The organism is Mesorhizobium sp. M0496 (assembly GCF_040321205.1).
Classification (GTDB): Bacteria; Pseudomonadota; Alphaproteobacteria; order Rhizobiales; family Rhizobiaceae; genus Mesorhizobium.
Genome location: NZ_JAMYRC010000032.1, coordinates 1 through 57,249 on the forward strand (window position 1 = coordinate 1; position 57,249 = coordinate 57,249).

Consider the following 57,249-nt stretch of genomic DNA (forward strand, 5'->3'; position numbering starts at 1 on the left):
TTAACGCGCCCCGCGCCACCTTCATACTCCATCTCGTTGCCCGGGGGCGTGGTGTATTTGTGAAAGTCCAACCCTCAACCATATCTCCCGCCGCCCCCCGGCCGGGGGGGGCCGCCGCCGGCTGCTCGTGAACCGCGCCCGGTCTTCTTCGGCTGGCTTCACCGATCTTGCCCCGTTCGGCTTCGCGCCCCTGGCGCGGGGCAGCCTGTCGGCTGCTACTGGCAAGTACCTGGTCGGGTGCAGGCGGGGACGCCCACTCTTAACAACGGCTTCTTCAAGTATCCCCGACAATCGGCTGCTATGCGTTGGATGGTCATCGCATGAAGTTGATCAGAACGTTCCTCCGATTCGGACACCTCCCCACCCAAGGGTTACAAGGCCCCACCCCCCTAATGATCCGGGTCGACTCGCCCGTGCACCGCCGGCGTGGAAAGGGCGCCCGAGGCGCCCTTCATTTCAGATCGGCTGACAGCAGGGCCGCCTTCGCGTTGCGTATCAGAAGCGGTAGGTGACACCTGCGCCTATCAACCACGGATCGAGCGCAGCCTTGCCCGTCAGCTTCGCGCCGTCGACCGTGACGTCGAAGTCTGGCTTAAGGAAAAGCTTCTTCACGTCGAAGTTGACGCCCCAGTGCTGATCCACCATGTAGTCGAATCCGACCTGCAGCGCGGTGCCGAACGTATTCTTAACCTTGAGAGCATCGGCACTGCCGGCACCCTGGTTATAGAAGATTGTGTAGTTCACGCCGGCGCCTACATAGGGCTTGAACGCGCCGAAATTGGTAAAATGATACTGCAATGTGAGCGTAGGCGGCAGCAGCCAAACCTTGCCGATACTGCCCAGCCCGCCGATCGTTCCTCGGCCCTCGATGTTCGCATAGGTGGTGCCGAGTATGAGCTCGGCGGCGATGTTGTCCGTGAAGAAATAGGAGATATCGAGTTCCGGGATCACGGTGTCCGAATAGGAAAGACCGGAGCCTGACACTGCATTGACGTAGCCCGAATCCTCGGTGATGGCCCCCAACCCACGCAGGCGGAGTTGCCAAGGACTTGGCTCTTGCGTGACCGGGGTTCCTGCCCGCGGGACGCTCGCGGCTTGCGCAAGGTCCGCCGCGACGGCCTGCTGTCCTATCACGATGAGGACAACGGCCGCTGTTACGCCCCGCGCCGCTCGCATTTGGTTTCTCGCCATGATACTCTCTTCCTTGCTCTTCAGAATTGTGGACTGACTACGAAAAGTCTTGCTCGAATTGCTTGAGATTGCCGCGGCGCTCATGCGCAGTTTGCGTGGGACCGCGCACACATTATTTGCGCCGTGCTCGCAATCATCGACCCTGTACTCACTTAGAAGTAAGCGGGATAACCAAAGGCCTGCAGCTTTGCAGCCGTCTTACCCGCATGGCCCGGGTGGACGCACGCCCGCTTCGTGGTGGAGAGCAGGATCGGCGGATAGCGGCAAGGTGGTCCCGGCGCCACAGTGCGCGAGGAATTCCGGCATCTTGCCAGAACTTGTAGAGGCACTGACCGCGGCGCTGATCACGGGAACCTTGTCAGGGACGGTCGAGATCGCTGTCAGGGCGTCGTGGTCGCGATCGAACTGTGTTCCACCGAAGTGCCCCAGGGTCCTAGCCGACTGGCTGGCGGCCCAGGCAAGTGTCCGTTCTCTTTCTACATCTTCGAGCCAAAGATAGGGATCATCGTCTGGGGCATTCAGCGTTGGGCGGAAATCGAATACGGTCATGTCCGGATAACGTGAAGAATGATACCGACTGGAAAACAGCCGCAACGTCCTGTCGGCTCGGAAAGGCCCAGTTTTCGCGGCTGCGACCGCATGTTCGGCGAGCTTAATCATGGCATGATTTCTCCTCAGTCCTTGCCGCAGCGCGTTTGCGGATAGCCTCGCACGTGTCGTGCCAAACGAGAAAATCATTTCACAACAATGACATGGCTCTGATTGCGGTGTGTCTCATGTCCGACTTTGTCGAAGACCCGACAACGAGTGCAGCCGTGACCGCCTCATAGAACCTCCGGTGCGAGCTCGGTGGGCACTGCGGAATAAGCAGTGAAGCTCACCGCGAAACTGGCCGAGCTTCGGATCGCATCGGCGACGGGGCGATCGACGATCACTACGTCGCCGGTGTCGGATGCGGCACAGCCTGACGAGCTCCGCGGCGGCGATCATCGAATAACTGCGTTTACGATGGCTCCATCCTGGCCCACCGGTGTGGGCGCGCAAAAGACTGCTTTGCGGCCTCATCCCTCCGCCTGGATTGAGTCGCAGCGACCGAATGGCGCACGTGCTTTGGAACCGGCAGAGTGGTCATAACGCAATTGTCTTCCGGCTATCTTTCCAGAGATTCGACAATCCAGTTGGTGAACGTCCCACATCGCGCAATCATTGATGCGCTTAGGTCAGGGCATGCGCCCATCCGCAACCATCTCATCAAGAGCATCGATCCGAGACACCAACATAGAGAATTGCTTCCCCATGAGAGAGGCCTCGCGGCGGACGTGAGATTGCGTCACTCTTCATGATCGCGGCCTCCGAGGATGTCGGGATCGAGCCAGTGCAACGGCACGATAGGGCGAAGAATCTGGCAGCTCTTGCAACTGCCGACCTCGATGGGAGAAGCCATATCGCGATCTGTCCGGCAGAGACACCAGGTTATGCACTGTCCGTTCATGAAGGCTTCCTGCTGGTCTCCATAAGAGAAGTATTCTGGTGCAGAAGGTGCCCGACTAGCTATTCGGAAAAGACGACAGGGCCGTGCAAATCGGGCGCCGCCGTGAGGCGTCCCTCAATGTCGGATTTCCGACAGGATCGCAAATCCACCATCCATTGTTAAATAAAGCTTTCCTTCTCTGGCACGGCCCATGCATGGGGCTGTGCGAACGCATCTGCGAGACGTCGTCCATGATCATGCGCACCGAAAATGCCGTCGCCGCAGTGAAAACCGCGCTCTCGCCTGCCATCAAGCCGCCGAAGGCCGGCGCGTCTTGGTCCAGGCGGGCGATTGCGCCGGCTTCGAACACCTTAGTGGGCCTGGAAAGCTCCTCGCGTGACGGCGAGGGGGGCATCCAGACGGGCGGAAAAGGACAAACGTCGTTGCCCCACGTCGCCGGCATGACCCGTCGATTGTCACCGCGCTGGAATGCGCGGGTCTACATGCGAGGACCCGAACGCGCAGGACAAATTCTCGCAAGCCCGGTCGGGACTGAGGCTCGAAGTCCGTGAGCGGAGGCTAATGGCTATTGCCGATATTCGCCGCGAACAAGCCGCCTAGTGGGAAGACGCTATAGGAGAAGCAGGTGGAGTTATCTTGCGTTGGGATCGGTGCTGGCCCGTCCAATTTGAGCCTTGCGTGTCAGATACACGAGCAAGTTGGGAAAGGGGCAGTGTTCCTGGATCGGCAGGTCGACTTCCGCTGGCATCCAGGCATCGCATTCGATTCCTCGGAGCTCCAGGTCAGCCACTTCAAGGACCTGGTCACTCTCGTGAACCCGCGATCAGCCTACACTTTCGTAAACTTCCTGCACGAGAACGGGCGTCTGTATCACTTCCTGAACGCACAGTTCGAAGCCGTGCTCAGAGTGGAGTTCGAACAATACCTGAACTGGGTTTTCCACAGGAACCCGCTTGTGCGTGGCGGCGAGACAGTGCGCGAAATCCGCTTTGACGGCGAGTTTCAGGTGCGGACGGATAAGGCGGTTCTCGGCGCCAGAAACGTTGTGGTCGGCATTGGCAAGCAGGCGCAAATTCCGCCTCAATTTCAGGGCTGGATTGGACGCAACCTGTTCCACTCATCGGTTTTACTGCACATCCACCCTGAGGTGCGGAGAAAGCATGTCTGCGTGGTCGGCGGAGGCCAGTCGGGAGCCGAGGTGATGTTGCACCTTGTCGGCCTGCCGAACGAACGGCGGCCTGACTCGATCACTTGGGTCTCGCAGCGCGAAAACTATCTGCCTCTGGACAACAGCCCGTTCACAAACGAGTTGTTCATGCCCTGCTTTTCGGATCGCTTCGCGGCGATGAGCGAGTCGCAGCGTAAGCTGCTCCTGCGGCGTTTCGTGCTTGCTTCGGACGGCATTTCGGAAAGCACGTTGCGCGCGATCTATCAGGCGCTGTACCGCCATGCATTTTTCGAGCCATACCGATGCGACATCACACTGCGGCCGGGCTGCACCGTCTCGCACTGCATCAACGCCGGATCGGGTCACAGGCTGACCCTGCAGCATGGCATGGACGAGGTCGAAGAAGTCACGGCTGACATTGTCATCCTGGCCACCGGTTACGAGAACGCGGTGCCAGACTTCTTGGAACCCATCGCGCACCGGCTGGAGCAGATCGACAATGAATTAGCTATTCGCGAGGATTTTTCGGTGAGCTGGGACGGACCGCGTGGCAGACGCATCTTCGTACAAAACGCGAGCCTCGGGCAGCGCGGTCTGGCCGATCCGAACCTAAGCCTGCTGGCCTGGCGCGCGCGCCGCATCCTCGATAGCCTTCTTGGGCGCGCGCCATGCGCGAACCCCGAGCATCCTGGCTTCATCAGCCATACCTCGATCGAGAGCCGGCCCGACCCCGCAGCCGAAGAAATGGGCAGCGGGATATGAGTCGTAGACTTTTGATTATCGGCGGTAGCATCCTAGGAATGATGTCCGCCTCCGCTGCGGCGAAGGCCGGAGGCTTCTCCGAAATCATCGTGACCGAAAAAGCCCTTGGACCAAGCGGCGCATCGCCTTATTCTGGGGGTGTGCATTTCCCCTACGGTTGTCAAGACCGTACTAGGTCGCTCACTCGGAAGAGAGCCGTGGCCATGGCGGCCATGGCTGGGTCGGCGGTCAGCGGATGGTGCTGGCCTTTAGCGATGCGTGTCGTGGTTGAACCGGGTGAAGCGACTGATCCGGCTCAGTTTACGGAACCCCTGGACCGGGCTGAGCCTGACATAGGCAGTCTCGCGCCGAGCTTCTGCGGACAATATCCGCCGGAGTGGAACGCACTTAGCATCGCCTCCCTCATCACGTGAGTCCGTCTCCGTGGACCCGCAACTTGATCAGCGCCCGACTGCCCTAATTGGCATGTCCAACCAAACCTTTCGAACAGGAGGCTTTTCGCATGTTGACTGATGCACAAAGAGAAAAGTGGCAGAAGGACGGATACGTCAGGCTCGAAAGGTTCTTCGATCCAGCGGCTCAGGAAGATATCTCTACCTTTGTCGAAGATATGTCACGCTGGGCCGTCAGCGATGATAAATGGCTCATGTGGTTCGAGAAGACGACGGACAATCGAAAGATCACCTCCAAGATGGAGAATTTTCTCGACTTCCATGATCCATTGCGTCGTTTGCTCTTAGAAGATCAGCGCATAAAGTCAGCGGTCGAGGAGTTGCTTGGCGAAGCTTCGCGTAGGCTCAAGGAGTTGCTGATTTTCCACTATCCCGACAGCGGCGGCTATCTCCCGCATCAGGACATTTATCACATTCCACACAAACTCCCGGATCGGATGGTCCATGCGGTGGTTGCGATAGGCATCGACGACTCCGACGAGGAAAACGGCGGGCTTTTTTTCAGCCCCGGCAACCACAAGAAGGGGGTGTTTCCCATGGATGCCGGTGGGGTGATCGACCCTCAAGTTGCCGAAAAGTTCTCCTGGGAACCCGTAGTATGGAAGTCTGGCGACATCTTCATCTTCGACGATTACGCACCGCACTACTCACGACCGAACAAAAGCAATCGTTCTCGGCGGACACTCTACTTGGTGTTCCAGCGTGCTTCAACCGGCGGGCCGACCCGCGCTGAATATAACGTGCTTAAGCGCGCCCTTAACCCGCCCGAGGGCAAAGTGGCCGATCTCGACAATCTCAAGCCCCCAAATGGCATCTTCTATCGCGATTGAGCTCACGCAGCCAGGCGGAGGCATGCACGCGAAGCTGATCGACCGCTCAAAAATGCGCGGACGGTATGGACGTCTGAATTGCGGGCTCGCGGAGCATCGACCGCAGCCCGTTACGACGCTTTGGCACGCGGATTGCGGAGGTGGTCGCAGGCGGTCTTCTGTGCGCCTACAGCCCGACTAGTGCCCCCCTTGGTTGCCCGCTTGCCGGTCCAGAGCTGCACTATCCTGGCCGGGCCGCCAACGGGTCGGGCTGCCGTTTCTCTCCACGAATTGCACGGGAGGCTGTTGCTTTGGCAGCCGAAGGTCCCACTGCTTCAACAGCTTAGGTTGGTTGTCATGCGCAAATACACGTTTTCTCGAACGGAACTGTCGCGGGCGTTTGGTATCGACACGGCCACGCTTGGAACGGGCAGCACTCGCACGGGGTTTTCATTCGGAAAGGTTGGACCCGGCGTCACATCCGAGCCCCATCGGCACGACGAAATCGAGGCGTTCGTGATCCTGTCAGGATCGGGCAATGTCACCACCGACCGGGGGGAAATCTCGGTTGAGGCGGGCGATGTCGTTCTGTTCCACCCTTTTGAAGCGCATGTGCTGCGCAATGACGGAAACAAAGACCTGGATTTCGTCGCTGTCTACTGGCGAGACGGCGAGGCCGCCCTTGATGCCGCTGCAAAGACCACGGCTCCACGCGGCCCAATCTTCGTCTTCTCCACGCCGCCAACGCCAAATGGCGATCTGCATCTGGGGCATCTTTCTGGCCCGTATTTCGGCGCTGATGTCTACACTCGTTTCCTGCGCATGAAAGGAGTCGAGGCCTATCACTTGACCGGAAGCGACGATTACCAGAGCTACGTCGCGACACGCGCCGATGCCGATCAATCGACGCCTGCAAACGTGGCGCGCTACTACGCCGACGAGATTCGCGCCACGCTTGCACTTCTCGATTGTGAGGTCCACAGCTTCCAAGCCACGATGGGCGATGACGGTTATGGCGAGTTTCAAACCGCCTGTTTCCGCAGTCTTCTGAGCAGCACGGCGATAGATCTACGCCAGAGCCCTGCGCTTTTCGATGCCGTGACAAGCCGTTATCTTTACGAGCCGGATGTTAGCGGCCTCTGCCCCGATTGCGGCGGCTCCGCCGGAGGCAACATCTGCGAGGAATGCGGCGCCCCAAACCTTTGCCACGACTTGGGTGCAGCCCGGTCACGGCAGTCTGCCGAGGCGCCGCTGGTCGGCTCCGTCCGCCGCCCGGAACTTGCCTTGGACCGATGCTACGACAATATCGACCGGCATCTAAGGGCGTCTGGGGTCCCGCTACGGATCTTGGATCTCTTCGCACGCGTACGCCGACGCGGGAAATTTTCAGTGCCCATTACCCACCCCTCGGACTGGGGCCTGCCGGCGGAAGGGTTCCCGGGGCAAGTGATCTGGGTCTGGCCGGAGATGGCCTTCGGTTTTCTTTACAACATCCAGGCGCTCGGCCGCTCGCTGGGTCGCGACTGGAAGGCGGAGGTGCCCGGCAGCGATTGGCAGATTGTCCATTTCTTCGGCTTCGACAATTCCTTCTACCACGCGCTACTCTACCCCGCTCTTTACGCCGAGGTCTTCTCCCACTGGACGCCGCGAATCCACTATCACGTCAACGAGTTCTACCTGCTCGACGGCAAGAAGTTCTCAACCAGCTGCCGCCATGCGGTCTGGGGCAAGGACGTTCTGAGCCCAAAGACAGTCGACGTCGTGCGCCTCCATTTGGGCCTGACACGCCCGGAAGGGGAGCGGACGGATTTCACGTTGGACGGGCTGCGCCGCACCGACAACGAGGTATTCCAAGGTATCTGGGTGAACTGGCTTGATGCGTTGAACCAGGAAATCAAGCAGGATTTTGCTGGCCGTGTACCCGATGCAGGCGACTGGAGCCCGGTGGACCGCGCCTTTTTTGCTCGGATAGAGATCTATCGCGCGGCGATGGAGCGCGCCTATTCGGACGAAGGCTTCTCGGTCCGGCGCGCGGCCACTCAGGTCTGCGAATTCGTGCGCGATTGCGTGATGTACCGTGGGGCGCGAGACTATGCGGCGGCGCGACGTTTTTATCCCGCCCGAAATCGGACTTCGCTGGCCCTTCAGACGACGGCCGCTGCGATCCTGGCACCGACGCTCGCTCCGCTGATGCCCCGCTTCGCCAAAACGCTGGCGCGAGGCATCGATGGCGTCTCAACCGAAACATGGCCCCGGTCCGTCCAGCGCCTTGCGCCTTGGACGCGCTTTGATCTCGGACCCGTGTTGGTGTTCTACGCCAAATCCGGCAATCCTCATCTCGATGAGGAGGAAGCACTATGAGCCCAAAGGTGCACCAGTGAGCTACCCTAATCTCGCCAGATCTGCGCGGCAATCAAAGCCGATGATGCCAAATATCTTTACTCGCTGTCACTGGCGACCGAAGCCGCTATCAAAGGGTATCAGATTGGCGGACCTGAACCAACGCATCGTCGATACCCTGCCCCGGCCTTCGAGGGCCGCTCGGCCGATCTCTTCCCAACCCTTGCTGTTCGTGCGGCAAATGCCGTGTGGGCTCGACTGCGCTGACCAACCTCTTCGGCATTGGGATTTCCGTCCTCCGGTCGGTCAAGGCTGTCATGCGGTTCGATCCGCTTGGTCAACCTGGCGCCCTGGATCGTGCGCCGATCACCAATGCGAATGCCTGCCTGATGATATCTTCGGTTCTGTCCGAGCCTGTACCGGCGCGGCCGTCGGCCGAAGAACAACTGAGCTACTGACAATTGGAATATGGCAGCTCAAATTCAGCCCACGAAAACGGATATTGCTCACAACCAGCGTTCACGATAGCTATGGTGCACAAGCTTCCAACCATACCCGCGCAACGACAGCCCGTCGCCTGTAGATAGTCGGCGAGGGCCACTAGTCGCAAGCGTATCCTCCTAGGTTGCGCGCCGTCTTCGCCGACATGCAGGCGCTTGTCTCGTCGAGAGGCGCTCCTCAGGATTGCGTGTTGCTCGGGTACGGAGCCGCCCCTCAGCTCCCGATCGATCCTACAATTCACATATTTGGAGATCGCTCGCTAGGTTACACCGTCTGTGAACCCTTCAAGCCGATGCTTCAGATGCCGCCCATGCAGAGATATTTCATTTCGAGGTAGTCCTCGAGGCCATGGCGGGATCCCTCCCGCCCGATCCCGGACTGTTTTATCCCACCGAACGGCGCCGCTTCCGAAGACATCCGGCCGGTATTTGCCCCGACCATTCCATATTCCAAGGCCTCGGCGACACGCCAGACACGCTTCAGGTTGGAGGCATAAAAATAGGCCGCGAGCCCGTAGATTGTTTCATTGGCATCACGCAGGACCTGATCCGCATCTTGGAAGTGAATAATCGGTGCGAGCGGCCCGAATGTCTCTTCTTGCTCGACGGTCATCTCGCTGGTGACACCGGTCAGGACCGTTGGTTGGAAAAACGTGCCATTCGTGCCGACGCGTTTGCCCCCGCATCGAATTGCGCCGCCTTTAGCTACGGCATCGGCAATATGGGATTCAATCTTGGCCAAAGCCTGCTTGTCGATGAGAGGCCCGATGTCCACTCCGGGAGCGAAACCGTCACCAACTTGAAGTTGGCGAGCCCGTTCCACGAATTTCACTTCGCCTGGATCGCACCGTCAACCGCGGCATCGATATCGGCATCATCGAAGACGAAGGGTGCATTGCCGCCGAGCTCTAGGCTGACTTTTTTGATCTGGTCCGAGCACTGGCGCATGAGTAAGCGCCCGATCTCAGTAGACCGGTGAAGCTGATCTTGCGGACCTTGGGATTTGTGCAAAGTTCGCCGCCGACCGCGTCACCTTCGGACGCATAGATCAGGTTGACAACGCCTTCGGGGAAGCCTGCCTGATGGGCGAGGGCGAACATTGCTCCAGCCACGAGCGGCGCCTGTTCAGCGGGCTTGAGGACAATCGTGCAGCCCGCCGCCAAGGCTGGCGAGATTTTGCGCGCCACCATCGAGGCAGGGAAATTCCATGGGGTTATCGTGCCGACCACCCCGATGGGCTGCTTGATCACCAGCATTCGGCGGTCCGTCGATGGTGCGGAGATCGTCTCGCCATAGACGCGATTTGCCTCCTCGGCGTACCATTGCAGATACGCCGCAGCATGCGATATCTCCGATTTGGCCTCGGCAAGCGGGCTTGCCCATCTCCGCGGTCAGAATTGCTGCGAGATCGTCGGTGTGGTCGATGATCAACTCATGCCATCGCCATAGAACATCGCTGCGCTCACGTGCGGTAAACCCTGCCCATCCAGGCTGCGCGACATAGGCCTTCTCGATTACAGCGCATGTCTCTTCGACTCCCATGTCAGGTAGTTCTGCCAGCACTTCGCCGGTCGACGGGTTGAGGACCTCGAATGTCCGCTCTCTAATCCGCGTGCCAAGTGCCGGCAGGCGATCGATGGGTCCAAACAGGTCAGGGGATCTCAGGTGACCGATCATCGGCGGGCACAGGGCAATCGGTTTCCTCCTCAACGCCAGGCGTATATAGCAGGTTCGGTGTGTAGTCCGGACGTCCAAGCTCCTCATAGGACCTCGGCCAGACAGCTAGCAGACCACGGTTGCCAACTGGAAAGGGAGAATACCTGAATTCGCTAGAAGATGAGTGGCGGTTCTACTAGCCGGGCTCGACCGGCGGTTGCGCGCGGGCAGGTGCGGCCCGCGCACAACCCTGCCAAAGGTCTTCGCGGCCAGCGCCTGGTTCTACGTGCCGGCCACCGCGTCGTTCGGTCGGAAATATTTGTTGTAGATCGTGAATGCGTCGGTGCCGTTCAGCGTTTCCATCTCCTGCATCCAGCCGTTTGACCGGGATGCGGTAGGGCTGATTCGGCCGCAATGTCGTGTTGACCTCCTCGTCCAGCAGACCTGCGGGTTCGTCTCTCTGCGCCAACGGCGCTCCTCCAGGATCACATTTCGCTCGGCCTTGATATCATCCTCGTTGAGGATGAGGTTGAACATGCGATCGGCCTCGAAGCCCATCATCTCGCCCAAAACGAGTCATAGGCGGTGAGGGCGTTATTGTAGCCGCCGCTGACTGAGACCGCTCGGTCGAACTCGCTGTCGGCGCGGTTGGTGGTCGCCTTGAAGATCAGACGCTCGAGGAAATGGGCAAGTCCGGATTTGCCGGGTGCTCGTCGGCGCTGCCGACCTTGTACCAGACCATATGAGTGACGATTGGCGCGCGGTGATCGGGGATGTCGACCCATGCCATTGCCGAGCAGGAAATCCGCGATCTTGCCGCTGTCGGTGGCGGCCAGAGCCGGAGAGCGGTCGTCACCAGGGCCAGGGCGGTGGCAGTGAACGCCTTGCGCAGCCAGGGCGCGATCGATGGCTGCGTTTGGCAAGGCAAAGGGTTCGAGGCAAAAGTGATTTGTTCCTCATTTTAATGAACGCGCTGCGTCTTCGCCTCCGCGTAGGAGGATCGGCGGGCAGCGCCGAGCCAGATGAATCATGGGCCAGGCCTTGCTCGAGCCCCATCTTCGGCTGGACCCCGGAGACCTGCGGCGGTGTTCTTGGGGAGGTGGCCATTGGAGGGATTTTCCTTGGTCCGCGACGTCTCGCGGACGACCAGGCATGCACCGTGCCAGATCAGAAAACTATTGGAGGCTGTCGACAATCGGGCTCTGCCATGTTGCGCATCCGACATTGTGGGCGATCGAACAGGGCTGAAGGCGACGCGAGCACGGCTGAGAATATCTTCTTCCTTCGGAAGGCGATTAGGCGCGCTGCCGGAGAGGGGTACAGGATGCGCTTCGAAGGCCGCTGCACCGACGGTCAGAATTGAAATGTTGTCGCTCCAGCGGACCGATGTTCTCGACAGTCAGACCGGGCGGTGCTGAATGGTTGAGGCGTGAGCAGCGTAGCTAAGTGGGCGCGGAGCCAGCTCGCGCGCGAAGACGGACCTGAATAAAAAAACGGCGAGTGGCGACATTCGCGAGGTGCTGGAAAACGAGGTCGTAGGACTGGGCGGGAAAAACGATGCCGTTGCTCTCTTCTGGCGTGATGGCCTGCCGCGAGGCCGTTGAACGTGATGAGTTGCTGCGGGAAAGGGGAGTGCTTTCGCGGACCTTGGTCAACGTAAGAAACAAACGTCGAGCTCGCCTTGGATGGGGGCATGCCGCACATTTGCCGCTGCAGGACAGCAGCACGGAAGCTGTCCGCGCTAGCCGTCGTCCCTGGGCACCAAACAGCAATTTAGCGGTCGCGATTGATTTGATGTGCGTAAAATACCGCCTGGTGCGTTCGGCTGCAAATGCATGCCTGGCGGAGTTGTCGCTTAGGTCAAGAGCATCGCGTGAGTAACAGCCTGACCTTGCTCAATCTGATGCGCGCTAACCGCCTCGCCGGATTGTGGAACTGCTCGCGGGTGGCTTCTACCACAAACAGCAAGGTCATGAAATCAAGCAGAAAGTCGTCAATCGCTTGGGCGATTGTTTCTGACTTGCCCTTGAACTGGTCCAGCAAAACGCGCGCGCTATCGATCGCTTCCACGCTGGTCGCATCGATCAACCCCTCGACCCTCTTGAAACAATCCAACTCGAAACTCCTTAAGGCGCTCCCGAGGTGTTATGCACGAAGGCAGATCCGTGAACTACCCGGCCTTTGACCTGGCGGCACGAGCAGCGGTCGGCCTTACGTCCCACGCCTCCAAACACGAGCCATCGACGTGGCGCTGAGGAGCGTTGGAAGAAATCGGGCGCTTCCGGCCATGCTCGAGCGGTAGTGTAGGACAGTGCTTGCTGGCGGCTACGCTACAATGGAGTGCGCCAGCTGATCGGGGCTTAACAATTTTTCGCTTTTTGCTGCGCCCAACTCTCGGCTATGACTCGGACAGGCCTAATGGCCTGCCCACGTTGCATTGTAAAAGAAGGAACAAGTATATGCCGACTGGAACGGTAAAGTGGTTCAACAGCACCAAGGGGTTTGGATTTATCCAGCCCGACAATGGCGGTCCGGATGTTTTCGTCCACATTTCCGCTGTCGAACGCGCGGGCCTCTCGACCCTCGCTGACGGCCAGAAGATCAACTATGAGATCGAGCAGGATCGCCGCACCGGCAAGTCCTCCGCTGGCAGCCTCAGCAAAGCTGGTTGAAATTTTCTCCTGCGTCCTTGCAAGAGTAGGCACGTAGGTCCGGAGGTCCTCACGGCCGCTCGATAGGAGCGAGCAAAAACTGAGGGCAGCAGATTGCTGTAGGCGTCGCGAATTCCTCATGAAACAAAGTTGTTTGAAAGGAAGGCGGGGTTGGCCCCGCCTTTTTATATGACGCGCAGATTAAGCCGATGGCTGCAACGCTCCAGAACGAATCTGGATTGCCGAAATCAAGCCGCGACCTTCTTGCGGGTTCGCTTCGTCGGTGCAGGCTCCGGCGCTTCGGGCGCCTTCGGTTTGCGGCCGAGCCCCATCGTCTTGGCCAATGACGAGCGCGCCGCGGCGTAGTTCGGCGCGACCATGGGATAATCCGCGGGCAGGCCCCATTTGGCCCGATATCCATCCGGCGTCAGCCCATAGTGGGTCGACAGATGGCGCTTTAGCGATTTGAATTTCCTCCCGTCCTCAAGGGAGATGATGTAGTCCGGTGTCACCGATTTCCTGATCGGGACTGCAGGCGTAAGGGCAACCGGCTCTTGCGCAGAGACACCTCCGGCCGTCGCTCTCAGAGCCGCATGCACTTGGCCGATGAGGGCAGGGAGATCCCCCACCGGGATCGGATTGTTGGAGACGTAGGCCGACACGACATCGGCGGCAAGCTCAATGAGGGTGTCGACGTTTTTTCCGGCTTCTTCTGTCATGAAACTCTCCAGGCGGTGAAACATAGTCAGCGAAGCGTCGCTTCATAGGGCCGGTTGCCGCTGAAAGCAACAATGTCTCGACAGCGTTATTGCCAATGCTCGTCCAGAAGCGACATCGATGCGCCATATTTCCCGTCGTGACCGCTGAGCCACTCGTTGTTGGCGACCCTGCCGTGGTGCGTGGCGCGTCCCGGCTGTAACTTTGCGCCGAAGTTGCTAGTAGTCGAAGCTAAGCGCGCTATTTGTGTCCCGCTTTACTTCTTTGGACTGTGAAATCGAGGGATCGTGATCGCTTGCTGGTGGGCGTCAGGACGATGGACGTTCATTGGCAATGGCCAAATGTAAGTTCATCGCCCGGCGAGCCGCTCTTCCAAGGGGCTGGGAACCGCCGCTGGTAACCAAGGACATCAATGTATTTCGAGGCGTTTCTTTGCCGGTCCTCGAGAGACGGCAATCGCTGCCGACGACACCTGTTCCACGATTAACAGCGCGGCGACACGGGCAGCTTCTCGAATCTGGAGCGGCTTCTCGCAAGCTGGCGCCGTGCCGAGAGGCCGGGCAAGGACAGTGCGTCGCCTGCTTAAATCATACGCGTCAACCTGCCAGCGACGCTGTCCCATACGGAATCCCGCGACCGGCCGTGTGATCTCGCCGGTAGTCGCCCCGGCCCTCTGCACGAAGCCTCGGGATGTGCTGACGATCAACCAGGCCAAAAAGGTCGACGTCCTGAAGCAGGGGTCACATGAGTTTGCCACTATGCGCAGGCTTGCCATGCGCTTCCGCGGCATTTTGCGGGGCCTGTGAATTCGGCAAGCTCGACACTTCGATCGACGTGGCGTCAACTCCAGGCTCGTCGCCATCACGCGTTTCGGTCTGGTCCTACGCCGTGACGTTGACGCCGTTCGCGATGCCATTGAACTACCGCGGAGCAACGGCCAGGCGAAAGGGCTGATCAACCGCCTGAAGACGATTAAACGTACGATGTAGGCAGAGCGGGCTGCGAACTCCTTAGGGCACGCATGCCGCCACTCAGCCGGCCTGATCACCGCACAAAGCGAGGAAGAACCTGGTCAAGTGCAAAGCGACAATTGCCTCGACAGCGGGTCCCGGAAGGTTTATGCTGCCCAACGTTACCGCAATCCGGAATGGCCATTGAGTACCTTCACGAGTGAGGGAGTGGAACTGCTTTGTCGGCCAAATTGTTGACGGAACGCCCGGCGCCCATTGTTGCTACATGTCTAGATTCTTGGGGCGTTTTGGATGATGCAATCCACCATCTCACTCCAAAGGGCAGTGGAATCTGGAACAATGTCGCTTTTGTTCGCACGACATCCTTCGTGCCCGATTGGCATATCGTCTTTAACTCTGCTTCTCTTTTTGGGCTCCCTGTTGATATCGAGGCGAGCCCAAACAGGACAATTTTTGCAATCGGCGAACCGCCGACGAAAGCTCATCGCGCGTTTCATGAAGGGCAGGGGAAAAATACTATCGTCCTGACGTGTGACGCAGAGCTGGCTGCTCGGCAGAATGCAGCGCGCCGATTCGTTTTGTCTCCACCTATCACTCGGTCTTGGTCTGTAAACAAGACATATGACCAACTTCTGGTCAGCGAAGTCGTGGATAAGCCGCTTCGGCTCTCATGGATTACCAGTGACATCGCCCTGCTTAAAGGACATCGATATCGGCTGGCGTTTCTGGAGCGGCTGAGAAAGGAGGTCGATTTTGACCTGTTCGGCCGAGGTTTTCGGCTGATTGGAGATAAATGGAACGCACTCGCACCCTACCGTTACAGTATAGCGTTCGAGAATACTCGTGCTGATTACTATTTTACAGAGAAGCTTATGGACTGCTTCGTTGCTGAAACAATGCCGATCTATTACGGCAGCCCGGCAATCACGAGGTTCTTCCCTTCGGACTCTATGGTTCTGATTGACCCAGAGGACAAGAACGTAATCCCAAAAATTCAAGAAATCATCGACTCGGACCTCTGGAAGGAACGTCGCGGCGCAATAAGAGAGGCGAAGCGGTTGGTGCTCGAGAAATACAATACGTTTGCTTATCTCGCGGGCTTCATCGAAAGCGTTCAGGATAAACCCTTACCGCCGGAAATTATACACATCGATTCGCCTGAAGTCGATTTTGCAATGGACGAATGAAGTACTCCAACGCTCGCTTCGCGTGCCCGGCGGTTGGTGGTCTGGCGAGATCGGTACGGAACGCTCGGCGGAGAATGTCTGCTGCGCAGACGGCCGGCACGGGCGCACGAGGTCATGCGCCCCCGGCTGCCGCTGATCAGACGAACTGGGGAAGGCCAGGAACGGAATTGAGGACCTCGTCCACGAGTTCGTCGCCGGCATGTTCCTTGGCGCAGGCGATCGTCTCGTTGGCGAGGCCGGCGATCTTTGCCATGCTGAGACCCTCACTCATCAATTGCTGGCCGAGCCCCATAAGGCCGCCACCCTCTGGGTCGTCGCCATGATACTTCGCTACTAATTCCGAAGCTCCCGGAATGGCCTCGATCATGCGCGCAACGGGACCGTCGGCCGCGTGGCTTTGCAGGAAACCCAGCATTAACCCAACGCCCTTCTCTGCGAGAGCCGGGCCGATGCCGGCACCAGTGGCGATGCGCGGTAAGAATTCTTCCATGCAGGGTCTCTCTCTCTTTGATAAGGTTTACACGGGGCCGGTCCGGCGCCCAGCGCCCTTGGCCGAACCACAATTGAACTCCACAAAAATAGGCCGGCGGAAGTGCTATTGCGCGTAAAACCGTCTCTGTCAACGCAAGCTGCGTCGGACGTGCGTGTTTCGCAAACCGAAGATCATTCCAATTCACATCATTACGCATTGGCAACCGCACAGTTTGCGGTGGCTCGCTTATGGGCCAATGCCCCGCGCCCGTCAAATGATGACGACAAGGTGGTCATCGCCTAGGATCTGTGGATCGAGGTGTGAGGCACTTACAGCCGGTGGACCTGCTCAAGCGCCGCGCCGGCACCAGGGCTAGATTGGCGATACTGCGCGTATTGGCCATGTCTTTCCTCGCGTGATGGGATGTTCGTAGAAGCGGAGCTATATGCCGGTGTGACGATCGACAAGGCGGACCGGCTATTCCGATAGGACATCCATACTGTCGCATAGACCGTCGCTGCTTAGGTATTGAAACCGCCATCGCTGGTGACATCGCAGTCGGCGGGTGTCGATAAGGTCGATTCACGCAATCAGCCGGTCAGGAGGAACGAATGAACCCTGAGGTTTCAGAAGCTCACTTTTCGCAAGGCGTGCAGCGCACATCGTGCAAGAGATTGCCATCCTTGCGGATGCTATCGACTTTCTCAACGATGGCGGGAAGATCGCAGTGACCGAATCTACGAAGCCGCCCCCAGGGCGTGCTTTGATGCATACAAACGGTTGCCGAGCAGGGATACTCCTCCTCCCTGAAGTCCAATCGAGAAGAGCGATCACTTCCAAGAGGGTCCCAGCTCAGCCGCGAAAACAGGTGCCAGACCCCGATCCTCTCCCTCAACTGATCTAGCTCAGGGCGTTCATGAGCCGCAGATCGCATAGTGGCTGCGTGCACGACGCAGGAAGACCATTTATGAAAATCCTATTCAGAACGATGGCTGTCACCTTGCTGGCACCCACCGCCTTTGCTGCGGATTCGATCCCCACCGACCTCAGAGATACGGCATTGGCCACCTTCAGGGCTTTGCCATCCACCACGCCGACAGTCGCCAACAACCCGATCACCCCGGAAAAGATCGCTCTCGGCAAGGCACTGTTCTTCGATCCACGCGTCTCGGCGTCAGGCGTCTTGTCGTGCAACTCGTGCCACAACCTGGCAACCGGCGGCGACGACAATCACGAAACCTCGATCGGCCATGGTTGGCAGAAGGGACAGCGCAACGCGCCGACTGTACTGAACGCTGTCTTCAACATCGCTCAGTTCTGGGATGGTCGTGCCGCAGACCTGAAGGCTCAGGCGAAGGGACCGGTCCAAGCCGGCATCGAAATGGCCAATACACCGGACCAAGTCATCGCCACGCTCAAGTCCATGCCGCAATATGTCGAGTGGTTCGATGCAGCTTTTCCGGCTGAAGCCGATCGGGTCACCTTCGACAACTTCGCCAAGGCGATCGAAGCCTTCGAGGCGACACTGGTCACACCGGCCCCGTTCGACAGCTTCCTGAATGGTGATGAGCTTGCCATGACTTCCGAACAGAAACAGGGCCTGGCGCTTTTCATGGACAAAGGCTGCTCGTCCTGCCATGCCGGCATCAACGTTGGTGGGCAAGCCTATTTCCCATTCGGCCTCGTGGAACAGCCCAGCGCCGAGGTCCTGCCGGACAAAGACAAGGGCCGATTTGCGGTCACCAATGCAGCCGATGACTACTATGTTTTCCGCGTGGCGCCGCTGCGCAACGTTGCACTCACCGCGCCATACTTTCATTCGGGCAAGGTTTGGGATCTGAAACAGGCCGTCGCCATCATGGGGACCACCCAGCTTGGCGTAGTACTGGCGGACGAAGAAGTTGACCTGCTTGTTGCCTTCCTCAACTCGCTGACCGGAGAGGCACCCGAGGTCGCCTATCCCATCTTACCCTCCGAAACGGCGACAACGCCCCGGCCTGTAACGCAGATCTCAGGAAAATAAAGGGCCAACTGGCTGCGGACGTCGCAATCGAAAATGATTGCGGCTTTTACTTGGGCCACACGAATTGCCACATCCATCTCCGAATTGGCGGGAGGCTAGCAATACCCGAAACCTGCCACCTCGCCCGTAGTCTGCGCGAATCAGCTGGGGAAGCGGACAGACGCGCAGCACCATATATTGTCGCCGCCTTAGCGAACATGCCAAGCAGTCTACTTTGAGAAACGACGTGTGTACGATTTGTTCGAGGCGCGGGGCCTGTATGTTCCCAAGGACCAATACTATAGCGTAGTGTCACATTTATATTTCTGCGGGATGAGGACACGTGCCGAAGGAAAATTGCACATTTTCGCCGAGTGGCTTATTTCCAAGAGTGTGATCGGGTTGGCATATTCCCGGCCGACGTCCGCCAGCCGGCAACTCCCCACACGGTGAGGAAGAGAAGCCTCACGCCTGCACTTTCTGCCGGAGCGCGCGCGCCGCAGCGACCATGTTCATGAGGGCAGGGCGGACCTCCTCCCATTTGCGTGTTTTGAGGCCACAGTCCGGGTTTATCCACAGTTGGCCGTCGGACAGTCGCTCGCGGGCAAGCATGACTAAGTCCGAAATCTCGCCGGCTTCCGGGACGCGTGGTGAGTGAATATCATAAACGCCGGGACCGATTTCGTTCGGATATTTGGAGCTCGTGAAGGCGTCCAACAGTTCCATCTTCGAGCGCGACGTCTCAATCGAAATGACATCCGCATCCATTCCAGCGATCGCGTGAATGATCTCGTTGAACTCCGAATAGCACATGTGGGTATGAATTTGAGTCGCGTCCTTTACACCCGTTGAAGCGATCCGGAAGCATTCGACAGCCCAGTCGAGATAGACTTTCCAGCCAGATTGGCGCAGTGGCAATCCTTCGCGAAACGCGGCCTCATCGATCTGGACCATCCTTGCGCCGGACCTTTCGAGATCCGTCACTTCGTCGCGGATGGCGAGCGCGATCTGGCGGCAGGCTTCGGAGCGGGGTACGTCGTCGCGAACAAAAGACCAATTGAGAATGGTGACTGGGCCTGTGAGCATTCCCTTCACGGGCTTTTCCGTAAGCGACTGGGCGAATTGCCACCAGCGCACTGTCATCGGATTGCGCCTCGATACGTCGCCGAAAATGATGGGGGGACGCACGTAGCGCGACCCATAGCTTTGTACCCAGGCATGCTGTGTGAGCGCGAAGCCGGACAACTGCTCGCCGAAATGCTGTACCATGTCGTTTCGCTCGAACTCACCGTGCACCAGCACGTCCAGCCCGATCTCTTCCTGCCAGCGAATTGCAGCCTCGATCTCCTTCTTCAGGAACATCTCGTAGTCGACATAGCTCAGCTGGCCTTTCACATGAGCGGCCCGCGCCTTGCGTACCTGCGGCGTCTGCGGGAAGGACCCGATGGTCGTCGTCGGGAACGGCGGCAGCCCGAGTGAGCCGGCTTGGACTCTGGAGCGCTCGCCAAAAGCGCTCTCTCGTCGCTTCGCGCTGTCCTCAATGCTAGCGATCCGCCCCTGAACAAGCGGGTCATGAATCCTCGTGGATGTCACGCGCGTGGCGGCAGCCTCGGCAGACGCTTTCAACGCGCCAGCCACCGCATCTCTGCCTTGGGACAGGGCCTGGGCCAGCAACACCAATTCGTCGGTCTTCTGGGCCGCGAAGGCGAGCCACGACCTGATGTCGGCGTCGAGTTCCGTCTCCATGCGCAGGTCGATCGGCACATGCAGCATCGAGCAAGAAGGCGCGATCTCGACGCGGTCCAAGGGCCAGCCGGCGACGATCGGTTTGATGCGGTCGAGAATGGCGGGCAGGTTCGCACGCCAGACGTTGCGGCCGTCGATCAAGCCAAGCGAGAGCACCAGATCCTTCGGAGCGAGCCGACCCACCGTTTCCAGCTGCTCGGGAGCGCGCACGAGATCAATATGCAGCCCGGCCAGGGGCAGAGAAACCGCGGTTTCGAGATTGTCTCCCAGCGACCCGAAATACGTAGCCAGCATGATCTTCAGCTCGGGCGCGGCTTTCGACAGCTGGCCATAGGCGAATTCGAACGCAGCTCGTTCGTTCGGGTTCAGATCGAGGACAAGCGCTGGCTCATCGATCTGCACCCAGTCGGCTCCCGACAGCTTCAGCCTCTGCAGGAGTTGCTCGTAAACGGGCAGCAGCCGCGGTAGGAGCGCGATAGGATCGAACCCTTCGGCAGGCGATTTCGCCAGCTTGAGGAAGGTGATGGGTCCAAGGATGACTGGGCGTGTGTGAATGCCGAGAGCTTTAGCCTCGAGGAAGTAATCGACCGGCTTCGTTGACGAGAGGGCGAACGTCTGATCATCATCGAGTTCCGGCACAATGTAGTGGTAGTTTGTGTCAAACCACTTGGTCATTTCCATCGCGGTTACACCGAGCCCATGAGCCGCCTCCTGGTGACCAGCGTGTGCACAATCCTCCGTCTGGCCCTGGTTGCCGCGCGCCATTGCGAAGTAGATGTCAAGTGGGACCTCGCCGCTATTCCAGCCGTAACGGGAGGGAATGGCGCCGACCATGGCTGCGGTGTCGAGCACATGGTCGTAAAGCGAGAAGTCGTTTGACGGTATTTTCGACACGCCGCGATCACGCTGCTCTTCCCAGCTAGCGGCACGGAGCGCCTTCGACGTCGTGAGAAGGTCGCCAGCGGACGATGTTCCGGACCAGTAGCTTTCAAGCGCGAATTTCAGTTCTCGCCGACGACCGAAGCGCGGCACGCCGAGCGTTGCTACAGGAATTTCCTGAGAGTCAGTCATGTCATACCCCGATGGTTGGGGCGTCGATGACAAGGAAGGCGCTAGCAGGCCGGCACGAACGCCGGCTTGCAGCGGCCACCGAGACACCCCGCCCGTGGACGTAATTCGCCGTGGCAGGTCTCCTGGCTCGCGGGGTCATAGCCTCTACCCGTCTTCCTGAGGGTATTCGCCTCAGTGACATGAGTGGGGTTGGCTCGCCGCTAACAGTTGCGGGGGCAGCGCCGGCATTGCACCGGCTTCCCTCTTAGCTCCGCTGCGGCAGCGCCGCACGCGAGAACCACGACACGCAGATAATCACAGCAGTCCGCTCTTTTGTCAATGACGCATAACGAAATGTTTATGTCGTTATGTGATTTCGCTTTTACGCTTGTCTAACATTGTGAAATATTCAGTCGCCCATTGGCGGCGCTGCTCCGCTGCCACCATTGTCCAACTAATGGATCCCTGTCGGGCTGCGACATCCCTCGCAGGTCGCCGATGAAGGATTTCGGACAAGACTTCAAGCGCGTGACAACGTCATTAGAATGCAGAAGATCGCATTGGTGGCGATGTTTAACGATGCGGCCGCAAGCCGTGCGTGCGTGGTAGAAGCGGTTTTCTCGGAGTGAGCGCCAACCCGTGGTCCGAGGGGAATTGGCACGCCAGTCGTCATCACGGGTGACTAGGCAATCGTGATGACTCCGCTCGGCGGCAAGAGACCACACTGACGGAGCCTGGCTCAAGGGTCTGATGCAAAGCCCGACTGTGGTCCCGATAAGCCGCTTAAGCCGCATTCAGGCGGTCAGGATAAGTATCTCTCTCTCCAAGCGCTCGGCATTGAGGGATGCGCAAATGCAGGCAAAGCTCGCGTGCTTCATATTCTGCATCATACGATCGGCAGGACCCAGTTTTTATCCAGTGCACGCGTCAGCGCGGTGTGCAATTCTGGCTCGGTCCGATACGAAGGCATTTGGGCCTCGCTGATCCAGCCCAAGCCAACATAGTGGAAGTGATCCGCAGGGACCGTAACCCGGCTGCTGTCCAGTTGCCGAACGAAGTCCGCTGACCAATGGTGGATCGTATACGCTTCAAGTTTGTCCATCATCCTCCGCCAGCGTTGGATGCGTTCTTCGCGCGGCATGCTGGCCGCTCTTGAGATCGCGGTAGCTATCTCGTCGGAGAGCCTCGGATTTACCAGTAGGGCGTCCTCGCCGAAGTCTTCGGCCGCGCCGGCAAACTTCGATAACACCAGAACGCCAGGGTCGCTCGGATCTTGTGCAGCAATGTATTCTTTCGCCACAAGATTCATGCCATCGCGCAACGGCGTCACAACGCAAACACGCGCGGCTCTGTAAAGACCCGCTATCTCAGCTTGGGTGAACGACCTGTTCTCATAGATAATCGGCATCCACTCGTCCGTGCCATGCCGGTTGTTGACTTGATTGACGAGTCTTTCGACGTCGCGCCGATATTCGCTGTACGCTTGGATGTCGCCACGTGAGGGAGTTGCGATTTGCAAGAGCGAGACACGTTGCGGCTCGACTGCCAGCAGATCGAAAGCTTTAATCCGATTGTCGATGCCCTTGGTGTAGTCGAGCCGATCGACGCCGATAACTAGCTTTGCTCCGCCAAGTTTCAACTGCGAAATGTAGGCTTTCTGCGCCTCAAGCGAATCTGCGGCACACTGTTCGAATTGCTTCGGATCGATACCTATAGGAAAATTTTGGCATTGCGTCTGGCCATGGTCCGAGAAAACGACCCCGTTCTTGCTCTCCAGCCCCAAATGAGATTGGACACAGGCGAGGAAATTGCTCACATCACGGTCGGTCTGGAAACCGAGCAGATCATACTCGAGCATACATTTCATTAGCTCGCCAGAATTGGGCACGCGCTCCATCATGTCAGACTCGGGCCATGGCGTATGCAGGAAATGGCCGATCGGCCGGTCAATGCCGAGTCTGTGCAAATCAGCGCCGAGCGGCAGGAAATGGTAGTCATGAACCCAGTAGACTGCGTTATCTCCCAATTCGGACACCGCGCGCGCCATGAAGGCATTGACGTCGCGATAACTTTTATAATCCTCTTCCGAGCCTGAGATCCGGTCCGGCAGCGAGTGGAGCGCCGGCCACAATATTGAATTTGCAAAACCTTGATAGTACCGAGAATAGTCCGCTGCCGGCCCATCGAGCCACCCGATTTGACCTTTGCCACGCTGCACGAGGGGCACCTGTTGCGTATCCCCGTCGCCCAGATGCTCGGAAAAACCTACCCAGACCGCGCCGGAACGCTCCACGACGCACTCCAGGGCCGCCGAAAGCCCGCCTGTCTTGGGCTGATCAGAATTGACAGTCGCACCGCGGTTGGAAATTGCGATAAGACTCCTATGTGGCTGCTGGGCCGCCGTGTTGAAGCGCTGGTCTGCGGCTGAGACAACAGGACGGGACGGGCCAACTTCGGCTTGTTGTTCTCGCTCCTGTGGCAAGTCTCTCAGGGGTTGTTCAAAAGCGATTAGTTCGTGAACAGCCCCAGTTTGCCATGTGAGGTTCCGGCGCGGCGAGTTGGCGTTGTTCAATGCGTCCATTTCATGCCTCCGTTGAATATTCCCCATGATGGAGCAACTGGCATTCCCAGATTGGCACACCCCCTGCTGACGAGAATCTGACGAGCGTCAGAGCAAATGGCGACCGATTGTCGCGTTTCGGCTTCGGCGCCCTCAAGAACCGGCTTATCGCGAAAATAGCTGGCGACCCGATCGAGCGGACCGTGCTTGCGGTAATTGTTGGATTGTTCGGATAAGAGATACACCCAGTAGATGCCAGCACCTGTTGAAATGAACTGAAACTATGTCGCTGCCGGGCCCTCTCCGATCTCCGTGTCAAAACTCTTCGGCAGACGGGCGGGATAGTCCCTTTCCGCCCGTCAGGGCCCGTTTTTGAATCCCTTCCTCGTTGCCCTCGACGATCCCAAAATCGTGGAAGCCAGACCGCGATGTGAATACCAGCCAGGCGAGCACTTCCTGACATCCGCGAATGCCGGGCTCCACATCCGGCGCCTCGTCGAGATTGACGAAGATGAAGCCCTGCTGCCAATTCCGCTGGTCCCATACCAATGGCGAACCAGTCTGCCCGCATTCGGCATCGTGGGACGTGATCGCAAGTCAAGTGCTCCGACGGACGCCGCGAGTTCTCCGTTACCTCAGGAACCTTACTGGCCTTCCCCAAGCTGAGCTTCTGGAAAATGCCGGTGGCGATCTCGATGACGGTGAATGCCGTCAAGGCAAGCCCGCCTTGCACCGCTCTTCCAGCGAGCTTCACGGCAGCAGAATCGGTCAGTTCTCCGAAGCGAATGGCTGTCGCTATCAGCGAGCTTTGACACAGTTCCGCCACTGCGATGATCGCGTCAGTAGGGCGGCTGGTTAGTTGCCCGCGCATCTACAGCAACCCAGCCCGTTCCGCCTCGCGGCGCAAATTCTGCCTTGGCCTTGGGCCGATCTGCTGGATCACCAGGCCGGCCGCCAGCGAGCCAAGGTCGCCGCAGGTCTTGAGGTCGCGGCCCTGCGTGTAGCCATGCAGGAAACCGGCGACGTAGAGATCGCCGGCGCCCGTCGTGTCGACCAGCTCCTTGATGGCGGTCGCATGGATGACCACGGTCTCGTCGCCGCGCACGATAACCGAGCCTTTTTCCGAGCGTGTGACGGCGGCGATCTTGCAGTCCTTGCGGATCTGCGCCACCGCTTCGTCGAAGGACGAGGTCTGGTAGAGCGACTTGATCTCGTCGCTGTTGGCAAAGACGATGTCGACCGTGCCCGAGCGCATCAGATCGAGGAACTCGTCGCGGTAGCGGTCAACGCAAAACGAATCCGACAGTGTCATCGAGACTTCGCGCCCGGCCTCGTGCGCGAGCTTCGCCGTCTGCCGGATCGCCTCCTTGGCGCGCGGCGGGTCCCACAGATAGCCCTCGAAATAGGTGACCTTGGCGCCAGACGCCTTGTCTGCTTCGACATCCTCAGGGCCAAGCTCGACGCAGGCGCCGAGATAGGTGTTCATCGAGCGCTCGCCGTCCGGGGTGACGAAGATCATCGAGCGCGCCGTCGGCGGCTCGCCCTCGAGCGGCCTGGTGTCGAAGGCAACGCCCTGCGCATGGATGTCGTGCGCATAGATTTCGCCCAGCGCATCGTTGGACACCTTGCCGAAGAAGGCGGCGCGGCCGCCGAAGCTGGCGACGCCGGCCGCCGTGTTGCCGGCGCTGCCACCGGAGGCCTCGATCGCCGGCCCCATGTGGCTGTAGAGCAGCTCGGCGCGCTTGGTATCGATGAGGTTCATGGCACCCTTGATGATGCCGTTGGTCACCAGAAAAGCGTCGTCGCACTGGGCGATGATGTCGACAATGGCATTGCCGATGCAAAGCACGTCATAATCCGGCATCAATGTCTCCGCTTGGGCTTTCCGCTTGCCAATTCGCTCGCCGGCGGCTTCACGGGGCGGCTAGTCCTGCCTCGCGACGCAATTCGTCCGCCCTGTCTGTCTTCTCCCAGGTGAAATCAGGCTCTTCACGGCCGAAATGGCCATAGGTGGCTGTATTGCGGTATATAGGGCGCAAGAGATCAAGCATCTTGATAATGCCTTTCGGTCTGAGATCGAACAACTCAAGAATGAGGCGCTCGATCCTGCTTTCCTCAACCCTGGCTGTCCCGAACGTGTTGACCATGACGGAAACCGGACTGGCCACGCCGATTGCGTAAGCAAGCTGCACCTCGCACACGTCCGCAAGTCCGCTGGCGACGATGTTCTTTGCGACATAGCGGGCCGCATAGGCAGCCGAGCGGTCAACCTTGGACGGGTCCTTGCCCGAGAAGGCGCCGCCGCCATGACGACCCATCCCGCCATAGGAATCGACGATGATCTTGCGTCCAGTGAGACCGCAGTCGCCGCGCGGCCCGCCGACTACGAACCGCCCCGTCGGGTTGACCAGAATTCTGATGCCTTCCGTCTCCAGGTGGGTCGGCAGGACAGGCTTTATGATTTCCTCAATGACGCCCTCGCGGACAGTCTCTTGCGAGACCTGCTCGTCATGTTGCGTCGACACGACGATGGTATCCAGGGCGACCGGGCGCAACCCCTCATAGCGCACTGAGACTTGGGATTTCATGTCAGGACGCAACCAGCCAAGCTGTGCCTTCCGGACATACGCCTGCCGTTTCGTCAAGCGATGAGCGAGCTGGATCGGCAAAGGCATCAGGGTATCGGTTTCGCGGCATGCGTAGCCGAACATGAGGCCCTGATCTCCCGCTCCCTGCTGGAGGTCTTGCCCTCTTCCCTCGTCAACGCCTTGGCTGATGTCGGGCGACTGCTCGGTGAGGGCATGGACGACGGAGCAACGCCGGCCGTCGAAGCCGACGGCCTCGTCGTCGTACCCAATGTCGAGAATCGTATCGCGCGCAACTTGGCTGTAATCCACCTGGGCATCGCTGGTAATCTCGCCAGCCAGAACGACTATCCCTGATTTTACCAACGCTTCACAGGCGACGCGCGCCTTGGGATCTGTGCGGAGGATGGCGTCGAGGATGGCATCCGAGATGTTGTCGGCCAACTTATCCGGGTGCCCCGCGCCAACCGATTCGGAAGAGAACACGAACTGCCTAGCCATGAATACCTCGCTTCGGGTGTTGGATGTGGTATGGGCATTTTGCTTGGCCCACCTTACTTGTCGGAGATGCCCGGGACCTCGAACGCAGCGCACAAGTCGGCAACGTCTCTTCGCACGCAGGCATGGAGATCTTCATCGTCTGGCCGCTGGAAGACGGAGTCAATGAAGCCAGCAATTTGCTCCATTTCCACATCGCGCATGCCCATTGACGTCACTGCTGGTGCCCCCAGGCGAATTCCGCTTGTGACCGCCGGATCCCGCGGGTCGCCAGGCACCATATTAAAGTTTGTGATAATTCCTGCCTTTGCTAGTCGCTCGGCATAGGCCTTGCCCGATAGTGGCCGATTGCGAAGATCAAGGATCAGCATGTGATTGTCCGTCCCCCCGGTCACCAGGTCATGACCTCGCTCAAGCAGTGCATGTGCCAGAGCCTTGGCGTTCTTGACCGTCTGTTGGCCGTAGCTTCGGAAGGACGGGTTCGCGGCTTCGTGCAAGGCAACCGCTAGCGCAGCGATGGCATTCATGTGAGGCCCGCCTTGCAGGTGAGGGAAGACCGCCCGGTCTATTCGTCTGGCGAGATTGTATTTGCTCTTTGTATGATACAGGGCCTGATAGCGATCTTCGTTCCTTGACAAAATGAAGCCACCGCGGGGACCGCGGATCGACTTGTGGGACGTGCTGCTGACCACGTCGCAATGGCCCACGGGATTCGGGTGCGCTCCCGCGGCAATCAGGCCGCTGATGTGCGCAATGTCGGCTACGAGATAGGAGTTCGCTTCCAGGGCAATTTCTGCCATTGCCGCGTAGTCAAAGACACGCGGGTAAGCAGTTCCGCCGACCCAAATGAGCCGCGGCCGTTCCCGCTTGGCTGTCTCGCGTAAGCGGTCATAGTCAATCTGCTGTGTCTTTTCATCTAGTCCATAGGGCACGCGTTGATAGTCAGTTCCGGAAAAGTTGATGGCCCAACCATGAGTCAGATGGCCCCCTTCCGGAAGGGGCAAGCCCATGACTTTGTCACCGGGACTCAAAAGCGCACGATAGACAGCCTGGTTGGCCGGCGAGCCGGAATAAGGCTGGACGTTGGCATGCTCGCTGCCAAATAGTGTTTTCAGGCGCTCAATGGCCAGATTCTCAAGCTCATCAACGATCTCGTTTCCAGCGTAGTAGCGCGCACCGGGGTACCCCTCGGCGTACTTGTTCGTGAAAATCGAGCCGTTCGCTTCCAGCACGGCCGAGGACGCAAAGTTCTCTGAGGCGATGAGCTTGAGGGTCGTCCGCTCCTGCCGCTCCTGTCTCAGAAGCAGCTCGTGAACGCGGCAATCAACCGCGGCCAAGGAAGACCGCCCGTGGGTGTCGGGCTGTGCGATCGCGCCGTCTGCGGAGTTGTCCATGGTAGCTTCGCGCTCCAATTGAATTGACCTATTTCACGATCAAGCACGCGGTCCCCTTCGGCCGCGTGTCTCGCACCGCTTCGAGCCGCTGCAGGTCCTGTTTATGATAGCCGTCGCGATGGGGCAGGAGATCGACCAATAATTGAACCAGCCCGCCGTCGTTGGATCCTGCGTTGAGATGGTACGAGCGCCACGGAGGCTGTTCGTTGCAGCAGAGAAAGTCGGCTCTGGCGAGCAGCCGGACGTGTCGCGCAACCCGCTCTCGACACACGCCCAGAATCTCCGCTAGCTCGCAGACAGTTAGGTCCGCATGCGCACAAAGGCCCAGGATTCGAAGGCGGTCAGGATGCGCTGCCATGCGTAGGCGACTAACCAGTGTCATCATGGCTCAGGACCAAGTCCTGCCGAATTTCTCATTTCGCGTTCTCCACAGAAGTTGCAGATTTCGAAGGATGTCCAACGAGCGGGCAAATCTCGGTGGCCGTGACGACCGTCGATATCCTGTGTCGAACAACCAAATGTGCGCTCTTCTTGCCTTTAGCCGAAATTGCAGGCAGGTCGGCGAGTCGAAGACAAGCGGGGCCACGGTTTGGAACCACTGACCTCAGACGTTGCAATAAGCCTACCATTCACAGCGAGCCGGAGTTGCTAAGAGTCTATGAATTTCCTTGAAGGATCTGTTGCAACGTTTGCCCAGCCGGGCCTGCTCCCGGTTTGCAGCGGTCATGGTCAGGCGATCCATCGCCTCTGCGAGCACGATCAGGAATTTGCCCTGCATCGCATCGCTGATCAGCTCCTGAAGGCCGGGACGCAACAGCGACGCGCCGCAGATCGCGCGGTGGGTATTGCTGTGGACGACTGTCCAGCCTTGCTTTTTCAGCACGCAAGCAGCAGAGCCGCAACTGATCCTCGATCGAGGCGTCTCGGTGATTGTCAGTTGAGTAGCGAGCGCCAAGCGCGACCTTCATGAGGCGGCCCCTTACTCCGGGACGCGGTCTCGCGTTTGGCTATCCGTTTCGGCTTGAACGAAATCCCGTGCGGCCTGTGGCGCCAGCAGCCGGACCAGATTGACGAAGCGTCGATCGGGCTTCGGCGACGCAGGCACAGCCCTTCGCGGCCGCGCCTGCGACCACACGAAGCTATTCGGCTGTTGCACGTTTCGGTCGCGCTATGATCGCGTTCCTGTCCTGACGCGAAATACTCCGTTTCGCGACAATGATGCCAATCACAGTGCTTCGACAAGATGGAAATTGTTTTTGATCAATAACGCGCCTCGCGCAGGAGCCAGTGCTGGCCGATGACGGGGCACCTTGTGCTCCGAAGAAGCCAAGGCTATATATCCGGATAGAGAACCGGAGGCACGCGATGGGCAACACTGCACAGAAGAGAGCCATCGAGAATTATCGCTCTCGCCTGGCTGAGCGCGGCATCGCGCGGTTCGAGATCCAGGCGTTCGACGCAGACCGCGATCTACTGCGAACTCTTGCCCGAAAATTAACGGAGAGCGGGCCGGATGCCCGACAGCTTCGTCGGACCATACAGCAAGCCGTGGCGGGTGAGCCACCGAAAGCGGGCAGCATTCTCGCCGCGTTGCGTCGCTCGCCTCTGGCTGGCTCCAATCTCGACCTCAGCCGGCCGCGCGAAGAGGGGCGCAAGATCGACCTGTGACGCGCTACCTTCTTCATACCAATATCATCAGCAACGTCATAAAGCCGGAGCCTTCGGGCTCGTTGCTGGCCTGGATGGGCGCGCAGAAGGACGAAGACCTCTTCATTGCTTCGCTTACTGTCGCCGAAATTCGCCGAGTCATCCTAGAGAAGCCGAAGGGGAAAACGCGCAGCAGCCTTGAAACTTGGTTCGAGGGCTCCGAAGGCCCGCAAGCGCTGTTCGCTGGCCGCGTGCTATCGTTCGACGAGAAAGCCGGCCTCGTGTGGGCGCGGCTGATGGCCAACGGCAAAGCCAGAGGCCGTTCGCGGAGCGCCCTAGACACAATCATTGCCGCTGTAGCCGAAGCCAACCAGTGTGTCGTAGTGACCGACAATGGAAAGGACTTCGAGGACGTTCAGATAATCAACCCGCTCCGTAGCTCTGGAAGCCAAGCGGGTGATGATAGCTCCAACGGTCCGGCCGATTCAATTTGAGGACTTCAGCGGCACGGAGTCCGAACGTCTCGTGTTCGCCTACCTTTAGCGATGGCTGGATTGATCTTGCTTAGTTCGGCCAGGGACGTCTCTTCCAGTTCCGCTTTAATGCCATCCCGGTTCATCTAGTCAGCTCGATCAACCAACAGCTCGCACGCACGAGCGCCGCGGACAAGGCGCGATCGCAGGGACTGCGCGATACGCGTGTCGAGCTCGTCCATCTTACACTCGCTCTCGTCTTCGAAGGCCTCTCGCCAAACGCCACTGTAGTCGATCCCGCGTGCGGCTCGGGGGCCTTCTCATCGAGGCTTTCTCGCGACTGGTCTGGCGCGCTACCAATGGCAAGTTCGCCCGCCGGGAACTCGTCGGTCTGTTCTCCCAGCTCTGGGCGTCCACATCAACTGCGGAGCTCTTGGCATCGCCGTGTTCTGCCTCTAGCTGGCAGCTCTCGAGCTCGACGAGCAGCCGATCAGCGACACCCGCGACCTCAAGTTCGACCCGGTTGACTCGATAACACCCTATTGGCAGATTCAGTCGGGGAGGATCTGCCCACTCCGATCACAAGCCGATCTTTCGACCCCGTGGTCGGGAATTCTGCATGGACCTTCGTGAAGAAGGAATGCAGCGCCGAAAGCCGAAGCGCTTCCGATACATCGATGCGAGCCCCGATTAGGCATTCCTGCCACTCTATCTAGCCGACCCCCGTGGCCGCGTTGCCGATCGGTGCGCACTGGTCGCCTACATCGCCCCGGCACGTGAAGATCGTCTCTGCTGACGCTCGTTGAGCAATTCAGGCCGCCTCCGGCTGGCGTTTGATCAGCGTCAGCGTCAACCAGCGCGCGGTCAGCGCCGGCTTTTTCGAGCCCTCGATCTCAATCGTCACGCCCAGCGCCGTCTGCACCCAGCCCGACGGCCTGACCTTGACGTCGGCCAGTACGAAACGGGTGCGGATGCGCGATCCGGTTTTCACCGGCGCCAGGAAGCGCAGCGATTCGAAGCCATAGTTGACACCCATCTTGCAGTTTTCGAGCGGCCGCATGGTCTGGAAAGTCATCGCCGACAAAAGCGAAAGCGACAGGAAGCCATGTGCGATGGTGCCGCCGAACGGCGTCTCGCGCTTGGCGCGCTCCGGATCGCAGTGGATGAACTGGTGGTCATCGGTGGCCTCGGCGAACTGGTCGATCATCCGCTGCGAGACCACCCGCCACGGCGACACGCCGACTTCCTTGCCGACGCTGGCCAGAAGTTCGTCGAGACTGATCGGTTCCACGCTAATGTCCTCCATTTCAACCGTCCGAAGCGCGACGGCTTCATTCCGTGAACAGTGTCAGCCAATGCTGCACCGACTGCCGGCCATCCATCGGCAGGATGGCCCCGGTGAGATGACTGCCGTCACAGCTGCACGAATAGGGCGTTCCGCCGGCAATCTCATTCGGCGCACCGATGCGGCCGATCCGAACATGGCTGCAGACGAGCCGGCTTGTAATCGGTCGCGGTGCGCGTCCTGCAAGCCGCCGAAAGCAGCTCGTCTTGCTACGGATGATCATTCCGCCGGCGCCGCTATGCGGTATTGTCGCAGATTGATAAAATCAATTGTCTGGATAGGAACCATCCGTGTCTCGAATGGTGGAGGAGTAGTCCAGCAGACGGGGTGGCTTGTGGTCCTTCTTGAAGCGCGCCGACCTCATTGGCCGCTAGCTCTGAGCCGGCAAGAAGCGCCAGTTCAATGACATTGGGTGTCGACACGGCAAAGCGGCATCAGATGCTACTTCATGATGCGGGATGGCGCTTGCTTCAAGAAGCGCTCGGCCTGACGTGGAAGCCAGCGATGCGCCCGATATTCGCGCAGCACAGCGGCAACCGCAGCGACGATGATCTCAGCCGTTGCGAGCATGCCAACCTTGGTGCCGGCCACTCTGTTAGCTTGAAGCGCAGCGCGCATTTGATCCGTCACCAGACCGGGTTGCGTAACTTGGATTTCCAAGGCGTCTTCCTGGGTTTGCACCGTCAGCGCGCTGACAGCAAAGGCAGGTGCGCACGTCAAGGCAAGCGATCGTCTCGATCTCGCGGGCAATTCCAGCCCCACCGCGGGAATCTGACCCGACAACAACGAGCAGATGCGGTTCTCGCCCCAGCGCCATTGTTCTGTCTTTCGATCCATTCTCGCGTGCGCGCTTCTGGGGCGTCGTTCAGCGCAAAGTCGGTGACCACGGCTGCGCTTTCCGCGCCAGCCTCGAAAAACGCCTTCGAGCCGGTCAGGTTGAGGCCGCCGATGGAGACCAATGGGATCGGCGCGACCTGGTGCTTCCACTCGCTGATCCGCTTGAGCCCTTGCGGCGCCCATTTCATCTGCTTCAGGCTAGTTGGATAGATGGGCCGAGCGCCACATACTCCGGCTCGGCCACTGGCGCCGTTTCCAGTTCGGTGTGATCGTGGATCGAAAGGCCGAGCTTCAATCCGGCGTATTTAATCGTCAGCATCGGCGGCAGCCAAATCCTTTTGACCAAGATGGACGAAGTCGCAGCCTTCCTCGATTGCCGTGCGCCAATTGTCGTTGACGCTCACTTGGCAACCATGGACCGCGCAGGCGTCGTTCGCGCGGCGGGTTTCCGTCTGCAGTCCTTTCTCGTCCATATCCTTTATCCGGAGCTGCAGCAGACTCACGCCGAGCGGCGCCAGCCCGTCAACCCAGCCGGCACGTCGAAATTCAGATAGAAGGGATCGAGCTTCATGAGAAGACAGCCCTGCCGACCGTCGGTGAGTAGCGCGGTTCGAGCATTCCAGTGCTAGCTTCACGAATGGCATCGACCGCCCTTGCCGAACGCACGCGCCATGCCGACCGGATCGGCCGCCCTCGGGACCGCCGTGTTCAGGAGCACGGCGTCGAACCCGAGCTCCATGACGTCGCCGCGTACGACGGCCGTCCGAGCCACGCATCCACAATCAAACGGAATGTAGGGGAAATGTCCGCGCATCAACTGGACCTCGGAGCTCAACGCTTCATCGCATTAGAATGAGCGTTCGAAACGCAGGATACCGCCGACACTGCTCTTCTTGTTGGCATTGGCCCAGTTCACTTCGGAAGCTTTCACCTTTCCGACGGCGGAGCCTCCGTAGCTGTCATAGTCGAGTTCAGCCGTAACTGTGAAATCTGGAAGAAGCGCATAGGCGACGTTCGCAGCGGCACCATAGTTCTTGAGCTGATCACCCGAGAGCTGAAGGTTGAACGAAGTTGTCTCGTTGAGCTCGTAAGCGGCGCCAGCCCAGAAAGCCCAGTTCCCGCCCCAGATCTTATAGAAGCCGCGACCATGAGCGTCGATCGCGTTCATGGAGTCGTCGTTGAGCTTGCCATTGGAACCGTAGCCGAACATTCCGAACAGCAACAGTTCGTCGGTGACATTGATGTCGACACGGACCTTGACGGCTACCGATTCGTAGTTGCTATCATAACCAGCAACGCCGGTGATCCCTCCCCAGCCATGTGTGTATTTCAAGCCGCCGACTATGTGCGGAGCGTAGTTGTCGATTGTGCCGACCACGGCTGAGCCTTCTTCGAGCGAAACCACGGCCGAAAAGCCGTTCGCGGCGTCGAAGTAGTACTGGACCACATTGGTATCCAAAGCGCCGTACGGAACCGGCGTCTGGTTGAGTACGTCACCCGCGCCGCCAATAAACATGTCGAAGGCCGACCAGTCCTTACCAACTCGGAGGCCACCAAGCTGAATCCAGGCGAAAGTCAAGATGCTGTCTCCGTTGAAGGCATAGGACCGAGAACTGTCCGAAACCGAAGTGTGGCGGTTACCGAAATTCACGCGGGTTTCGGTGTAGGTCTTCAACGTGCCGAGTTCGGTCTCCTGGCCGGTCCAAGCTTTCAGTGTGAAGCGCGTGTTGTTTTGCCATGTACCCTGATCCTCACCAGTCCTCACATCCGAGGTTCTTGCGTGGTAAAACAATCCGACATCGCCCAAGCCCACGTAGTAGCTAAGATAGCCGCCGATGCGCAGGCAGGTCTCGGTGCCTGAAATGTAGACGTAGCCCGAGCCGTAGACGTCGCAGATCTTGGCGTACTCAGTCGGGTCAGGCTCGGCGACGGTGGTCACCGCGCGAGCGTCGGAAACGGCGATCAGTGCCGCAGTTGAGCCGAGGAGGAGGCTCCCAATGGTCATTGTTGATCTCCGTCTAAATAGTAAAAGGAATCGAGACCGATAAATGATTTTTGCTAAGCAAACTATTGATAGCGCATCAAGCTGAATTCTGGGAGTGTTGCTGCACCTGTCGTGCTAATGCTCAGGAGAAGTTAGAATGTGATTGAGACTTGTTGTCACATATATTAATTAGTTAACACTCCCAGGCGGTCGTACAGCATTTTTGTACAATCACCCTTTTCACCTCCGGCGGGCCTCACAAAGGGTACTACAGCAAATGACGTGCCACCCTGACGACCCAGCTGCGGCTTGAAGCTCAAATGTACGGGCGGACCTTGGTTTGCGCTTCCTTCTCTTTGCCTTGCGGATCCACCCAAGCAGGAACGGCAAACGTTTCGGCTACGGTTCGTCTGTTCGCTTCGCGACAGTTTGGCTTAATGGCGACGGCATTGTTTGCTGTGAGCCCCGCCGTTGAGGCATCATCTGGCGGCCACCGCTCGGTACGACGCCGTCACTTTGGCGAGCTGATGGTCGATAACCACGCGCCGCAGCCTTGCACCACTGAGTCAGTAGGCGCCAGCCTTGGCATTGCGGCGGACCTGACGGTCGCGTCGAGCAGGTTCTCGTCCTGAAAGCGGCGCGCCACAGCTAATGCTTCTTGCCAGCAATTCACACAACGAGCTCATCGAGACGGCAGAGATCATTATGGGCGGCGTAGCTGGCGTGCAAAGTCTGGACCCAACACCGTATTGTCTCATCGGATGCGGCATCTGCGCTCAGAAGAGTCTCCCACGCGCAGATGAAGGGAAGGGACGCTGGAACAAAACGGTGCGCGTGAGGGTTTCGGCGGGAACACCATCGTCAGTCGCTGACCGAGTGCGCTCAGACCATCGCTGTCCAGCCAAGACTGAACGGCGCCCATTGCTAAAAAATTTCGAGCCCAAAGCGGGACGGACTGACATAGCGCAAAGACGCAGGCCAGCGCAGCGGTAAGGTTGGATGTTATCAGCATGGGACGGTGACCGTTGCAGACCACGAAATTTCGAGAGGCCCGGCTGCCTTGGTACACTATCTATCCGGCTGTGTCGGAGTTCTCTGGGGCGGTCGGCGCCGAGGCTTATGAGGAATGGCTCAGGAACCTGCCGGCTGATGATCCGGTGTCACTCTATCTGCACGTTCCGTTCTGCCGATCAGCCTGCTGGTATTGCGGCTTCCCAACCACCATCACCCGCCATGATGCGCCCATCCTCAACTATCTGGCGGCGTTGCGTGACGAGATCCGTCTGGTTTCGGAGCGAGTGCCGAAGACGCTGCCCGTGAGCGACATACATTTCGGCGGCGGAACGCCGTCTCTCATCGGACCAGCCGAGTTCCTCGCTCTGATGGAGTTCCTGCGATGCCGCTTCGCCATCTCGAAAACAGCTACGGTCGCCATCGAGATCGATCCACGCACGCTCACGCCCGAGATGGCGGAAGGCTTGGGAGCGGCCGGCGTGAACCGCGCGAGCCTGGGCGTACAGAGCTTCGATCCCATTGTTCAAAAAGCGGTCAACCGAATCCAGAGCGAGGCCCAAACGTCGGCTGCCGTGGAAGTGCTGCGCCGGCATGGAGTAAGCCGCATCAACTTCGACCTCATCTACGGCCTGCCGCATCAAACGGTGGAGTCGTGCGTCGAGACAGTGAGGGCGGCGGTCGCCATGCGCCCCGACCGGCTTGCCTTGTTCGGCTACTCGCACATCCCATCCCAAGTAAAGAACCAGCGCCTCATCGAGGCGGAATTTCTTCCCGACAGCGCTGCCCGCGCTGAACAGTATGCGGCTGTCGCCGTGACGCTGGTTGCCGCCGGCTACCGACAGATCGGGCTCGACCATTTCGCCTTGCCGCACGACGAGCTCGCGCTGGCACAGGAAACCGGTCGCCTGCGACGTAACTCGTTGGGCTACTCTGCCGATACCTGCAGAACCCTGATCGGTTTCGGCGCGTCGGCTATCGGCCGCATCGGCCAGGGGTACGTTCAAAACGAAGTTACACGGGATATCTACATCCGGCACATCGCAGTTGGCCGACTGGCGACATCGAAGGGCCATCGCCTCACAGACGACGACCGCGTGCGAGCCGCAATCATCGAGCGATTAATGTGCGATTTCGAGGCTGACGTGCCGGCAATCTGTGTCGCCCACGGATCTGATCCGATCCGTCTTCGCGGTTCAGATGAGCGTTTGGCGATGCTGGCCAAGGACGGAATAGTGGACTTCGAAAACGGTCTTGTCCGCGTACGGCGGGAGCATCGCTTTGGGATTCGCGCTGTTGCTGCCGCATTCGATGCTTTTAGGGATGGCCTTACGTATCCCGCAGTTGAGGGCAAGCACACAACACGGAAGCTAACACAGGGAGTACCTTTTGCCGGAGAGAACGAGCTGCCATCGTGCGGTGCCCGGTTAGTAGTGAAGCGCCGTAAAATGTCGACATAGGCGTTGGTGAACTGGACCGAACGACGAGAACAGCCTATCCAGTGTGTTGTCGGCAGTTAGTTCGAAAAACTAGGGCTTCTAGCGGTAAACACATGCTAATCCATTTGATTTACGGGCCGACCTGCAGCGGCAAGACAGACGTTTCAATTTAAATTGCACGAGAGACCGGACGGCCGGTCATTGCGTTGGATCGTGTACAATGCTGTTCTCAAACGCTATGGGCAGCGGGGGTGCCTGGGATCCCGAATTGCAATCTACCCAGCGGGTTTACTTGGATACGCCCCCTAACCGCGGGCACATCCACGCCGTGACTGCGTAAGCTGATCATGCACGTGGATGAGCTTAGATCTCAGCCAGGGCTCACTCGAAGCCGGCTCGTCTCCCTTCTCAATTCACATGCGCGAGTCAGCATCGGGCTGGCGCTTTCAGTGGCATGTAAGGCGGTTGCGGCTCGGCAACTCCGACGCCTTTGTAGAGAGAGCAAAGCATCGGGTCACAGACATGTTTGTCCCAAGACAAGGACGACCTTCATCGCTACAGGAACTTGTGGCTCACTGGAATGACGATGCAGTCCGTCCCACGTTAGAATACTTTGACGGATATCGTTGCGCCATTCGTTTTGCGAGAGAGCACAGCCTGACCATCAGCGAAATGCCGCGCCTTCGCGAAGAGCTCCAACAACGTTGGCAAGAAGGCGATTTTTCAGAATGGGAGCTTAGTGCGAGCCTCCCTAACTCGCTGCGGTGCTGGGACGGTAGCTCCTGATAATTATGTTAAGTGTCTGCGGGAGCAAGACTAAGACTGGTGCTGGGCGACATAAGCCGTGTGGCAGCGGAAGCATTGCTTTTGCTACGGTGGATACGGAGGAGGCCACATGACTGAACCGCTCATTCGGGCATGGGATTGGAATGCGATGGCAAGTGATGGCGCGGTACGCTTTCGGCGTGGGCCGCAAGATTTGCGGCGGTGTGCGAATCTTGACTGGACATCGCGAGGGCGACGCTGTCCTGGCGCTGCTATGACTGATGCGCACGACGGGGTATTAAGCCTGCAACGGGCGCCTTGTCGAGCATGGCGTCCGCCCGGGAGCCGCTTCAGCCGCCGTTCTCGTCCTTCAGGCTCTTCAGATGCGTTGCCAGAGACACCTCCGTGCCGCCGAAGCCGGCCTTCCCAATGGTGGGTCGAGCCGTCGCTTACCGCTTGCCTCACAGATCCGCGACCGAGAACCCAGCCTCATGCTCCAATAGCAGCTGCGAATCACGTAATGCCGTCCTCTGAGTGGGCCATGAACTTCAATCCGGACTTGATCGCAGTGGCAACGTCAACACGCACAAAATATCATGAGAACCCAGATTGTCGCCGACAGGTCATCCCCTGCTATCGGCTCCGGCTCATTTCACCCTCCGTTGAAGACGTCCGTAGGACCTACTTTCGGATTATCTCACCTCTTAAGGCAATATCGCTGCGAAGGCGCGAGCCCGATGCACCCCCTGGTGAAGGCCGTCGGCCATGGCAGCGATGCGCCAATGTAGCTCGGGCGCAAGCCCCGCCATGCCTGCTCCAAGGGCTCGGAGAGCCGAGACGCGTTCTATGGGCAGGTTGAAAACCTCGGCGAGGGCGACAAGACGCTGCTGGAGCTCGGGGGCAAGCCCTGCGATGCCCGCTCCGAGGGCCCATAGCGCCGTGATGCGATCTGTAGGCCGGGCGAGCCCCTCCGCGAGGACGACAAGACGCTGTTGGAGCTCGGGTGCAAGCCCTGCCACACCCGCTCCGAGGCCAGTCAAGGCCGAAGCGCGATGCTGGGACGGACCGAGCCCTTCGGCCAGGACGAGGAGACGCTGCTGAAGCTCAGGTGCAAGCGCTGTCAAGCCCGGTCCGAAGCCCAATAGGCCCGCGGCGCGACGTCCAGGGTCGTCAGGGGCTTCGACGAGGACGACGAGACGCTGCTGGAGCTCGGGGGCAAGCCCTGCCACCGCCTTTGCGAAGCCCTCCAGGGATTTGGACCGAGACCAAGGCTCAAGCCCTTCGGCGAGAAGGACGAGACGCTGCTGGAGCTCGGGGGCAAGGCCTGCCACGCCCGCTCCGAGGCCCCTCAAGGCCGAAGCGCGGTCCCCGGGCTGGTCAAGCCCCTCGGCGAGAACGACGAGACGGCGCTGAAGCTCGGGGGCAAGCCCAGCCACACCTGCTCCGAGGCCCTCCAGGGCCTTGGACCGAGGCCAGGGCGCAAGCCCTTCGGCGAGGAGGACGAGACGCTCCTGGAGCTCGGGGACAAGTCCTGCTACACCCGATCCGATGCCCCTCAACGCCGAGCCGCGACTATCATGGTCGCCAAGTCCTTCTGCCAGGACCACGAGACGCTGCTGGAGCTTGGGGGCAAGGCCTGCCAGACCCGCTCCGAGGCCCCTCAAGGCCGAAGCACGGTCCTTGGGCGGGACCCCCTCGGCGAGGGCGACGAGACGTTGCTGGAGCTCCGGCGCAAGCTCTGCCACGCTTGTTCCGAGGCCCTGCAGCGCCAAGTAGCTATACAAGGGCCCAACTCCCTCGGCCAGGGCGACGAGACGCTGCTGGAGCTCGGGCGCAAGCCTTGCCACACACGCTCCGAAGCCCGATAGGACCGAGGCACGAATGCAGGGGTGAAGCAGTCCCTCGGCAAGCGCCACCACGCGCTGCTGGAGCTCGGGCGCAAGCCCTCCTGTGCCCTTGCCGAGGGCTCGGAGGACCGAGCCGCGTTTCGACTGGTCAACCGTTTCGACTAGCGCGACGAGGTGCTCCAGCTGCACTCTGGTGAGGCAATTGAAGTTGCGCGCGAGTGATTCCATCACGCCGGGCTGCATCAGCAGCGGGGCGCCGGGTTGGGGTTGCGTCAGCCTGCTCCAGATCGCCTGAACCTGGATAGCCCGTTGACGCGTTTCTTGAGGCGCCGCGACTATCATGGCTGCCACACGCAGCTGTTGATTTGTTTGTGACATGCTCAGCAGACCGATCGGGCTGAGCCGCTGAGCAATCTCACCGAGAATCTCCGGCGGCAGATCAAGGATACTGCTGTTGTGCTGGCTGCTCAGAGGAGGAAACGCTTGATCTTGAGGCTCAGAGCGCGTCTGCTCCACCACAGAACAGGATGATTGACCGGGTCCTTCAACGCCAGCCGGCGGTCCGATGAGAGAATTGTCCCTGATATCACGCTCGATGGGGTTGAATGCCGAGATGGGCGCCTTGCCACGCTCCTCAATGCCCCTCATGATTCACCTCCTATTGCTACCAACTGAATGAGATCATCGTGATTATCGCGCAGCGGAATCCTCAAGGATCGGGCAGTTCCTAGAGCGTCGCTGGCTTGACGAGGTTGAGCCCGCGAATTGCTCGATCCGACAAGTTGCTTTCGGTTATCGACCATGCGGTGAGCTGCCCTGTCAAAGGAGATCCGGATGAAAGCCGCCAGTTCCAGGCGGCCCTCCAACGACTTGACCAACATCGGCGGCACCAATGGTGGCGAATGTCAAACCGCTAGAAACAACCAGCATTTGGAAATTGCGAGTCAACAGCAGTACGGACCCGGGAGATGTTCAGCATCATGGCTCGTCGGGGCGCTCCTGTGGTTTGTGGCGATGTCTCGGATCGTCTTCATCGTCAAAATGGTTTCATGCAAAAGACGTACCGCTTTAAATGATCGACATTGATCCGAGCGCTTATGTCGAGGGGATGGAGATTTTACCTGCTCAGTCAGCGGCGTGAATGTCGGCACTGGCACGGCGGAGCTTCTGCCTGCGGCGTTGCCCCGCGCCGTTTGGAGCCTGGTTGAAGTTCATTGCTGGGATTCTGGATCGATTGTGTGTGGTATCCATTGTTGAGTTTCAAATCGGTTGACGATTTCCTGTGCAGGAGACCCATCTCATCACTCTGCGCCCGATCCGGCATGCGCGCGACAGCTTGCAAATCGGCACATAAAGCCGTTCGATCAGCGGCCAGGCCCTCTAGATCGCAGCGCAGATCGGTCTGCGGTCGTCACGAAAGAACTGGCGTCAGAGCGTCTTTCGCGCGGGCCAAGGTTCCGCTCCTTCTGCCCGGCGACCTCGTCGAGCCCGGCTGCCCTGGTGGGATGACGCCTTCGTCGAAGTCGAGCGCTGCGTCGGCGATGCTCGCTAAATGATCCGGCAAGGTACGTTGCGGGCTCCGCGATTGCTTGCCCGCTTCAATATATCGATCTCTCCGCTTTGTTCGAAAGAGGGCATGCCGAATGTCAACAATCCTACCAATCTGTTGCGAACGGAACCAATGCCCACCAAAGCGACCTGTATATTCGGTTGCGCAAACTGGTCTGAATCTTGCTGTGCTTTGTCGATCTTGCTGTGCTTTGTCGCAGCATGAAAAGATTGGGTGCCGGAGGGCGAGTTCACAATATGGGATCGTGAGTGAATGCTCCTTGCGACTATCCGCTTGGCTCCCTGGTGAATTTCGGAAGACAGGCGCGATTATGAAATCTGGGTCCAGGCAGAACTCGAGCAAGACTCTTATTCTGAGGCTTCCTCCAGATGCCGTTTGAGCCAGTGCTCCTCTGGTCGTCAGCAAGGTGGCGGTTGCCGGGAAAATGATATGTTGAAACAGGGACGGGTTGTACCGGCCCCAAGCATTAAGCGAGGGACAACCGTGGACTATAGTGCGGGAATTGATGTATCGCTGGAACGCCGCAGTGTGTGCAAAATGTGGTGGTCGCCAGCCAGTGCGGAATGGGGTCACTCTCGGCTAAAAGCAGGGGCGCTGCTGCCGCAGCCATGAGCGGATACAGCCGTATTCTAATTCTCTTCACCCCTGCCAAGACTATCCCATGCAGCTACGCCACCTCCGCTATTTCGTGAGCATCGTTGATGCTGGGAGCTTCTGCCGGGCAGCGGCCACTATCCATGTGGCGCAGCCGGCCCTCAGCCAACAGATCGCTGGGCTTGAAGCCAGGCTCGGCGCCACCCTGTTGCATCGCAGCGCACGGGGCGTTTGCCCGACCCGTGCGGGCAAGGCCTTCTACCGGGAGGCCGTCTCCATCTTGGAGCGGATAGAGCAACTGCGCGGCATCATTCGCTCCGCGGAGGGAGAGCCAGAAGGTTCGGTCGGGGTCGGCATGTCTTCGACGCTCGCCGTCTCCCTCGCTGCCACCTTGGTGGGCGCCTGCAGGACGGCACTCCCCAAAGTGACCCTGCGCTTGGTCACTGGGGATTTTCTCCGCATTAGGTCGCTCGTTGAATCGCACTCGCTCGACGTTTGCATGGTCTTCGAGGATACACCTACCCTCGGCGTTTCCCGCAAACCGCTGTTCCGCCAGCGCCTCTATCTTGTCCAGCCTGCCAACACAGAAGACGTCGCGCCTTGCGTGTCCCTCGAGGAGCTGGCGGCACTTCCTCTCGTGCTGCCGGCACGGCCGCATATGATGCGTGACGCACTGGACCGGGCATTTGGAGTGGCCGGCGTGCTACCCAACTGCGTGGCTGAGGTTGATACACTCTACAGCGTGCTCTCCTTAGTCAAAGCCGGCGTAGCAAGCGCGATCGTTCCCAAGGGGGATTTCTCGGATATTCCAGGCCACGAAGCTCTGAGGCCCGCGGTCATCGATCCGCCGATACATCTGACGGCATGCCTCATCTCATCCGCCAACATGCCGCTCACCTCCGCCGCTGAGGCGGCAAGTGCCCTGCTCGTCACGCAGATAGAAAAGCATCTTAGCGAAGCGCGGCCCCGCGAATGGGAGCGCGTTTCAATTCAATCGTTGTCCAGAGGCGAGTAGGGGCCTGTCTTTGGACGACATCTCTTTGGCGACCGAGCGATTTCGCTACAGACCCACTGAGCTGGTTTAAGCTGATGCCCTGCGAGCGCTGCCGGTTGCAATTTTCTGCGCATGGCGCACATGGCGGTTGATGATGTTCATTTCACCTGATTGCCCCAGACATCGCCACCCGACCAAATGCTGAAAGTAAGACCGGCAGCGCTGCCCTCCAAGACATCCTGCTTTCGAACCTGCGTTTGAACCCCGGTCTGCGTGATCGGTGCGGTGATGGAGGAGGTTCTCAAGCCCAGATGGACGAGGTGCTGGGTGTTCTAAGGGGGAGCCTACACCGGAGACACTTTGGCGATCGGACGGGCTATTACGGCCCCCCTCTCAGCCGTATCGGCAAGCTTGAGCTCCGGGTTCCGTAGGACCTGGCCGGCCCTTTCCACCGAGCTATTCAGCGCCAGCGTTCGGAGCGGGTTTTTGCGACGCTTGCGAAATGTACGTTGATCATGTGTCGACCCGCAAGGCTAGTCGATCACCAATGAACTGTGAGGTCATGCTTTCTCGGCTGGCCGAAAAGCATCAACAAGCGGCTGCAGGCGGGCTTCAGGCTGCGATGGCCCGCGTTTGTTGCGTCTGGGATCCTGATCAGCGCGTGCCCCGCCAACCTTGACCTTGCTGCACGTTACGTCTTGATTCTGAGTCGCCACTGCCTATCAAGACCATGAGGGTGAATGTACGTCAGAGCTCATTCATAAGAATGGCGGATGATCCAATATCGACACGGTATTTGCGTCTGGCCCGCGTTGGGTCGATTGGATGTAAACGACAGCTCAACGATTGAGCGGATGGCCTTCCCGCAAGTGCAATCATTCGGGACATCCGTTGCCGTGACGAGAAGGATTCATTGGAACCCGATGATTTGCATCAACAGCCTGCCCAAACCGATCGCGTCATTGGGCAGCTTACCCGCCTCGTGAATGAATAGCCGAGAAGGCACGTGATCGATCTGCCTTGCTATAGTTCGCGAGAGGCCGCCGCCATTTCACTTCTTGCAGCTCGCTTGCCGGCTGCTTTCAGCCTCACCGGCATCGACGTGGCAGCCGTCATGCCGGATTCGACACCACCGCGTGTTCCGATGGATTGCCGTCGGTTTATGTTGCGCCTGAATGGCCATGATTTCCGCATCTCGATCGACCCGACGCTCCTTCCGTCCAAAGCGGTGAGACATTGGCCAGACATCACGTCGCTGCCACTGGATGACAGCTTGCGGGAAATTCTGTTTGACACCGTCCTGCGCGATATAGCGGTTCAGGTGGAACGATGGTGCGGTGAGCGGCCCATCTGGTCGTCGTCCGAGATCAGCGGAGTGCTTCCCTACGCAGTTAGGCTTGTTCGCTTGGGGGGGGCAAACAAACTCCTCGGGCTTGTAGAATTCGGTGCCGGCGGGCTCGATTGGATCGCCGACTGCTGCTGCGATGCGCTGCCGGTCGTGTGCACAGTGCTCGACGATCTGGCCTTCTCTCTCGATCTGAGGGTCGCTCGCGTGACCCTTGCCTTGGCGGAACTACAAGCACTCGCGCCGAGTGACATCATCCTGCTCGACACCTCACCGGTCGCTCGTAACGGCGCGATGACCGTACTGCTGTGCCTATCGGGCAATTCACGATTTCGGGCCTCGATCATGGACGGCCGCCTCGCAGTCCTTTCAGCAGTGGACCACATGATGGAAAAACCAGAGCCTCTCCCTCCGGAAACCTTCGACAGCATCGACTTACCGGTCGATGTGAATGTTGGACGCCTGACCATGTCATTCAAGCAGCTTCGTGAACTCGCTGTGGGCCAAGTACTGGATCTTGGTTTCGACGCAACGAGCAATATCACTTTGCGAGTTAATGGCAGGGTGGTCGCTGCGGGCGAGTTGGTGCGCATCGCCGATCGAACCGGTGTGCGTGTCTTAGACATGCGCCTACAACGCGGCGAGCCATGAACACCGGGTTGCCTGATCCCGTTGTCTTGATCGTCTTGACCGGGGCGCTCGCAGTCGTCCCATTCCTTGCGATTACCGTCACGTCGTATGTCAAACTGGTGGTCGTGTTCGGCCTGGTCCGCAATGCTCTCGGCATTCAGAACATCCCGCCGAACATGGCACTGAATGCGGTCGCCATCCTGCTCTCCGTTTATATCATGCAGCCAGCGGCCCAAAACGCATATGAAGCAGTGCGCAACAAAGAGATCGCGTTTGAAGATCTCCGTGGGCTCGGCGAAACGATACCGCTAGTTATAGAGCCATTTCGCGACTTTCTCCTGAAGAACACGTCGCGACAGGAACGACAATTCTTCGCCCAGGCCACCCGTGAACTATGGCGCGAAGCGGACGCCGCCGCGGTTACTGATAGCGATTTTATGATTTTGATCCCGGCATTCATCACCTCCGAGTTGGCGGATGCGTTTAAGATAGGTTTCTTACTATTCCTGCCTTTCATCGTCATAGACCTGGTCATATCGAATATTCTTCTGACAATGGGAATGATGATGGTTTCACCGATGACAATCTCTCTGCCCTTCAAGCTGTTCTTGTTCGTCGCTGTGAACGGATGGCAGCGCCTGATCCACGGCCTGGTACTGTCCTATGCGGGACCATCGTGATGAGTACCGCCACTCTCGCCAACATTACCATCGACGCGCTGAAACTGACTCTGATTCTATCGATGCCCATGATCGTCGTCGCTACAGCGGTCGGGCTGGTTGTCAGCGTGGTGCAGGCGCTAACCCAAATTCATGAGCAGACGCTTCCGTTCGCGGTGAAACTGATATGCGTGAGCCTGGTTCTGCTGGCAACTGGGAGCTGGATCAGTGGGGAGTTGTATCAGTATACGCTGAACATCTTCGACAAGATAGCAGCGATGTAAGTGCAAAGGTGGGAGATGCTCTATCGGTCTGTTATCTCGCGCGGTGACTATGAGGGCCATTCCAGCGAGTCGCTCTCGATCAACTTATCTGATCCGCCCCATGTCGCAATTGATCCGTCTCTCTTGCATACTGCCGTTGTCGTCTTTGCACTCGCATCCACGCGTACTGCGGGCATGATGCTGATTATACCCTTTTTGGGGCGTGGCATTGTAACCGGACTGGCGCGGAACGGCGTAATCATGGCATTGAGCCTCCCGGTGATGGCGCATGCCTGGGCAACCAGGCCCGCGAACCTCGAGATTTGGCATCTGCAGATGTTCCTTGGCTTGGGGCTGAAGGAACTCTTACTCGGGATCGTACTCGGAATGCCGATTGCCGCGACTGTCTGGGGTGTTGAGGCGGCGGGCACCTTCGTTGACAACCAGAGGGGCGCCGCGATGGTCAGCCTCTTGAATCCGGCCAGCGGCAATCAGGTCTCGCCGCTTGGAACGCTGCTGGCGCAGCTCTTCGTCACCTCGCTGTTTGTCACCGGGGGCTTCTCCGAATTGATCAACACGCTCTATCGCTCCCACGACGTCTGGCCTCTGTGGAGCTTGCTGCCTGCATTCGGTCCGGCATTTGCTACGGGGGTTCTGCATCTCGCAGATGTCGTCATGCTACTGACTTTACTTCTCGCCGGTCCAGCCATCGTTGCTATGTTCCTCAGCGAAATCGGTCTGGCACTGATCGGCCGCTTCGCACCACAACTGCAGGTCTTCTTTATCGCCATGTCGGTTAAGAGTGCGGTGGCCCTCCTGCTCTTGATCCTTTCGCTCACAATCGTTCTGGCCGAGGCGGATCAATACGTGCCATCACAGTTCGCCGTATTCAACCTCGTCGCGAAATGGTTGCCATGAACGGCCAAAAGACGGAAAAGCCTACTCCCAAAAGGCTTCGCGCCCTGCGCAGGAAGGGACAGGTGCCTCGGAGCAATGAAGTCGTATCCGCGGCGCTGACCATCGCATTCTTCACCCTGTTCTTTGCCTCCTTGTCTGGCATGATAGACCGGCTCGAGGCAATGATCCTATTGCCTATACCGCTTCTCGAGGGTGACCTCCTGAGCGTCACTCACAAGCTTCTGCGGTCCTATGTTGCCGAACTACAATTTTTGCTCGCGCCCTTCATCGGCATCGTTCTGGTGATCGGCGTAGGCGCCAACGTCCTACAGAATGGCCCGATGTTCGCGCCCAAGGCGGCCGCGCCGACGCTGAAGAGGCTCAGTCCCAGTGAGAACATCAGGAGGATCGTTTCGCTGGCGAGCTTCATCGAAGTGGTCAAGTCGATTGGAAAGATTCTGATACTCGGCTCTGTTCTGCTGCTTCTTTTGCGAGAAGGTATGCATGCACTCGTCTGGACGCCGAGTTGCGGAATCTCCTGCCTGAGGGCGGTGACAGGTAACCTGCTTCTCGGTATCGCAATCTATACCGCATTGAGTTTTCTCACGGTGGCAATTGCACACTTCGCATTCCAGCGCTGGCAATTCACCAAGAAAAACATGATGTCGAAGGATGAAGTGAAGCGGGAATACAAAGAGACTATCGGCAATCCCTTGGCCATGGCAAAACGCAAACAACTACATGTGGAGTTGCTTGCAAAAGGTATTTCGCCCAAGCGCGCAGGGCGGCCGTCTTGAACCAATCCGACGCATGTTGCCGTGGTTTTATTACGACCGGCAGCACGCGCCCTTGCCTCTGATCGGTGCAATGTACCGATCTCGCGCCGCGGCATAAGCCTGCGCGGTGGCTACCTCTGTGCCGGTCGTGCGAAACATTCCGATGGCGCGCCCGCTGCTGAAGGACGGACAACGACCGGACGAGTCTATTCCATCAGTTTTACGCAAATTCGCGGGGCTTCTCCGAGCGCTTGGTAAGCGCAACCAAAGCCGGCCATCGGTCGCGTAAATCTCTGTTCAAGGTGAAAAACAAAAGCTTTCGGCTGCTGCTGGTGGCTCCGTCGGGCGGCTCATATTTTTTGAATATGCAGACATAACGAGCTTATATTTGTCGCCCGTGGAATGACATCATACTACTGTTGTGGCGGTTTGTCTTGCGCACCAGCCAATCGGGCCGTTCGGCTCGATGGTGTGTTCCCCAGATGTAAACTGCCATGGGAGCAAGCACCGAAACGAGTTGATGGGAACATGTGGATCCACGCAGCCTTGCACCACTCAGAAAGGATGGCAAGTCTGCTCCCAAAGGGTGGGACAGTGAATTGCCGCTGGGATCCAGAAGGATAGGGATTGGCCAGCCGCTCAAGCGATCCGTCGCCAGAGCGCACCGAGCCAGGGCGATGCATGATCCGAAACCGCCGCTTCGAGCCATTCTGATCGGGTGGCGATTCGAGCCTGTCCCGGTGCCCGTGGACTCATGGCGCACTGAAGCTGTGCAGGCAAAGGAAGAGCGCAAGTGGCGGGTGATCAGAGCGTCGGTGCAGAGCTGCATGATTTCTATCGGGCCACGCTCTCCAGCGGCCCAGGACCGCTTCGGCTTTATAGGGAGATCCTCAATAAGTTTGGCGTCGAGGGCTTTGCACGGCATATCGCCTTTCTTACACGTACGCTCGGCCAGGACATCGCTTCGGCTGGTCCGTCGGTCGAGCCTGCCCGGCTGCGTGAGATCCTCGGCGGATTGTCGGCGTTGCGGGTGCTCGATACCGTGCACGAGTTCTGCGAAAAGATGGTCGATCGGATACAGCGTCGAAGTATGATCGACATCACCGCTACCGGCGTGATGCAGCAGTTGTTGCCGCTCGTCGAAGATGCCGTTCCTAGTCCATCCAAGATCATTCCCATTCCGGAAAGGTTTGGAATCTCTTCCGTTCGATTGGATCTGCACATCGCCGTGCTGCGCGAATCCCGAAATCTTCTCGCGATGATTCCGGTCGGGGTCTACCGCGACATGGAAGCCCGAAAAAAGACATTGCGGGCAGTAGAGGCGGCAATGGACCTCCGCATTGAACAGGAAGAGAGTGCATGAGCGAAGGCGCTATTCACGCTTTTTTGCTCGGATTGGTCTTAACAAGGATGTTCCCATCAAGGCTGTTGATGCCACAGCGCAGTGAACCATGAATAAAATCAACTTTGATAACCTGAATTATTCAACTTCGACTGCGCGTAGGTCGGCGGAACTGCGCCCAACGCGCCTCGACTTTGGCGGCCTGATCCAAACCGAACTTGTGGCGCTGCTGGAAGCTGTTCGCAAACCCGTGGTCGACACTCGGCCGGCTTCACAATTCGATCTGCTATACGACGCCCCCACGGTCGACGACCTGATGATGGCAGCCTTCGCCCCCCCGATCGCAAATCCCGGAGTCCTCGACTCGCCGACATACGCCACGACCCTCAAGGCCGCACATGCATCGCTGGGCGATCTCGCAGCACAGGCGCAGGACTCAGATTGCGCGGTATACCGCGACGCGCTCTCGGTACTTGATCAGGAGCTAGCCGACCGAGTTCTTTTCGAGAGCGCCTGCCGCGCTCTGATGCGAGGATAATGCTGATGAAGCCTCTCCTCAGTTCCGACAAGCGCGATGCTGTATCGGCCCTTGCGTATCTCTACCTCAAGTTTGGCTACTTTCACAATGCAGCCAAGCTTCTGCTCGCCCTCGACCATCTTGACTCTGGACCGGGTTGGGCACGACAGGCACGCTGTCTGGCGTTGCTGCGAGCGGGGCACTGCGAAGAAGCCGCTGTTGAGGCGGGCCGGCTTCTTGTCCATGCACTGGATGGCAAGGACCGATTCCGGGTGATGCAGGTGCGGGCCAAGGCCTGTTGGAAACTCGGCCTCAGGTCCGAGGCGAGAGCCTGTCAGCAAATGGTCGCAATACTGCTGACAGAGGCGGCCGCGCCGGGTGCGTCGTGGGGGAGGGCAGTGTGAAATTTCTGAACGGAGTCCTGGCTGTTGCGACTGGCCGGAACGATATCATTCTGGCGGGGCTGTTAATTGGGATCATCTTCATGATGATTATTCCCCTGCCGCCGGTTCTGATGGATGTGCTGCAGGCTGTCAACCTTGGAATCTCCGCGCTCCTGCTGATGGTCGCAGTCTATATCAAGTCACCCCTCGCGTTCGTCTCATTTCCGTCGGTGCTTTTGCTGACAACGCTCTTTCGGTTGTCGCTCGGCATCGCTGCGACACGCATGATCTTACTGCACACGGAGGCCGGCCGGATCATCAAGACTTTCGGCGATTTCGTAGTGGCTGGGAATCTCGTGGTGGGTGCGGTTACCTTCTTGATCATCACAATCGTGCAGTTTGTGGTCATCACGAAAGGGTCCGAGCGCGTGGCTGAAGTCGCTGCACGCTTTTCGCTCGATGCGATGCCGGGCAAGCAAATGAGCATTGACGGCGATCTGCGAGCGGGCGGTATCGATATCCAAGAAGCACGTCGACGCCGCACCGCCGTCGAGCGCGAATGCCAGTTGTACGCGGCCATGGACGGTGCCATGAAGTTCGTCAAAGGCGACGCAATCGCAGGCTTGATCAGCGTCGTCGTCAACATCTTGGGCGGCCTCGCAATCGGTACACTGCAAAAGGGCATGGGCTTACACAAAGCCCTTGAGATTTACACGATCCTGACCATCGGGGATGGCCTTGTCAGTCAGATCCCGGCTCTCTTCACCTCAATCTCGGCAGGCTTCATCGTCACGAGGGTGGGCGACAAGGACAAGGGCTCAGATCTCGGCACCGAAATTGGAGATGAGGTAACTGCCCAGCCACGTGCGCTGATCGTAGGATCCTTTAGCCTACTCCTGTTCTCGCTGGTACCTGGTTTTCCTTCGATGATTTTCGTCATCTTGGCAGTATTGTCTGGAGGCGGCGGCTGGTTGTTGCAGCGCAGTCGTGCGCCTTCTGCGCCGTCGGTGAGTTCCTACTCGATCGGCGGCATGAGAGCGCTTGAGACGGCGTCGGACGGGCCGGCTGAACCTGGCGGCGGAGGCGGGGATGCCATCACGCTCACGATCCCGGTGATGGTCGACATTGGTCGTGACGTTCAGGGCATCATCCGGCCGGACTCGCTTAACAAGGAATTGGCCGCTGTGCGACATGCGCTGCTTCTCGATCTCGGTGTTCCCTTTCCCGCCATTAATCTGCGTATCAACGACAACAACAAAGATGGCACGTACACTATCATGGTCAACGAGATTCCATGTGGTGAAGGATCCTTACCAGCGCAGCACCTGCTGGCTCGTGATCTCCCCGAGAACCTCGACATGGTGGGTATTCCGTATCTTCCCGGTAAGCCCTCCCTGCCTCAAATCGAGGCCACCTGGGTCGACGTCGCACATCGCCAGTCGTTGCAAGCCGCCGGTATCCCATTTTTGGAACCGGTTCAGATAATCAGCTACCACATTGGTTATGTCCTGCGCCGGCAAGCGGACGAGTTTATCGGAATCCAGGAAACGAAAATTCTGCTGAACAACGTGGAGGCATCTTTCCCGGAACTCGTAAAAGAGGTGCTGCGGACAGTTCCCCTGCAGACGATTTCTGAGATTTTGAAGCGACTGGTGTCCGAGGAGGTCTCGCTGCGCAACATGCGCACTATCGCCACCGCACTGGTCGAATGGGGACAGAAGGAAAAAGACACTGTTCTGCTCACTGAGCATGTGCGCTGTGCGCTGAAAAGGCAAATCTGTTTCCGGCATTCGGTCGGCAGGAACCTGTTGCCAGCTTACATTCTTTCGCCGGAGGTGGAAGACACGGTGCGTAATGCCATTCGGCAGACGTCCGCTGGCAGTTATCTCGCCCTCGACCCTGGCACAACACGGCAAATCATTGATAAGGTGCGGGAGGCGGTGGGCAATGTTGGCCAGCAGTCACACCAGCCCGTTCTGCTGACTACAATCGATATCCGGCGATACTTGCGCAAGATCATCGAAGTCGATCTTCGTGCGCTACCCGTGCTCTCCTATCAGGAGCTTACTCCCGACATCTCGGTACAGCCGCTGGCAAGGATATCGCTGCCGTGAGTGAGCCGAATGTGGAAAGCGTTACTGGCACTGGCGATGATGCCCAGCTGATCTTGCGCGTGCTGTCCGGTCCCAACCGGGATGCAGAGACGTCACTGGAGGAGGGAGTCTGGTCGATCGGTGCAAGTGATACCGATGACCTCACCTTCGCCGACCCAGAGCTGGCCGCCACACATCTTCGAATTGGCATCGAGGCGGGACGCATCGATATTATTGCCCTCGCACCGGGCGTACGCATCGGCGCCAAAGATCTCCCAACAGACGACTGGACAGTGCTCGGACCGCTGACGCCAGTGCAGGTTGGTCGGACGATCTTTGCGATCGGCCCGGCCCGGAGCAGCTTTCCCGAGATCGACCCCTTGGTGCGAAGCAGGGAGCCGGTTGGATCGACGCATCGTTCCGCCCGCCCCGAACTGGCGTCGGCGGCTCTGCACGGCCGGCAGATACATCTCATGAGGGGCTCGGGGACGCGGCGACTACGGCTCGGCGCGGTGGCTTGCGCTCTCCTGATTCCGCCGGTCGTCGGGGTTTGGACGGCAATAGGACGAGGTCCCCCCTCCGCCCTGAAAGCGGCGGCGGACGCTGACCCGATGAGGACAGCGCCGGATATCAGTCCCGAATTAGACGTCGCGCGCAACGACAACACCGCAGGAGACCTACGACCTGGAGACGATGCTAAGCTGAGGGCCGCCCTGAGCAACGCCGGCGTTGAAGCGGAAGTGTTATCGAAACGACCGGCCACTGTGTCGGATTCGCAGCTCATCGATCTCGTAACGACGGTCATACGCGGCTTCGGGATCGAAGGTGGCGTTCGGGTGATCGGCACCGGGCACATCACGATCACAGGATATGGACCCAGCGATGCGAAGGTCGAGGCGGCGCTTCATCGCCTACGGCAGGATATTCCAGGCCTAAGAAAAGTTGAAAACGCCATCGTGACACCCGGATGCGCTCGCGCTTTTCTAGAGACGGCCATGACGGCCCAACTCCGTCGCTCCACTCACATCTTGACGAAGTCCGATGGCCTGCTCGTTTCGGGCGCTCTGACTGCGATTGCTTTTGAAGCGTGGGAGAACGTCGCTTCCCGCTTTCAGCAGAAGTTCGCGCCCTACATCCAGCTTGAGACGCAGTTCACGCCGGTCATATTGCCGGCGCTGAGAGGTATACACCTCGGCCGAATCCCGTTCATCGTCCTTGAGAATGGAATGCGCCTGAAGGTGGGCGACCGTCTCGAGACCTTGGGCCAGATCGTTGCCATCGATCGAGACGGAGTTTTTGTGCGCCTCGGCGCGGATGAGGTGCATGTTCCTTATCAGAGCACGCCGAGTTGGATAGCGGAGGAGAAAGGATGAGCGAAATCATGGCCCAGTTTGAGCTGCAAAGGCAGCTGCTAAGTGATTTCGACGGTGCAAGGAGATCTGCCCTGGAGAGGGAATTCGATACATGCCGGCAATCGTTGAAGCGTGAAATGGATGGTGGCGTTTTAAGGCAGGAATTCGAAGTCTTGGCAGCCATTGTGGACGCGATAGATGCGGCGAAAGAGGTGATCAACGCGACATGGGAAGCTATCCCGATACACAAATGTCGCTAACTTGGAGATAGAGATGGAAATCAACCATGGCCACAGCCCTAATCTAAGCAGAAGCCTTGGAAGCGCCACTGCTGCAGCAGAAAGAAATCTTAACAGCTTCTTGAATTCCATGGACCCCAGCAACGCGTCCGATCTTATTAAGCTTCAATCTATCAGTCAGCAATGGAGCCTCAGCCTAAATTTGGAGTCCGGCATGATAAAGTTGATTTATGACGCCCTGAAGGGGGTGTCCCAGAAAATCAGCTGAACATATTTGATACCAGCAGTTCATTTCTTATGTGAGCCGGCATGCTCTTTTGGCAGCGCTGTGCACCCGTATGCATGGAGCGCAGGATTGCCTCAGCGAGGGTCGGGAGCGATTGCGCGTGGAGGCTCGTGCATGCGCTTTCACAACGCATCAATCGCGGGCAGCAAATGCAGGCGGATACGACACTCCGGCCGCGCCCGCGGCCTTGACCCGAGGCCTACGCGAAATGCGTGACGCTCGACGTCAGCAGACCGGGAAAGCCCACCGGCAACGCCTATATCGAAGCGTTCAACGGCCGCTTTAGGGAGGGTGGCTGAACGCCCATTGGTGGCGCGGAGCCGAGGCTCTAATCGCCACTGGATGAAACTTCCGTGGCGCGTCCGGCAGCAAGGCGCGTTTTTCTGGGCATTTCCAAACGGCGAGGAAAGGACGATTTTCCGCAACGTACAATCACCGTCGTGGGGATCTTGCTTGCCTTTTCACTCGGCTTCGTCATGCATTGGGCTGCCAACCCCATGCCATGGGAATTTTACGACTTGGTTGCCGTTGTGCCGATCCTGTTCGGTTCGCGTTGCAGATGCGGGCTTTCGATGTTGCTCGACATGAGTTCGCTGCGCCGACCCATCTACGAACGCGCTAACCGCATGTTGATGGCGGGTATCATCCTGACCGCATGCGTGGCGCTGGCCATCCTGCTCGATCTCTTCGCGACGTCGGTGAAGGGCACGCTGCCCGGCGCTTGAAGGCCTGTTACCTGCGCTTTGGTGCTGCCATCGCAAGGCTCAAGAGTTGAATCCGGAGGCCGCTCTTCGGACTGCTGCCTCGGAATCTCCGACGTCAGATCCGATGCACGGCTCCAAGCCGTCTTCCTTTCGGAACCAACCGCGTGCAGGCGCGCCTCTGAGGGGCTTTGTAAGCGCAGCTTGGTGGGCCCGCCGGTCTGCGGACCTTCTGCTCGGCCTCGAAACCGAAGACGAAAACGATGACCTGCGGTGTCTCCGCTTGCGTGTCTTTCGAGCGCCATTGGCGACGTCCTGCATCAGCGGATCGACAACTGGCGGACGGTAGTGCGAAGCCGGCACACATTGCTGCACTTGGCACAATTTTCCTCCAGGTCGTTCCTGTAAGCCCCGAATGGCACGATTGGCGGCAATCTGCGCCAGGATCGGCGCTGAAAGTGCCGGCCGTATGCTGCCGTGTTCGGACACCTTCACTGCACTGGCGCAAGGTAGCCCGTCAACGGACCGCCTGTTAACGTCGAAAAGCCGCCCCGGTGGTTATTTGCCGGACTGCACACCTCACCGCTCCTCAATTAATGCCGATGTGCTGGCTCATCAAGATGATCCACTTGATGCGCAAACGACAGGCGGGGTACACCCACTATCCAGGCCGTGGGTTGTTCAGCAGTTCGAAATTCTCGCTGTCTAGCTAGTGGACATGCTAAACTCCATGTTCTCGGGCTACAGCAGGATTGATCACCGACCCGGCAATAGTGCTGCCCAGGCGGCAGCTATATCCTCCGGCTGGTCAAGTCCGTCCACAATGGCAGTGATGCGCTGTTGTAGCTCGGGCGCAAGCCCCGCCACACCTGCTCCGAGAGCTTGGAGAGCCGAGACGCGATCTGTGGGCTGGTCGAGCCCCTCGGCAAGGACGACGATACGCTGCTGGAGCTCTGGGGCAAGCCCTGCCATGCCCGCACCGAAGCCCCACAGCGCTGAGATGCGGGCTGCGGACTGGTCGAGCCCCTCGGCGAGGACGACGATACGCTGCTGGAGCTCTGGGGCGAGCCCTGCCATGCCTCGCTCCGAGGCCTCTCAGGGCCGTGCCGCGATTCTCGGGATGAGCGAGCCCCTCGGCGAGGACGAGGACACGCTGCTGGAGCTCGGGGGCAAGCCCTGCCATACCCGCTCCGAGGCCCTCCAGGGCAGAGGCGCAATCGGCGGGGTCGAGCCCCTCGGCGAGGACGACCAGACGCCGCTGGAGCTCGGGTGCAAGCTTTGCCACGCTTGCACCGAGGACCCCCAGGGCCGGGCCGCGATTCTCGGAGACGTCAAGGCCTTCGGCGAGGGCGACAAGACGCTGCTGGAGGGCAGGAGCAAGCGATGCCATCTTCGCTGCTAGTCCCTGCAGGGCCAAGGCGCGATCGTCGGGCTGATTGAGCCCCTCGGCGAGGACGACGAGACGCTGCTGGAGCGCCGGGGCCAGCCCTGCCGCACCTGCTCCGAGGCCCTCCAGGGTCACGGCGCGGAGCTCAGGGTCGCCAAGTCCCTCGGCCAGGACGATGAGACGCTGCTGGAGCGCGGGTACAAGCGCTGCCAAGCCCGGGCCGAAGCCCAATAGGCCCTCCGCGCGATCTTCCGGGTCGTCAAGTGCCTCTACGAGGACGACGAGACGCTGCTGGAGCTCGGGGGCAAGCCCCGCGACACCCACTCCGAGGCCGTACAGAGCCGAGGAGTGATGTAAGGGGTGGTCAAGTCCCTCGGCGAGGGCGACCAGACGCTGCTGCAGCTCGGGCGCAAGCCTTCCCACGCCTGTCCCGAGGCCTCGCAGGGCCGCGCTACGTTCCCAGGACTGGTGAAGTCCCTCGGCAAGCGCCACGAGGCGCTGCTGGAGGTCGGGCGCGAGTTCTACCAAGCCCGGTCCGATATCGTCGAGGATCCAGTTGCGGTCGTCGTAGTCCTCAAGCCCCTCGACTAGCGCGACGATGTGCTCCTGCTGCACTCTGGTGAGGCAATCGAAGTTGCGCGCGAGTGATTGCATCACGCCGGGATACATCAGCGGCTGCGGGCCGGGTTGGAGTTGCGTCAGCCTGTTCCAGATGGCCTGAACCCGGATCCTTTCTTCAGGCGTCGCGATTGCCATCGCGGCGACACGCAGCTGTTGATCTGTTTGTGACATGCCCAGCAGATCGATCAGGCTGAGCCGCTGAGCAACCTCACCGAGAATATCCAGCGGCAGATCATGGATACTGCTGGTATGCTGGCTGCTTACAGGAGAAAACGCTTGATCTTGAGGCTCAGAGCGCGTCTGCTCCACCACAGAACAGGATGATTCACCCTGTCCTTCAACGCTAGCCGCCGGTCCGATGAGAGAATCGTCCGTGATATCACGCTCGATGGCGTTGAATGCCGAGATGGGCGCCTTGCCACGCTCCTCAATGCCCCTCATATTCACCTCCTATGGATACATCTTGAGATCATCGTGATTGTCGCGCAGCGGAAGCATCAAGGATCGGGCAGTTCCTAGAACGTCGCTGGCTTGACCAGGTTGAGTCCGCGATTACTCGATCGGACAAGATCCTTTCCATCGTCGACCATGAGCTGCCCTGTCGAAGAGACCGGATGAGACCGCCAGTTCCAGGCGGCCCGCCAATGATTGCCCAATATCGGCCGGAACCAATGGTGGCGAATTTCAAAGCGCCAGAAACAATCTGCCTTTGGAAATTCCGTAATGTTCAGCATCATGGCCCATCGGGGCGCTCCTGTGGTTTCCCGCAAAACACGTGCCCCTTCAAAAGGTCAACATTGATCTGAGCGCTTCGCCAGAGCCCTCAGCCTCTCAAGACCACTAATCGCCGTGGTCCCCGCATCGCTGACAACGGACGGACGCTCCACATTCGATGTAGTTTCACCGACAGATTATGTCTTGCTTACTACCCAAACTGTTCCGCCGTTGAGCGAATCTTCCAATTCCAGATCCGCTGAGCGTTCTTCCTCCAGGGTGGCGTTGGTGCGCAAGCGGCGAACGAAATCCTCGAATTTGCTAACCTCGCGCCA

At 59.0% G+C, this 57,249-nt stretch carries 52 protein-coding genes, 6 pseudogenes and 1 riboswitch (1 of these 59 only partly in view); of the genes and pseudogenes, 32 read left to right on the top strand and 26 right to left on the bottom strand.

The window, feature by feature from the left end; all coding sequences use genetic code 11:
• Nucleotides 1-495: 495 nt before the first annotated feature.
• Complete coding sequence (locus tag NKI73_RS23555; RefSeq protein WP_280790481.1) at nucleotides 496-1,176, bottom strand: OmpW/AlkL family protein; 681 nt, start codon at nucleotides 1,174-1,176, stop codon at nucleotides 496-498.
• Nucleotides 1,177-1,389: 213 nt separating this feature from the next.
• Nucleotides 1,390-1,851, bottom strand: coding sequence for a hypothetical protein (locus NKI73_RS23560; protein WP_023783313.1), 462 nt, complete (start codon nucleotides 1,849-1,851; stop codon nucleotides 1,390-1,392).
• Nucleotides 1,852-2,913: 1,062 nt separating this feature from the next.
• On the opposite strand from NKI73_RS23560, the gene NKI73_RS23565 reads away from it, so the two are divergent.
• The 5 genes from NKI73_RS23565 to NKI73_RS23585 all read left to right on the top strand — a co-directional run bounded on the left by NKI73_RS23565 (nucleotide 2,914) and on the right by NKI73_RS23585 (nucleotide 8,672).
• Entirely contained in the window at nucleotides 2,914-3,234 is a 321-nt protein-coding gene (locus NKI73_RS23565; RefSeq protein WP_156939513.1) for a hypothetical protein, read from the top strand.
• 74 nt (nucleotides 3,235-3,308) lie between these two features.
• Nucleotides 3,309-4,613 carry a lysine N(6)-hydroxylase/L-ornithine N(5)-oxygenase family protein gene (locus NKI73_RS23570; protein WP_352633200.1) on the top strand — a complete coding sequence of 435 codons (1,305 nt, stop codon included), beginning with the start codon at nucleotides 3,309-3,311 and terminating at the stop codon, nucleotides 4,611-4,613.
• A 502-nt stretch (nucleotides 4,614-5,115) separates the two neighbouring features.
• A complete protein-coding gene (locus NKI73_RS23575) occupies nucleotides 5,116-5,895 on the top strand; it encodes a phytanoyl-CoA dioxygenase family protein (protein ID WP_023783316.1) in 780 nt (259 codons plus the stop codon).
• Nucleotides 5,896-6,231: 336 nt separating this feature from the next.
• The gene (locus NKI73_RS23580; RefSeq protein ID WP_023783317.1) at nucleotides 6,232-8,235 is read left to right on the top strand and encodes a class I tRNA ligase family protein; all 2,004 of its coding nucleotides are present in this window, start codon (nucleotides 6,232-6,234) and stop codon (nucleotides 8,233-8,235) included.
• Between the two features lie 227 nt (nucleotides 8,236-8,462).
• Complete coding sequence (locus NKI73_RS23585; protein WP_023783318.1) at nucleotides 8,463-8,672, top strand: hypothetical protein; 210 nt, start codon at nucleotides 8,463-8,465, stop codon at nucleotides 8,670-8,672.
• A gap of 340 nt (nucleotides 8,673-9,012) precedes the next feature.
• On the opposite strand, the gene NKI73_RS23590 is transcribed toward NKI73_RS23585, so the two are convergent.
• The 6 genes and pseudogenes from NKI73_RS23590 to NKI73_RS23610 all read right to left on the bottom strand — a co-directional run bounded on the left by NKI73_RS23590 (nucleotide 9,013) and on the right by NKI73_RS23610 (nucleotide 12,485).
• Nucleotides 9,013-9,546, bottom strand: coding sequence for an aldehyde dehydrogenase family protein (locus tag NKI73_RS23590; protein WP_352633201.1), 534 nt, complete (start codon nucleotides 9,544-9,546; stop codon nucleotides 9,013-9,015).
• A pseudogene (locus tag NKI73_RS23595) lies at nucleotides 9,543-10,063 on the bottom strand (aldehyde dehydrogenase family protein). Before NKI73_RS23595 ends, NKI73_RS23590 begins: the two are co-directional and overlap by 4 nt.
• Before the next feature lie 73 nt (nucleotides 10,064-10,136).
• A pseudogene (locus tag NKI73_RS23600) lies at nucleotides 10,137-10,478 on the bottom strand (aldehyde dehydrogenase family protein); the annotation flags it as partial.
• Nucleotides 10,479-10,652: 174 nt separating this feature from the next.
• The gene (locus NKI73_RS33705; protein ID WP_502909597.1) at nucleotides 10,653-10,907 is read right to left on the bottom strand and encodes a hypothetical protein; all 255 of its coding nucleotides are present in this window, start codon (nucleotides 10,905-10,907) and stop codon (nucleotides 10,653-10,655) included.
• 20 nt (nucleotides 10,908-10,927) lie between these two features.
• Nucleotides 10,928-11,293: an insulinase family protein gene (locus NKI73_RS33710; RefSeq protein ID WP_023783323.1), complete on the bottom strand. Its 366-nt coding sequence runs from the start codon at nucleotides 11,291-11,293 to the stop codon at nucleotides 10,928-10,930.
• A gap of 937 nt (nucleotides 11,294-12,230) precedes the next feature.
• Nucleotides 12,231-12,485: a hypothetical protein gene (locus NKI73_RS23610; RefSeq protein ID WP_023671853.1), complete on the bottom strand. Its 255-nt coding sequence runs from the start codon at nucleotides 12,483-12,485 to the stop codon at nucleotides 12,231-12,233.
• A 344-nt stretch (nucleotides 12,486-12,829) separates the two neighbouring features.
• Between NKI73_RS23610 and NKI73_RS23615 the strand changes: the two genes are divergently transcribed.
• The gene (locus NKI73_RS23615; protein WP_023679670.1) at nucleotides 12,830-13,042 is read left to right on the top strand and encodes a cold-shock protein; all 213 of its coding nucleotides are present in this window, start codon (nucleotides 12,830-12,832) and stop codon (nucleotides 13,040-13,042) included.
• A gap of 227 nt (nucleotides 13,043-13,269) precedes the next feature.
• Here the strand turns inward: NKI73_RS23615 and NKI73_RS23620 are convergent, their stop codons facing one another.
• A complete protein-coding gene (locus NKI73_RS23620) occupies nucleotides 13,270-13,740 on the bottom strand; it encodes a Ros/MucR family transcriptional regulator (protein WP_023812675.1) in 471 nt (156 codons plus the stop codon).
• A 398-nt stretch (nucleotides 13,741-14,138) separates the two neighbouring features.
• Here NKI73_RS23620 and NKI73_RS23625 point away from each other — a divergent pair.
• Nucleotides 14,139-14,768 (top strand): annotated as a pseudogene (locus NKI73_RS23625) (transposase); the annotation flags it as partial.
• Between the two features lie 159 nt (nucleotides 14,769-14,927).
• Nucleotides 14,928-15,896, top strand: coding sequence for a glycosyltransferase family 10 domain-containing protein (locus tag NKI73_RS23630; RefSeq protein ID WP_352633202.1), 969 nt, complete (start codon nucleotides 14,928-14,930; stop codon nucleotides 15,894-15,896).
• Between the two features lie 136 nt (nucleotides 15,897-16,032).
• Here the strand turns inward: NKI73_RS23630 and NKI73_RS23635 are convergent, their stop codons facing one another.
• Nucleotides 16,033-16,386, bottom strand: a complete 354-nt coding sequence (locus NKI73_RS23635; protein WP_023737108.1) for a hypothetical protein — start codon at nucleotides 16,384-16,386, stop codon at nucleotides 16,033-16,035.
• Between the two features lie 949 nt (nucleotides 16,387-17,335).
• Between NKI73_RS23635 and NKI73_RS23640 the strand changes: the two genes are divergently transcribed.
• A complete protein-coding gene (locus NKI73_RS23640) occupies nucleotides 17,336-18,391 on the top strand; it encodes a cytochrome-c peroxidase (RefSeq protein ID WP_023737107.1) in 1,056 nt (351 codons plus the stop codon).
• A 444-nt stretch (nucleotides 18,392-18,835) separates the two neighbouring features.
• On the opposite strand, the gene metE is transcribed toward NKI73_RS23640, so the two are convergent.
• From metE to NKI73_RS23680, 8 genes are all read right to left on the bottom strand, one after another.
• On the bottom strand, nucleotides 18,836-21,187 hold the full coding sequence (metE, locus tag NKI73_RS23645) for a 5-methyltetrahydropteroyltriglutamate--homocysteine S-methyltransferase (RefSeq protein ID WP_352633203.1): 2,352 nt from the start codon (nucleotides 21,185-21,187) through the stop codon (nucleotides 18,836-18,838).
• A 95-nt stretch (nucleotides 21,188-21,282) separates the two neighbouring features.
• Nucleotides 21,283-21,484, bottom strand: a riboswitch (cobalamin riboswitch).
• A 568-nt stretch (nucleotides 21,485-22,052) separates the two neighbouring features.
• Nucleotides 22,053-23,747, bottom strand: a complete 1,695-nt coding sequence (locus NKI73_RS23650; RefSeq protein ID WP_352633204.1) for an alpha,alpha-trehalose-phosphate synthase (UDP-forming) — start codon at nucleotides 23,745-23,747, stop codon at nucleotides 22,053-22,055.
• A 294-nt stretch (nucleotides 23,748-24,041) separates the two neighbouring features.
• Complete coding sequence (locus NKI73_RS23655) at nucleotides 24,042-24,275, bottom strand: hypothetical protein (protein WP_352633205.1); 234 nt, start codon at nucleotides 24,273-24,275, stop codon at nucleotides 24,042-24,044.
• Between the two features lie 322 nt (nucleotides 24,276-24,597).
• On the bottom strand, nucleotides 24,598-25,590 hold the full coding sequence (locus NKI73_RS23660; protein ID WP_352633206.1) for an adenosine kinase: 993 nt from the start codon (nucleotides 25,588-25,590) through the stop codon (nucleotides 24,598-24,600).
• A 49-nt stretch (nucleotides 25,591-25,639) separates the two neighbouring features.
• On the bottom strand, nucleotides 25,640-26,812 hold the full coding sequence (gene metK / locus NKI73_RS23665) for a methionine adenosyltransferase (RefSeq protein ID WP_023812683.1): 1,173 nt from the start codon (nucleotides 26,810-26,812) through the stop codon (nucleotides 25,640-25,642).
• Nucleotides 26,813-26,865: 53 nt separating this feature from the next.
• Nucleotides 26,866-28,203: a serine hydroxymethyltransferase gene (gene glyA, locus NKI73_RS23670; protein ID WP_352633207.1), complete on the bottom strand. Its 1,338-nt coding sequence runs from the start codon at nucleotides 28,201-28,203 to the stop codon at nucleotides 26,866-26,868.
• A 28-nt stretch (nucleotides 28,204-28,231) separates the two neighbouring features.
• A complete protein-coding gene (locus NKI73_RS23675; protein ID WP_084026290.1) occupies nucleotides 28,232-28,588 on the bottom strand; it encodes an ArsR/SmtB family transcription factor in 357 nt (118 codons plus the stop codon).
• Nucleotides 28,589-28,825: 237 nt separating this feature from the next.
• Nucleotides 28,826-29,158, bottom strand: a complete 333-nt coding sequence (locus tag NKI73_RS23680) for a recombinase family protein (RefSeq protein WP_352538832.1) — start codon at nucleotides 29,156-29,158, stop codon at nucleotides 28,826-28,828.
• A gap of 410 nt (nucleotides 29,159-29,568) precedes the next feature.
• Here NKI73_RS23680 and NKI73_RS23685 point away from each other — a divergent pair, with 410 nt between their 5' ends.
• Entirely contained in the window at nucleotides 29,569-29,871 is a 303-nt protein-coding gene (locus tag NKI73_RS23685) for a hypothetical protein (protein ID WP_352633208.1), read from the top strand.
• Nucleotides 29,868-30,344, top strand: coding sequence for a type II toxin-antitoxin system VapC family toxin (locus tag NKI73_RS23690; protein WP_352633209.1), 477 nt, complete (start codon nucleotides 29,868-29,870; stop codon nucleotides 30,342-30,344). The genes NKI73_RS23685 and NKI73_RS23690 overlap by 4 nt, the downstream gene beginning before the upstream one ends.
• A 790-nt stretch (nucleotides 30,345-31,134) precedes the next feature.
• On the opposite strand, the gene NKI73_RS23695 is transcribed toward NKI73_RS23690, so the two are convergent.
• The 5 genes and pseudogenes from NKI73_RS23695 to NKI73_RS23715 form a co-directional block, all read right to left on the bottom strand.
• Complete coding sequence (locus tag NKI73_RS23695) at nucleotides 31,135-31,629, bottom strand: MaoC family dehydratase (protein ID WP_352442323.1); 495 nt, start codon at nucleotides 31,627-31,629, stop codon at nucleotides 31,135-31,137.
• A 480-nt stretch (nucleotides 31,630-32,109) separates the two neighbouring features.
• A complete protein-coding gene (locus NKI73_RS23700; RefSeq protein WP_352633210.1) occupies nucleotides 32,110-32,505 on the bottom strand; it encodes a bifunctional hydroxymethylpyrimidine kinase/phosphomethylpyrimidine kinase in 396 nt (131 codons plus the stop codon).
• A gap of 101 nt (nucleotides 32,506-32,606) precedes the next feature.
• Nucleotides 32,607-33,149 (bottom strand): annotated as a pseudogene (locus NKI73_RS23705) (thiamine phosphate synthase); the annotation flags it as partial.
• Nucleotides 33,073-33,319, bottom strand: a pseudogene (locus tag NKI73_RS23710) (thiazole synthase); the annotation flags it as partial. The pseudogenes NKI73_RS23710 and NKI73_RS23705, both read right to left, overlap by 77 nt.
• Before the next feature lie 33 nt (nucleotides 33,320-33,352).
• The gene (locus tag NKI73_RS23715; RefSeq protein ID WP_352633211.1) at nucleotides 33,353-34,510 is read right to left on the bottom strand and encodes a porin; all 1,158 of its coding nucleotides are present in this window, start codon (nucleotides 34,508-34,510) and stop codon (nucleotides 33,353-33,355) included.
• A 1,004-nt stretch (nucleotides 34,511-35,514) separates the two neighbouring features.
• Here NKI73_RS23715 and hemN point away from each other — a divergent pair.
• The 3 genes from hemN to NKI73_RS23730 all read left to right on the top strand — a co-directional run bounded on the left by hemN (nucleotide 35,515) and on the right by NKI73_RS23730 (nucleotide 37,725).
• Nucleotides 35,515-36,960, top strand: a complete 1,446-nt coding sequence (hemN, locus tag NKI73_RS23720; RefSeq protein ID WP_352633212.1) for an oxygen-independent coproporphyrinogen III oxidase — start codon at nucleotides 35,515-35,517, stop codon at nucleotides 36,958-36,960.
• A 185-nt stretch (nucleotides 36,961-37,145) separates the two neighbouring features.
• On the top strand, nucleotides 37,146-37,271 hold the full coding sequence (locus NKI73_RS23725) for a hypothetical protein (protein WP_352633213.1): 126 nt from the start codon (nucleotides 37,146-37,148) through the stop codon (nucleotides 37,269-37,271).
• An 85-nt stretch (nucleotides 37,272-37,356) separates the two neighbouring features.
• Entirely contained in the window at nucleotides 37,357-37,725 is a 369-nt protein-coding gene (locus NKI73_RS23730) for an isopentenyl transferase family protein (RefSeq protein ID WP_352633253.1), read from the top strand.
• A gap of 683 nt (nucleotides 37,726-38,408) precedes the next feature.
• Here NKI73_RS23730 and NKI73_RS23735 read toward each other — a convergent pair.
• Nucleotides 38,409-40,199: an F-box protein gene (locus NKI73_RS23735; protein ID WP_352633214.1), complete on the bottom strand. Its 1,791-nt coding sequence runs from the start codon at nucleotides 40,197-40,199 to the stop codon at nucleotides 38,409-38,411.
• Between the two features lie 186 nt (nucleotides 40,200-40,385).
• Here NKI73_RS23735 and NKI73_RS23740 point away from each other — a divergent pair, with 186 nt between their 5' ends.
• From NKI73_RS23740 to NKI73_RS23815, 16 genes and pseudogenes are all read left to right on the top strand, one after another.
• Nucleotides 40,386-40,637 carry a hypothetical protein gene (locus NKI73_RS23740; protein WP_352633215.1) on the top strand — a complete coding sequence of 84 codons (252 nt, stop codon included), beginning with the start codon at nucleotides 40,386-40,388 and terminating at the stop codon, nucleotides 40,635-40,637.
• A gap of 1,145 nt (nucleotides 40,638-41,782) precedes the next feature.
• Nucleotides 41,783-42,730 carry a LysR substrate-binding domain-containing protein gene (locus NKI73_RS23745; protein ID WP_352633216.1) on the top strand — a complete coding sequence of 316 codons (948 nt, stop codon included), beginning with the start codon at nucleotides 41,783-41,785 and terminating at the stop codon, nucleotides 42,728-42,730.
• Nucleotides 42,731-43,715: 985 nt separating this feature from the next.
• Entirely contained in the window at nucleotides 43,716-44,705 is a 990-nt protein-coding gene (gene sctQ, locus NKI73_RS23750; RefSeq protein WP_352633217.1) for a type III secretion system cytoplasmic ring protein SctQ, read from the top strand.
• The gene (gene sctR / locus NKI73_RS23755) at nucleotides 44,702-45,364 is read left to right on the top strand and encodes a type III secretion system export apparatus subunit SctR (protein WP_352633218.1); all 663 of its coding nucleotides are present in this window, start codon (nucleotides 44,702-44,704) and stop codon (nucleotides 45,362-45,364) included. The genes sctQ and sctR overlap by 4 nt, the downstream gene beginning before the upstream one ends.
• Nucleotides 45,364-45,627: a type III secretion system export apparatus subunit SctS gene (gene sctS / locus NKI73_RS23760; RefSeq protein WP_352633219.1), complete on the top strand. Its 264-nt coding sequence runs from the start codon at nucleotides 45,364-45,366 to the stop codon at nucleotides 45,625-45,627. The genes sctR and sctS overlap by 1 nt, the downstream gene beginning before the upstream one ends.
• Nucleotides 45,628-45,642: 15 nt before the next feature.
• Nucleotides 45,643-46,524, top strand: a complete 882-nt coding sequence (gene sctT, locus NKI73_RS23765; RefSeq protein WP_352633220.1) for a type III secretion system export apparatus subunit SctT — start codon at nucleotides 45,643-45,645, stop codon at nucleotides 46,522-46,524.
• Nucleotides 46,521-47,300 carry an EscU/YscU/HrcU family type III secretion system export apparatus switch protein gene (locus tag NKI73_RS23770; protein WP_352633221.1) on the top strand — a complete coding sequence of 260 codons (780 nt, stop codon included), beginning with the start codon at nucleotides 46,521-46,523 and terminating at the stop codon, nucleotides 47,298-47,300. Before sctT ends, NKI73_RS23770 begins: the two co-directional genes overlap by 4 nt.
• A gap of 772 nt (nucleotides 47,301-48,072) precedes the next feature.
• Nucleotides 48,073-48,642 carry a TyeA family type III secretion system gatekeeper subunit gene (locus NKI73_RS23775; RefSeq protein WP_352633222.1) on the top strand — a complete coding sequence of 190 codons (570 nt, stop codon included), beginning with the start codon at nucleotides 48,073-48,075 and terminating at the stop codon, nucleotides 48,640-48,642.
• Between the two features lie 88 nt (nucleotides 48,643-48,730).
• Nucleotides 48,731-49,159 carry a type III secretion apparatus assembly protein SctX gene (sctX, locus tag NKI73_RS23780; RefSeq protein ID WP_352633223.1) on the top strand — a complete coding sequence of 143 codons (429 nt, stop codon included), beginning with the start codon at nucleotides 48,731-48,733 and terminating at the stop codon, nucleotides 49,157-49,159.
• A gap of 5 nt (nucleotides 49,160-49,164) precedes the next feature.
• Complete coding sequence (locus NKI73_RS23785; protein ID WP_352633224.1) at nucleotides 49,165-49,542, top strand: hypothetical protein; 378 nt, start codon at nucleotides 49,165-49,167, stop codon at nucleotides 49,540-49,542.
• On the top strand, nucleotides 49,539-51,635 hold the full coding sequence (gene sctV, locus NKI73_RS23790; RefSeq protein ID WP_352633225.1) for a type III secretion system export apparatus subunit SctV: 2,097 nt from the start codon (nucleotides 49,539-49,541) through the stop codon (nucleotides 51,633-51,635). The genes NKI73_RS23785 and sctV overlap by 4 nt, the downstream gene beginning before the upstream one ends.
• Complete coding sequence (locus NKI73_RS23795) at nucleotides 51,632-52,987, top strand: FHA domain-containing protein (protein ID WP_352633226.1); 1,356 nt, start codon at nucleotides 51,632-51,634, stop codon at nucleotides 52,985-52,987. Before sctV ends, NKI73_RS23795 begins: the two co-directional genes overlap by 4 nt.
• Entirely contained in the window at nucleotides 52,984-53,226 is a 243-nt protein-coding gene (locus NKI73_RS23800) for an EscE/YscE/SsaE family type III secretion system needle protein co-chaperone (RefSeq protein WP_352633227.1), read from the top strand. The genes NKI73_RS23795 and NKI73_RS23800 overlap by 4 nt, the downstream gene beginning before the upstream one ends.
• Before the next feature lie 13 nt (nucleotides 53,227-53,239).
• Complete coding sequence (locus tag NKI73_RS23805; RefSeq protein WP_352633228.1) at nucleotides 53,240-53,473, top strand: EscF/YscF/HrpA family type III secretion system needle major subunit; 234 nt, start codon at nucleotides 53,240-53,242, stop codon at nucleotides 53,471-53,473.
• Between the two features lie 215 nt (nucleotides 53,474-53,688).
• Nucleotides 53,689-53,804 (top strand): annotated as a pseudogene (locus NKI73_RS23810) (integrase core domain-containing protein); the annotation flags it as partial.
• Nucleotides 53,805-53,844: 40 nt separating this feature from the next.
• Nucleotides 53,845-54,216 carry a hypothetical protein gene (locus NKI73_RS23815; RefSeq protein ID WP_352633229.1) on the top strand — a complete coding sequence of 124 codons (372 nt, stop codon included), beginning with the start codon at nucleotides 53,845-53,847 and terminating at the stop codon, nucleotides 54,214-54,216.
• 732 nt (nucleotides 54,217-54,948) lie between these two features.
• On the opposite strand, the gene NKI73_RS23820 is transcribed toward NKI73_RS23815, so the two are convergent.
• Nucleotides 54,949-55,269: a hypothetical protein gene (locus NKI73_RS23820; protein WP_352633230.1), complete on the bottom strand. Its 321-nt coding sequence runs from the start codon at nucleotides 55,267-55,269 to the stop codon at nucleotides 54,949-54,951.
• Between the two features lie 43 nt (nucleotides 55,270-55,312).
• Between NKI73_RS23820 and NKI73_RS23825 the strand changes: the two genes are divergently transcribed.
• Nucleotides 55,313-55,594, top strand: a complete 282-nt coding sequence (locus NKI73_RS23825) for a hypothetical protein (RefSeq protein ID WP_352633231.1) — start codon at nucleotides 55,313-55,315, stop codon at nucleotides 55,592-55,594.
• Between the two features lie 345 nt (nucleotides 55,595-55,939).
• Complete coding sequence (locus tag NKI73_RS23830) at nucleotides 55,940-56,170, top strand: hypothetical protein (protein ID WP_352633232.1); 231 nt, start codon at nucleotides 55,940-55,942, stop codon at nucleotides 56,168-56,170.
• Nucleotides 56,171-57,111: 941 nt separating this feature from the next.
• On the opposite strand, the gene sctO is transcribed toward NKI73_RS23830, so the two are convergent.
• On the bottom strand, nucleotides 57,112-57,249 hold the 3' portion of the coding sequence (gene sctO / locus NKI73_RS23835; RefSeq protein WP_352633233.1) for a type III secretion system stalk subunit SctO. Its footprint extends 354 nt past the window's final position; only the last 138 of its 492 coding nucleotides appear in the window; the start codon falls outside the window, past its right edge; it ends in the stop codon at nucleotides 57,112-57,114.

Excerpts from the sequence above, each read along its gene's own strand:
- NKI73_RS23555 (WP_280790481.1), bottom strand. The coding sequence starts at position 1,176 with ATGCGAGCGGCGCGGGGCGTAACAGCGGCCGTTGTCCTCATCGTGATA.
- NKI73_RS23560 (WP_023783313.1), bottom strand. The coding sequence starts at position 1,851 with ATGATTAAGCTCGCCGAACATGCGGTCGCAGCCGCGAAAACTGGGCCT.
- NKI73_RS23565 (WP_156939513.1), top strand. The coding sequence starts at position 2,914 with ATGATCATGCGCACCGAAAATGCCGTCGCCGCAGTGAAAACCGCGCTC.
- NKI73_RS23575 (WP_023783316.1), top strand. The coding sequence starts at position 5,116 with ATGTTGACTGATGCACAAAGAGAAAAGTGGCAGAAGGACGGATACGTC.
- NKI73_RS23580 (WP_023783317.1), top strand. The coding sequence starts at position 6,232 with ATGCGCAAATACACGTTTTCTCGAACGGAACTGTCGCGGGCGTTTGGT.
- NKI73_RS33705 (WP_502909597.1), bottom strand. The coding sequence starts at position 10,907 with ATGTTCAACCTCATCCTCAACGAGGATGATATCAAGGCCGAGCGAAAT.
- NKI73_RS23615 (WP_023679670.1), top strand. The coding sequence starts at position 12,830 with ATGCCGACTGGAACGGTAAAGTGGTTCAACAGCACCAAGGGGTTTGGA.
- NKI73_RS23620 (WP_023812675.1), bottom strand. The coding sequence starts at position 13,740 with ATGACAGAAGAAGCCGGAAAAAACGTCGACACCCTCATTGAGCTTGCC.
- NKI73_RS23635 (WP_023737108.1), bottom strand. The coding sequence starts at position 16,386 with ATGGAAGAATTCTTACCGCGCATCGCCACTGGTGCCGGCATCGGCCCG.
- NKI73_RS23640 (WP_023737107.1), top strand. The coding sequence starts at position 17,336 with ATGAAAATCCTATTCAGAACGATGGCTGTCACCTTGCTGGCACCCACC.
- metE (WP_352633203.1), bottom strand. The coding sequence starts at position 21,187 with ATGACTGACTCTCAGGAAATTCCTGTAGCAACGCTCGGCGTGCCGCGC.
- NKI73_RS23650 (WP_352633204.1), bottom strand. The coding sequence starts at position 23,747 with ATGGACGCATTGAACAACGCCAACTCGCCGCGCCGGAACCTCACATGG.
- NKI73_RS23660 (WP_352633206.1), bottom strand. The coding sequence starts at position 25,590 with ATGCCGGATTATGACGTGCTTTGCATCGGCAATGCCATTGTCGACATC.
- metK (WP_023812683.1), bottom strand. The coding sequence starts at position 26,812 with ATGGCTAGGCAGTTCGTGTTCTCTTCCGAATCGGTTGGCGCGGGGCAC.
- glyA (WP_352633207.1), bottom strand. The coding sequence starts at position 28,203 with ATGGACAACTCCGCAGACGGCGCGATCGCACAGCCCGACACCCACGGG.
- NKI73_RS23675 (WP_084026290.1), bottom strand. The coding sequence starts at position 28,588 with ATGATGACACTGGTTAGTCGCCTACGCATGGCAGCGCATCCTGACCGC.
- NKI73_RS23685 (WP_352633208.1), top strand. The coding sequence starts at position 29,569 with ATGGGCAACACTGCACAGAAGAGAGCCATCGAGAATTATCGCTCTCGC.
- NKI73_RS23695 (WP_352442323.1), bottom strand. The coding sequence starts at position 31,629 with ATGGAGGACATTAGCGTGGAACCGATCAGTCTCGACGAACTTCTGGCC.
- NKI73_RS23700 (WP_352633210.1), bottom strand. The coding sequence starts at position 32,505 with ATGGATCGAAAGACAGAACAATGGCGCTGGGGCGAGAACCGCATCTGC.
- NKI73_RS23715 (WP_352633211.1), bottom strand. The coding sequence starts at position 34,510 with ATGACCATTGGGAGCCTCCTCCTCGGCTCAACTGCGGCACTGATCGCC.
- NKI73_RS23730 (WP_352633253.1), top strand. The coding sequence starts at position 37,357 with ATGCGCGAGTCAGCATCGGGCTGGCGCTTTCAGTGGCATGTAAGGCGG.
- NKI73_RS23735 (WP_352633214.1), bottom strand. The coding sequence starts at position 40,199 with ATGAGGGGCATTGAGGAGCGTGGCAAGGCGCCCATCTCGGCATTCAAC.
- NKI73_RS23740 (WP_352633215.1), top strand. The coding sequence starts at position 40,386 with ATGAAAGCCGCCAGTTCCAGGCGGCCCTCCAACGACTTGACCAACATC.
- NKI73_RS23745 (WP_352633216.1), top strand. The coding sequence starts at position 41,783 with ATGCAGCTACGCCACCTCCGCTATTTCGTGAGCATCGTTGATGCTGGG.
- sctR (WP_352633218.1), top strand. The coding sequence starts at position 44,702 with ATGAACACCGGGTTGCCTGATCCCGTTGTCTTGATCGTCTTGACCGGG.
- sctS (WP_352633219.1), top strand. The coding sequence starts at position 45,364 with ATGAGTACCGCCACTCTCGCCAACATTACCATCGACGCGCTGAAACTG.
- sctT (WP_352633220.1), top strand. The coding sequence starts at position 45,643 with ATGCTCTATCGGTCTGTTATCTCGCGCGGTGACTATGAGGGCCATTCC.
- NKI73_RS23770 (WP_352633221.1), top strand. The coding sequence starts at position 46,521 with ATGAACGGCCAAAAGACGGAAAAGCCTACTCCCAAAAGGCTTCGCGCC.
- sctX (WP_352633223.1), top strand. The coding sequence starts at position 48,731 with ATGAATAAAATCAACTTTGATAACCTGAATTATTCAACTTCGACTGCG.
- NKI73_RS23785 (WP_352633224.1), top strand. The coding sequence starts at position 49,165 with ATGAAGCCTCTCCTCAGTTCCGACAAGCGCGATGCTGTATCGGCCCTT.
- NKI73_RS23800 (WP_352633227.1), top strand. The coding sequence starts at position 52,984 with ATGAGCGAAATCATGGCCCAGTTTGAGCTGCAAAGGCAGCTGCTAAGT.
- NKI73_RS23805 (WP_352633228.1), top strand. The coding sequence starts at position 53,240 with ATGGAAATCAACCATGGCCACAGCCCTAATCTAAGCAGAAGCCTTGGA.
- NKI73_RS23820 (WP_352633230.1), bottom strand. The coding sequence starts at position 55,269 with ATGGCAGGGCTCGCCCCAGAGCTCCAGCAGCGTATCGTCGTCCTCGCC.
- NKI73_RS23825 (WP_352633231.1), top strand. The coding sequence starts at position 55,313 with ATGAGCGAGCCCCTCGGCGAGGACGAGGACACGCTGCTGGAGCTCGGG.